The 55,040-nt window shown below is 71.7% G+C and carries 58 protein-coding genes, 1 pseudogene and 1 riboswitch (2 of these 60 cut by a window edge); of the genes and pseudogenes, 26 read left to right on the top strand and 33 right to left on the bottom strand.

Annotated elements, in window-relative coordinates:
- The 6 genes from ACIBG4_RS34135 to ACIBG4_RS34110 form a co-directional block, all read right to left on the bottom strand.
- Nucleotides 1–31 carry the beginning of a Rieske 2Fe-2S domain-containing protein gene (locus tag ACIBG4_RS34135; protein ID WP_397205657.1) on the bottom strand. Its footprint begins 848 nt before the window's first position, so only the first 31 of its 879 coding nucleotides appear in the window; its start codon is at nt 29–31; the stop codon falls past the left edge of the window.
- A 63-nt stretch (nt 32–94) separates the two neighbouring features.
- A complete protein-coding gene (locus tag ACIBG4_RS34130) occupies nt 95–706 on the bottom strand; it encodes an HD domain-containing protein (protein ID WP_310707303.1) in 612 nt (203 codons plus the stop codon).
- Between the two features lies 1 nt (nt 707).
- Nucleotides 708–2,897 carry a molybdopterin-dependent oxidoreductase gene (locus ACIBG4_RS34125; protein WP_397205655.1) on the bottom strand — a complete coding sequence of 730 codons (2,190 nt, stop codon included), beginning with the start codon at nt 2,895–2,897 and terminating at the stop codon, nt 708–710.
- Nucleotides 2,898–3,033: 136 nt separating this feature from the next.
- Nucleotides 3,034–3,687: a hypothetical protein gene (locus ACIBG4_RS34120; RefSeq protein WP_397205653.1), complete on the bottom strand. Its 654-nt coding sequence runs from the start codon at nt 3,685–3,687 to the stop codon at nt 3,034–3,036.
- The gene (locus ACIBG4_RS34115; protein ID WP_310707300.1) at nt 3,684–3,899 is read right to left on the bottom strand and encodes a hypothetical protein; all 216 of its coding nucleotides are present in this window, start codon (nt 3,897–3,899) and stop codon (nt 3,684–3,686) included. The genes ACIBG4_RS34120 and ACIBG4_RS34115 overlap by 4 nt, the downstream gene beginning before the upstream one ends.
- A 206-nt stretch (nt 3,900–4,105) precedes the next feature.
- Nucleotides 4,106–4,252, bottom strand: a complete 147-nt coding sequence (locus tag ACIBG4_RS34110) for a hypothetical protein (RefSeq protein WP_397205651.1) — start codon at nt 4,250–4,252, stop codon at nt 4,106–4,108.
- Nucleotides 4,253–4,544: 292 nt separating this feature from the next.
- Here ACIBG4_RS34110 and ACIBG4_RS34105 point away from each other — a divergent pair, with 292 nt between their 5' ends.
- Nucleotides 4,545–5,408, top strand: coding sequence for a helix-turn-helix domain-containing protein (locus tag ACIBG4_RS34105; RefSeq protein WP_397205649.1), 864 nt, complete (start codon nt 4,545–4,547; stop codon nt 5,406–5,408).
- A complete protein-coding gene (locus tag ACIBG4_RS34100) occupies nt 5,353–5,673 on the top strand; it encodes a DUF397 domain-containing protein (RefSeq protein ID WP_397205647.1) in 321 nt (106 codons plus the stop codon). Before ACIBG4_RS34105 ends, ACIBG4_RS34100 begins: the two co-directional genes overlap by 56 nt.
- Nucleotides 5,674–5,721: 48 nt before the next feature.
- Here ACIBG4_RS34100 and ACIBG4_RS34095 read toward each other — a convergent pair whose 3' ends face one another.
- Both ACIBG4_RS34095 and ACIBG4_RS34090 read right to left on the bottom strand, forming a co-directional pair.
- Nucleotides 5,722–6,453, bottom strand: a complete 732-nt coding sequence (locus ACIBG4_RS34095; RefSeq protein WP_397205645.1) for a DUF6082 family protein — start codon at nt 6,451–6,453, stop codon at nt 5,722–5,724.
- Between the two features lie 81 nt (nt 6,454–6,534).
- Nucleotides 6,535–7,941: an MFS transporter gene (locus ACIBG4_RS34090; protein ID WP_397205643.1), complete on the bottom strand. Its 1,407-nt coding sequence runs from the start codon at nt 7,939–7,941 to the stop codon at nt 6,535–6,537.
- A gap of 101 nt (nt 7,942–8,042) precedes the next feature.
- Between ACIBG4_RS34090 and ACIBG4_RS34085 the strand changes: the two genes are divergently transcribed.
- From ACIBG4_RS34085 to ACIBG4_RS34070, 4 genes are all read left to right on the top strand, one after another.
- Nucleotides 8,043–8,867, top strand: a complete 825-nt coding sequence (locus tag ACIBG4_RS34085) for a helix-turn-helix transcriptional regulator (protein ID WP_397205641.1) — start codon at nt 8,043–8,045, stop codon at nt 8,865–8,867.
- Nucleotides 8,868–8,950: 83 nt separating this feature from the next.
- A complete protein-coding gene (locus ACIBG4_RS34080; protein ID WP_310707294.1) occupies nt 8,951–10,042 on the top strand; it encodes a CapA family protein in 1,092 nt (363 codons plus the stop codon).
- A 28-nt stretch (nt 10,043–10,070) separates the two neighbouring features.
- Nucleotides 10,071–11,882 (top strand): SDR family oxidoreductase, encoded by a 1,812-nt coding sequence (locus ACIBG4_RS34075; protein ID WP_397205639.1) that lies wholly within the window; start codon nt 10,071–10,073, stop codon nt 11,880–11,882.
- A gap of 69 nt (nt 11,883–11,951) precedes the next feature.
- Complete coding sequence (locus ACIBG4_RS34070) at nt 11,952–12,596, top strand: TetR family transcriptional regulator (protein WP_310707530.1); 645 nt, start codon at nt 11,952–11,954, stop codon at nt 12,594–12,596.
- A gap of 12 nt (nt 12,597–12,608) precedes the next feature.
- Here ACIBG4_RS34070 and ACIBG4_RS34065 read toward each other — a convergent pair whose 3' ends face one another.
- On the bottom strand, nt 12,609–12,974 hold the full coding sequence (locus tag ACIBG4_RS34065) for a hypothetical protein (protein WP_397205637.1): 366 nt from the start codon (nt 12,972–12,974) through the stop codon (nt 12,609–12,611).
- Nucleotides 12,975–13,180: 206 nt separating this feature from the next.
- On the opposite strand from ACIBG4_RS34065, the gene ACIBG4_RS34060 reads away from it, so the two are divergent.
- Nucleotides 13,181–13,711: a hypothetical protein gene (locus ACIBG4_RS34060; protein WP_310707291.1), complete on the top strand. Its 531-nt coding sequence runs from the start codon at nt 13,181–13,183 to the stop codon at nt 13,709–13,711.
- A gap of 104 nt (nt 13,712–13,815) precedes the next feature.
- Here the strand turns inward: ACIBG4_RS34060 and tenA are convergent, their stop codons facing one another.
- From tenA to ACIBG4_RS34020, 8 genes and pseudogenes are all read right to left on the bottom strand, one after another.
- Nucleotides 13,816–14,526, bottom strand: coding sequence for a thiaminase II (gene tenA / locus ACIBG4_RS34055; RefSeq protein ID WP_355434094.1), 711 nt, complete (start codon nt 14,524–14,526; stop codon nt 13,816–13,818).
- Nucleotides 14,518–14,613: riboswitch (TPP riboswitch) on the bottom strand. Its footprint overlaps the gene before it by 9 nt.
- A gap of 14 nt (nt 14,614–14,627) precedes the next feature.
- Nucleotides 14,628–15,242 (bottom strand): hypothetical protein, encoded by a 615-nt coding sequence (locus tag ACIBG4_RS34050; RefSeq protein WP_397205634.1) that lies wholly within the window; start codon nt 15,240–15,242, stop codon nt 14,628–14,630.
- Nucleotides 15,243–15,463: 221 nt separating this feature from the next.
- Nucleotides 15,464–18,034 (bottom strand): ATP-dependent chaperone ClpB, encoded by a 2,571-nt coding sequence (gene clpB / locus ACIBG4_RS34045; RefSeq protein WP_310707288.1) that lies wholly within the window; start codon nt 18,032–18,034, stop codon nt 15,464–15,466.
- 33 nt (nt 18,035–18,067) lie between these two features.
- A pseudogene (locus ACIBG4_RS34040) lies at nt 18,068–18,391 on the bottom strand (heat shock protein transcriptional repressor HspR); the annotation flags it as partial.
- A 3-nt stretch (nt 18,392–18,394) separates the two neighbouring features.
- Nucleotides 18,395–19,582, bottom strand: coding sequence for a molecular chaperone DnaJ (dnaJ, locus tag ACIBG4_RS34035; RefSeq protein WP_397205632.1), 1,188 nt, complete (start codon nt 19,580–19,582; stop codon nt 18,395–18,397).
- 43 nt (nt 19,583–19,625) lie between these two features.
- Nucleotides 19,626–20,240, bottom strand: coding sequence for a nucleotide exchange factor GrpE (grpE, locus tag ACIBG4_RS34030; protein ID WP_355434083.1), 615 nt, complete (start codon nt 20,238–20,240; stop codon nt 19,626–19,628).
- Entirely contained in the window at nt 20,240–22,120 is a 1,881-nt protein-coding gene (gene dnaK / locus ACIBG4_RS34025; RefSeq protein WP_397205630.1) for a molecular chaperone DnaK, read from the bottom strand. Before dnaK ends, grpE begins: the two co-directional genes overlap by 1 nt.
- A 204-nt stretch (nt 22,121–22,324) precedes the next feature.
- On the bottom strand, nt 22,325–22,789 hold the full coding sequence (locus ACIBG4_RS34020) for a hypothetical protein (protein ID WP_397205628.1): 465 nt from the start codon (nt 22,787–22,789) through the stop codon (nt 22,325–22,327).
- A gap of 120 nt (nt 22,790–22,909) precedes the next feature.
- On the opposite strand from ACIBG4_RS34020, the gene ACIBG4_RS34015 reads away from it, so the two are divergent.
- Nucleotides 22,910–23,800, top strand: coding sequence for a proline dehydrogenase family protein (locus tag ACIBG4_RS34015; protein ID WP_397205626.1), 891 nt, complete (start codon nt 22,910–22,912; stop codon nt 23,798–23,800).
- Between the two features lie 89 nt (nt 23,801–23,889).
- A complete protein-coding gene (gene proC / locus ACIBG4_RS34010; protein ID WP_310707282.1) occupies nt 23,890–24,684 on the top strand; it encodes a pyrroline-5-carboxylate reductase in 795 nt (264 codons plus the stop codon).
- A 70-nt stretch (nt 24,685–24,754) separates the two neighbouring features.
- Here proC and ACIBG4_RS34005 read toward each other — a convergent pair whose 3' ends face one another.
- The 4 genes from ACIBG4_RS34005 to ACIBG4_RS33990 form a co-directional block, all read right to left on the bottom strand.
- The gene (locus ACIBG4_RS34005; protein ID WP_397205623.1) at nt 24,755–25,495 is read right to left on the bottom strand and encodes an ABC transporter permease subunit; all 741 of its coding nucleotides are present in this window, start codon (nt 25,493–25,495) and stop codon (nt 24,755–24,757) included.
- A complete protein-coding gene (locus ACIBG4_RS34000) occupies nt 25,492–26,382 on the bottom strand; it encodes an ABC transporter ATP-binding protein (protein ID WP_397205621.1) in 891 nt (296 codons plus the stop codon). The genes ACIBG4_RS34005 and ACIBG4_RS34000 overlap by 4 nt, the downstream gene beginning before the upstream one ends.
- Nucleotides 26,383–26,462: 80 nt before the next feature.
- Nucleotides 26,463–27,122 carry a response regulator gene (locus ACIBG4_RS33995; RefSeq protein WP_397205619.1) on the bottom strand — a complete coding sequence of 220 codons (660 nt, stop codon included), beginning with the start codon at nt 27,120–27,122 and terminating at the stop codon, nt 26,463–26,465.
- The gene (locus tag ACIBG4_RS33990) at nt 27,119–28,273 is read right to left on the bottom strand and encodes a sensor histidine kinase (protein ID WP_397205617.1); all 1,155 of its coding nucleotides are present in this window, start codon (nt 28,271–28,273) and stop codon (nt 27,119–27,121) included. The genes ACIBG4_RS33995 and ACIBG4_RS33990 overlap by 4 nt, the downstream gene beginning before the upstream one ends.
- 147 nt (nt 28,274–28,420) lie before the next feature.
- Here ACIBG4_RS33990 and ACIBG4_RS33985 point away from each other — a divergent pair, with 147 nt between their 5' ends.
- From ACIBG4_RS33985 to ACIBG4_RS33945, 9 genes are all read left to right on the top strand, one after another.
- Nucleotides 28,421–29,584 (top strand): acetoin utilization protein AcuC, encoded by a 1,164-nt coding sequence (locus ACIBG4_RS33985; protein ID WP_397205615.1) that lies wholly within the window; start codon nt 28,421–28,423, stop codon nt 29,582–29,584.
- 26 nt (nt 29,585–29,610) lie between these two features.
- Entirely contained in the window at nt 29,611–30,393 is a 783-nt protein-coding gene (locus ACIBG4_RS33980; protein WP_397205613.1) for a phosphatase, read from the top strand.
- Nucleotides 30,394–30,704: 311 nt separating this feature from the next.
- The gene (locus ACIBG4_RS33975; RefSeq protein ID WP_310707275.1) at nt 30,705–30,911 is read left to right on the top strand and encodes a helix-turn-helix domain-containing protein; all 207 of its coding nucleotides are present in this window, start codon (nt 30,705–30,707) and stop codon (nt 30,909–30,911) included.
- Between the two features lie 185 nt (nt 30,912–31,096).
- Nucleotides 31,097–31,195: a 30S ribosomal protein bS22 gene (locus tag ACIBG4_RS33970; protein WP_018654693.1), complete on the top strand. Its 99-nt coding sequence runs from the start codon at nt 31,097–31,099 to the stop codon at nt 31,193–31,195.
- 24 nt (nt 31,196–31,219) lie between these two features.
- Nucleotides 31,220–32,215, top strand: a complete 996-nt coding sequence (locus ACIBG4_RS33965) for an NAD-dependent epimerase/dehydratase family protein (RefSeq protein ID WP_397205611.1) — start codon at nt 31,220–31,222, stop codon at nt 32,213–32,215.
- Nucleotides 32,216–32,241: 26 nt separating this feature from the next.
- Nucleotides 32,242–33,120, top strand: coding sequence for a lysophospholipid acyltransferase family protein (locus ACIBG4_RS33960; protein WP_310707528.1), 879 nt, complete (start codon nt 32,242–32,244; stop codon nt 33,118–33,120).
- Between the two features lie 82 nt (nt 33,121–33,202).
- Nucleotides 33,203–33,997: an SDR family NAD(P)-dependent oxidoreductase gene (locus ACIBG4_RS33955; RefSeq protein WP_310707273.1), complete on the top strand. Its 795-nt coding sequence runs from the start codon at nt 33,203–33,205 to the stop codon at nt 33,995–33,997.
- A 94-nt stretch (nt 33,998–34,091) separates the two neighbouring features.
- On the top strand, nt 34,092–34,676 hold the full coding sequence (locus ACIBG4_RS33950; protein WP_355434045.1) for an RNA polymerase sigma factor: 585 nt from the start codon (nt 34,092–34,094) through the stop codon (nt 34,674–34,676).
- Nucleotides 34,677–34,678: 2 nt separating this feature from the next.
- Nucleotides 34,679–35,671 (top strand): LCP family protein, encoded by a 993-nt coding sequence (locus ACIBG4_RS33945; protein WP_397205608.1) that lies wholly within the window; start codon nt 34,679–34,681, stop codon nt 35,669–35,671.
- 21 nt (nt 35,672–35,692) lie between these two features.
- Here the strand turns inward: ACIBG4_RS33945 and ACIBG4_RS33940 are convergent, their stop codons facing one another.
- The 3 genes from ACIBG4_RS33940 to ACIBG4_RS33930 form a co-directional block, all read right to left on the bottom strand.
- Nucleotides 35,693–36,568: an HAD-IB family hydrolase gene (locus ACIBG4_RS33940; RefSeq protein ID WP_310707270.1), complete on the bottom strand. Its 876-nt coding sequence runs from the start codon at nt 36,566–36,568 to the stop codon at nt 35,693–35,695.
- Between the two features lie 10 nt (nt 36,569–36,578).
- Nucleotides 36,579–37,256, bottom strand: coding sequence for a DUF5667 domain-containing protein (locus ACIBG4_RS33935; RefSeq protein ID WP_397205606.1), 678 nt, complete (start codon nt 37,254–37,256; stop codon nt 36,579–36,581).
- A gap of 71 nt (nt 37,257–37,327) precedes the next feature.
- Nucleotides 37,328–37,966 carry a sigma-70 family RNA polymerase sigma factor gene (locus ACIBG4_RS33930; RefSeq protein WP_310707268.1) on the bottom strand — a complete coding sequence of 213 codons (639 nt, stop codon included), beginning with the start codon at nt 37,964–37,966 and terminating at the stop codon, nt 37,328–37,330.
- Nucleotides 37,967–38,132: 166 nt separating this feature from the next.
- Between ACIBG4_RS33930 and ACIBG4_RS33925 the strand changes: the two genes are divergently transcribed.
- Nucleotides 38,133–39,878: an antibiotic biosynthesis monooxygenase gene (locus tag ACIBG4_RS33925; protein ID WP_397205603.1), complete on the top strand. Its 1,746-nt coding sequence runs from the start codon at nt 38,133–38,135 to the stop codon at nt 39,876–39,878.
- A gap of 15 nt (nt 39,879–39,893) precedes the next feature.
- Here the strand turns inward: ACIBG4_RS33925 and ACIBG4_RS33920 are convergent, their stop codons facing one another.
- Nucleotides 39,894–40,127: a glutaredoxin family protein gene (locus tag ACIBG4_RS33920; RefSeq protein ID WP_397205601.1), complete on the bottom strand. Its 234-nt coding sequence runs from the start codon at nt 40,125–40,127 to the stop codon at nt 39,894–39,896.
- Nucleotides 40,128–40,248: 121 nt separating this feature from the next.
- Between ACIBG4_RS33920 and ACIBG4_RS33915 the strand changes: the two genes are divergently transcribed.
- The 6 genes from ACIBG4_RS33915 (at nt 40,249) to ACIBG4_RS33890 (ending at nt 46,369) form a co-directional block, all read left to right on the top strand.
- Nucleotides 40,249–40,926, top strand: a complete 678-nt coding sequence (locus ACIBG4_RS33915; protein WP_310707265.1) for a redox-sensing transcriptional repressor Rex — start codon at nt 40,249–40,251, stop codon at nt 40,924–40,926.
- A complete protein-coding gene (locus tag ACIBG4_RS33910) occupies nt 40,923–42,179 on the top strand; it encodes a glutamyl-tRNA reductase (RefSeq protein WP_357621888.1) in 1,257 nt (418 codons plus the stop codon). The genes ACIBG4_RS33915 and ACIBG4_RS33910 overlap by 4 nt, the downstream gene beginning before the upstream one ends.
- A 29-nt stretch (nt 42,180–42,208) precedes the next feature.
- On the top strand, nt 42,209–43,081 hold the full coding sequence (gene hemC / locus ACIBG4_RS33905; RefSeq protein WP_397205717.1) for a hydroxymethylbilane synthase: 873 nt from the start codon (nt 42,209–42,211) through the stop codon (nt 43,079–43,081).
- Nucleotides 43,078–44,622, top strand: coding sequence for a bifunctional uroporphyrinogen-III C-methyltransferase/uroporphyrinogen-III synthase (locus tag ACIBG4_RS33900; protein ID WP_355440998.1), 1,545 nt, complete (start codon nt 43,078–43,080; stop codon nt 44,620–44,622). The genes hemC and ACIBG4_RS33900 overlap by 4 nt, the downstream gene beginning before the upstream one ends.
- Nucleotides 44,619–45,602 (top strand): porphobilinogen synthase, encoded by a 984-nt coding sequence (gene hemB / locus ACIBG4_RS33895; protein WP_397205598.1) that lies wholly within the window; start codon nt 44,619–44,621, stop codon nt 45,600–45,602. Before ACIBG4_RS33900 ends, hemB begins: the two co-directional genes overlap by 4 nt.
- Before the next feature lie 137 nt (nt 45,603–45,739).
- On the top strand, nt 45,740–46,369 hold the full coding sequence (locus tag ACIBG4_RS33890) for a bifunctional DNA primase/polymerase (protein WP_397205596.1): 630 nt from the start codon (nt 45,740–45,742) through the stop codon (nt 46,367–46,369).
- A 12-nt stretch (nt 46,370–46,381) separates the two neighbouring features.
- On the opposite strand, the gene ACIBG4_RS33885 is transcribed toward ACIBG4_RS33890, so the two are convergent.
- From ACIBG4_RS33885 to ACIBG4_RS33855, 7 genes are read right to left on the bottom strand one after another with little or no spacing between them, the layout of a single operon-like run.
- Nucleotides 46,382–47,560, bottom strand: a complete 1,179-nt coding sequence (locus tag ACIBG4_RS33885; protein ID WP_310707259.1) for an ABC transporter permease — start codon at nt 47,558–47,560, stop codon at nt 46,382–46,384.
- Nucleotides 47,560–48,264, bottom strand: a complete 705-nt coding sequence (locus ACIBG4_RS33880) for an ABC transporter ATP-binding protein (protein ID WP_397205594.1) — start codon at nt 48,262–48,264, stop codon at nt 47,560–47,562. Before ACIBG4_RS33880 ends, ACIBG4_RS33885 begins: the two co-directional genes overlap by 1 nt.
- A complete protein-coding gene (locus tag ACIBG4_RS33875) occupies nt 48,257–50,023 on the bottom strand; it encodes a peptidoglycan-binding protein (protein ID WP_397205592.1) in 1,767 nt (588 codons plus the stop codon). The genes ACIBG4_RS33880 and ACIBG4_RS33875 overlap by 8 nt, the downstream gene beginning before the upstream one ends.
- A 7-nt stretch (nt 50,024–50,030) precedes the next feature.
- Nucleotides 50,031–50,948 carry a hypothetical protein gene (locus tag ACIBG4_RS33870; protein WP_397205590.1) on the bottom strand — a complete coding sequence of 306 codons (918 nt, stop codon included), beginning with the start codon at nt 50,946–50,948 and terminating at the stop codon, nt 50,031–50,033.
- Between the two features lie 33 nt (nt 50,949–50,981).
- The gene (locus tag ACIBG4_RS33865; RefSeq protein ID WP_397205588.1) at nt 50,982–51,866 is read right to left on the bottom strand and encodes a hypothetical protein; all 885 of its coding nucleotides are present in this window, start codon (nt 51,864–51,866) and stop codon (nt 50,982–50,984) included.
- Nucleotides 51,863–52,186, bottom strand: coding sequence for a PadR family transcriptional regulator (locus tag ACIBG4_RS33860; protein WP_397205586.1), 324 nt, complete (start codon nt 52,184–52,186; stop codon nt 51,863–51,865). Before ACIBG4_RS33860 ends, ACIBG4_RS33865 begins: the two co-directional genes overlap by 4 nt.
- 49 nt (nt 52,187–52,235) lie before the next feature.
- Nucleotides 52,236–53,147, bottom strand: a complete 912-nt coding sequence (locus ACIBG4_RS33855) for a lysostaphin resistance A-like protein (RefSeq protein ID WP_397205584.1) — start codon at nt 53,145–53,147, stop codon at nt 52,236–52,238.
- 84 nt (nt 53,148–53,231) lie between these two features.
- Here ACIBG4_RS33855 and hemL point away from each other — a divergent pair, with 84 nt between their 5' ends.
- The gene (gene hemL, locus ACIBG4_RS33850) at nt 53,232–54,521 is read left to right on the top strand and encodes a glutamate-1-semialdehyde 2,1-aminomutase (protein WP_397205582.1); all 1,290 of its coding nucleotides are present in this window, start codon (nt 53,232–53,234) and stop codon (nt 54,519–54,521) included.
- Nucleotides 54,522–54,634: 113 nt separating this feature from the next.
- Here hemL and ACIBG4_RS33845 read toward each other — a convergent pair whose 3' ends face one another.
- Nucleotides 54,635–55,040, bottom strand: the 3' portion of a protein-coding gene (locus tag ACIBG4_RS33845) for a neutral zinc metallopeptidase (RefSeq protein ID WP_397205580.1). Its footprint extends 371 nt past the window's final position; only the last 406 of its 777 coding nucleotides appear in the window; its start codon lies beyond the right edge, outside the window; its stop codon occupies nt 54,635–54,637.

Genomic DNA, 55,040 nt, shown 5'->3' with positions numbered 1-55,040 from the left:
CCAGGTCCAGCGGTCCCCCCAAAACCCGCATCTGCCTACGTCTCGGTCGTACTATCTCTTTCACGACAAGTCCCCTACCCCACGCGTGAGGGCATCACTCGGACAGGTGACCTCTCGCGACGGACAGCTCGACCAGCTCCATGGCGTACGCGCCCAGCGACGGCGAGCCGTCCTCGATCAGCCGCACCTTCTCCTTGACCTGCGAAGCGGTGACGCGGAACAGCGGCCAGGTGCCGCCCTCGGTGTTGTGGTTGGCCAGGATCGGCGCGAAGCGGTCCAGCGCCTTGGCGAATCTCGCCTCCGGCGTCTCCCGCGCCTCGAACTCCTCCCACAGCGCGCGCATCGACGCCGCCTGGTCCGCGGGCAGCAGCGCGAAGATCCGCTCGGCCGCGGCCCGCTCGGCCTCGACCTGCGCGGCCACCGCCACCGGGTCGTAGATGAACGTGTCCCCCGCGTCGATCTCCACGAGATCGTGCACGAGGAGCATGGCCACGACCCGCTGGATGTCGGTCCCCGGTGGGGCGTGCTCGGCGAAGACGAGGGCCAGCATGCCTACGTACCAGGAGTGCTCGGCGTCGTTCTCCCGCCGCGAGCCGTCCATCAACAGGTTGCGGCGGATGACCCGCTTCAACTTGTCGATCTCGACGGCGAAGGCGATCTGGGCGGTCAGGCGGTCCTCATCTGGTGCGATAGTCACGCGCGACACCTTAATGTGCGGTGATCACCCCGGTTGGCAAAATCGTGACCGGCACCCCGTTGAACACGGCATTTCCGGACGGAACATCGATCGCCGTTTCGTCCGTCAGGGCGTTCACGCTCACCCCGGCGTGCTCGGCGGCCACCGCCTGGGTGCTGTCCGCGTGACCCCAGCCGTGGGGCAGCGACACCACGCCGGGCATGATCGCCTCGGTCGGCTCCAGCGGCACCGTGACCTCGCCCTTGGCCGAGCGCACCACGGCCACGCCGTCCAGGCCGAGCCGGGCCACGTCGGCCGGGTGGATCTGCAGCGTGCAGGTGTTGCTACCGCCGACGAGCGGCGCGACGTTGTGCATCCAGCTGTTGTTGGAGCGCAGGTGCCGGCGGCCGATCAGCACGAACTCCGGCGGCTCCTCCTCCAGCCGGCCGCGCAGCCGCTCGACGTCCTCCATGAGCTGCGGCGGGGCCAGCTCCACCACCCCGGACGCCGTTCTGAGCACCTCGCCGAGGCGGGGCTCCAGCGGCCCGAGGTCCAGCCCGTGCGGGTGGTCGAGCAGCTTGCGCAGCGACAGGTCGCCCTTGCCCGCCCACGCGCCGTACGGGCCGAGCCGCAGCATCACGTCGAGCCTGCGCTCGGCGCCCGTCTCGCCGTCCAGCTCCGCCCGCAGCTCGGCCGGGTCACGGCCCGCCACCGCCGACCCCGGCGTCTCGACCGCCTTGGCCAGCATCCCGCCGATGACGAACTCGTCGAGGTCGCCCTCCAGGCCCGAGGCGATCTGGGCGAGCCGGGAGAGGATCAGCGCCTCCGACGGCCGGCCGTCCAGCGGCAGCGACGGCGGGGAGTACCGCGCGTAGTTGCGCACGGCCAGGCCGAGCAGCGAGAAGTCGAAGTGGCCCGACTGCAGCACGCGCGGCGGCGGCAGGATCACGTGCGCGTGCCTGGTGGTCTCGTTGAGGTACGGGTCGACGCTCACCATGAAGTCGAGCCCGGCGAAGGCCGCGTCGAGCCGGTCCCCGTGGGGCGCCGACAGCACCGGGTTGCCGGCCACGGTCACCATCAGCCGGATCTGTCCCTCGCCGGGCGTCTCGATCTCGTCGGCGAGCGTCGCCACCGGCAGCTCGCCGTTCGCCTCGGGCAGGCCGCGGACGCGGCTCCTCCAGCGCCCGACCGTGTACGCCCGGCGCCGCCCCGGCGACTCCGTGGCGGCCTTGGGGAACATGGCGCCGCCCGGCCGGTCGAGGTTGCCGGTCAGCACGTTGAGCACGTCCACCAGCCACTGGGCCAGCGTGCCGAACTCGGCCGTGCAGGTGCCGATCCTGGCGTACACCGCGGCGGTCGGGGCCGCGGCCAGCTCCCTGGCCAGCCGTGCGACGACGTCCGCGGGCACGCCCGTGCGGCGGGACACCACCTCGGGCGGGAAGTGCTTGGCCGCCTCCCGCACCTCGTCCAGGCCGTCGACCGGTGCGGCGACCCGCGTCAGGTCCTCGGCGAACAGCGTGTGGACCAGGCCGAACAGCAGGTAGGCGTCGGTGCCGGGCCGGACGGACACGTGCTCGTCGGCCAGCGCGGCCGTACGGGTGCGGCGCGGGTCGACCACCACGAGCCTGCCGCCCCGGGCGCGCAGCGCCTTGAGCCGGCCCGGGAAGTCCGGCGCGGTGCACAGGGAGCCGTTGGACTCCAGCGGGTTCGCGCCCAGCATCAGCAAGAAGTCGGTGCGGTCCAGGTCGGGCACCGGGATGGCCAGCGGGTGGCCGAACATCAGGCCGCTGGCCACGTGCTTCGGCATCTGGTCGGCGGTGCTGGCGCTGAAGACGTTGCGGGTGCCGAGCGCCTTGACGAGCGGCCCGCCGTACAGGGAGCCGGCCATGCTGTGGACGACCGGGTTGCCCAGATAGACGCCGAGGGCCTGCCGGCCGTACGTCTCGACGACCCGGTCGATGTTCTCCCTGATCAGGGCGAACGCCTCGTCCCAGCCGGCCTCGCGCCACAGGTCGCCCTCGCGGATCAGCGGCTTGCGCAGCCGGTCGGGGTCCTCGTCCAGGCGCCCCAAGCTGGCGCCCTTGGGACAGATGAAGCCCCGGCTGAAGGGGTCCTCCTTGTCGCCCCGGACCCCGGTGACGTGCCCTCCCTCGTCGAGGGTCAGGGCCAGGCCGCACACGGCCTCGCACAGGGGACAGGTCCGGTGGACGGTCGCCGTCATCGCCACTCCTGGGTTCGTGGAATGAACTCATCTTGGCTCGTGCCGGCCGGAGGGGGAAGCCCCGGAGCCCCCGCGCTGTCTCCGGGGCTTCGGCCAGGAAGCGCCCGGCGCGGTGGGCGCTCCCTGGGTCACCTGGTCAGGCCGCTGTCAGGACCCGCTCGCGGTGGAGGAGATCAGGCGGCTCCTCGAGGTCCGGGCGCAGCGAGATCCACGCGCGCCTGCCGTACAGGCGGTCGAACCCCGGCGACAGGACGCCCGGCAGCTCCTCGCGCCGCACCACCTCCACCACCACGAGCTGCGCCCGCCTGCGGTGCCGGTAGACGTTGGCGCTGCGCGCCCAGCAGGCCGCGGCGATCTCCTCCGCGTACGCCTCGAACTCCGCGGCGCTGATGCCGGCCCTCGTCAGGATCAGTGCCTTCTCGCCCGTGCGCGTCGGCGTGATCCACAGCACCAGCGGGATCCTGCCGGAGCGGGTGTGCATGGTCGTCTCCAGGCAGGTCCGCTGGAGGCGGTGCCGGGAGACGACGCACCAGAAGTGCGCCACAACCCAGTTGCGGCCCGTCCGGGTGACCGCCGGCGCGGAGATCGCGCCGGCCGTCAGGGCGAACGGCGTCCAGTGGCCGCCCCGCGCCGCCCCCAGCAGCATGAACGTGACCAGAACGGCCAGCGCGAGCAGCAGCAGCTCCGCGCGCCAGCGCCACAGCCGGACCAGGGGGCCGCTCCGGCCCGCGCCGGGCAGGTCCTCGTTGGCCGGGTAGATCTGGTTGCGGGGGTTGCGCGGCATGCTCACGACACCTCCTCGGCCACCTTGGCGGGAAGCTTGAGCTGGTCGAACCGGGGGTCGCGGTAGACGCGGCAGCCGAACCCGGTACGGGTCACGGCCCAGCCTCGCCGGTAGGCGAACTCGTCCGGCTCCATGCAGATCTCGCGGTCGGCCCAGGCGATGAGCTCCCGGATTCGGGACTTGATTCGCTTGAGTCCCTTGGTACCTTGTGAGTACATAGAAGACCCCTTTCGCGGCATTACTCGAGGTGGCTTCTTACGCCGGACTGCAGGCTGGTGACCACGTCGTCGCAGGGTGGCAGCCCATATGCGGCGATTCGGTGACCGGCCTCGGTCCGGCTTTTCGGTGCTCCCCTGACCTGTGCTCATGTGAGCGGCGCTCGTGGCGGACGATCGGGCGGAGCTGCTGCGGTCGCGGCTTGCGTTCAGATGAATGCGGGGTCCTTCCGGCAAACGGCCTCCCTGGCGTAGATCTGCGTATCCGGGACGGCGCCGTTGCCGGTGGTGCGGCCCGCGTGGCCGCGCGTGATCGTGTGGGGGGAGCAGTCGGCGCCGGGGCTTGTCGCGGTCATCCCGGCCTCCTCGTACGCTCGATCTCCCTCCTGGCCCTGATGGTCCTCCCGGCACTCCTTGCCTGCAAGAGCTTGCGCAAGAGAAGATTTAGATTTCTTCGCACCTTGCCGTATCAATTGCCGTGCAAGTTGCACGGAAGCACGCTGTACTGGGGATGTCACGCTGATGCCGCCGAATGTTGTGCAGTGACGAATGCAACTTGCAAGGTAAGATTGAGCGAACAGTCCACCCATCTCGGTTTCCAAACGACACATCCGGTTACACCTTCCTTCCCGACGAGGAGAGTGGACGGTGCCATCGCAACAGGGCAGCCCGACTGTCCGCAGGCTCCGGCTCGGCCAGGAGCTTCGCCTCCTCCGCGAGCGCCGAAGGCTCACTGGGTCCGCCGCCGCCCGCGACCTCGGCTGGTCCGCCAGCAAAGTGAGCCGCATCGAAGCGTCCAAGACCATGCCCAGCGCCGAGGACGTCGAGTCCATGGCCAAGCTCTACCGCGCGGACGAGGCGAAGCTTGACGAACTCTTCGGCCTGTTGCGAGACGCGGATCAGCGAGGGTGGTGGGAGGATTACGAAGACGCTCTGTCCGAGGAGTACACGAAATTCCTCGGATTGGAGGCGGAGACCGTGTGTCAACGCAACTGGGAACCCCAGGTCGTGCCAGGCCTCCTTCAGACCGAGGACTATGCGCGTGAGGTGATCTCGGCGCTCCGGAGCATCGTCCGGTTCACGCACAGTGGTATCCAGCGCCGGGTGGAGGCGCGCATGGACCGACAGCAGCGCGTCCTGCACCGGCCCGATCCGCCGGACGTGCGTTTCGTGCTGGACGAGTCGCTCCTGATGCGCAAATTCGGCGAGTCCTCGGTCATGCGGGCGCAGATGGAGCATCTCCTGGAGACTTCGATGCAACCGCACGTCAGCATTCGCGTTCTTACCATGGAGTCGCTACACGCGGTCAATACGGGAGGGTTCGTCCACCTGAAGTGTGCGGGCTTCGACGATGTCGTATACCTTGAGCATCTTTATTCAGGGCACTTCGTCGAAGACCGCGGACGCGTCGCTGGTTACGAGGCGGCGTTCGAATATCTGAGTGCAGAGGCGCTTGATGAGGATGAATCTCGCGTGCTCATCCAGCGTAAAGCCATGCAGTGGCGAGATTAGCGTAAGAAAGGGCAACGGCGCCCTTCTTTTCATAGAGGAAAAAATGCAGATCAACATAAGCGTGAACCCTTGGCGGAAGAGCAGCTTCTGCAGCTCGAACAGCTGCGTCGAGGTCGCCCCGCTCGGTGATGGAAGTGTCGCGCTGAGGGACGGCAAGGTTCAGGACGGTCCCGTCCTGGTCTTCACATCAGCAGAGTGGGAGGCCTTCGTGGCCGGGGTCCGTGAGGGCGAGTTCGACGTGGACGCGCTGGCGCCACGCGTATGATGCCGAACGGCCCTGGATGCTCCAGGGCCGTTCTCGTCCTCTTTCGGTTCATGCACGGGTCCGAGGTCGCCGGGCGCGAAGAAGCAGCGCCGCTGCCGTGCCCGTTGCGAGTGCCGCACCCACGGCGATCATGCGACGAGTCCGGCGTGACCGCGTCTGCGGGGGCGTCCGCGTCTTCTTTCTCTCTGCCGGCGTGGCCATCGCCCAGGCGCTGTCGATCAGTGCCGTGAAGCGAACCGCACGCCGGTTCTGCGCGGCCGCGCGGCGGTGTTCTCGGGTTGCCTCCCAGAAACTTCTCCCCGCCGGGGTGCCGAAGAAGTCGGTGCGAGCGACCTCCACGAGCGCTGGTTCGGGGATTTCCCTGACCTCGTAGAGCATCTCCCAGTAGGACAGGACAAGGTTGAGGTACAGGTGAAGTCGGGGATCCAGTCCGGAATTTATCGCTCCCAATGCTCTGTGCAGCACCGGGTGTTCCATCTGTAGCTGCATCAACTGCAGATGATGGGTGCGTTGCGTCGCTTTCCGCGCGTAATGCGCCTCTCTGACCTGGAGGAAGAAGGAAAGGCCGATCACCGCCAGTGCCAGCGCGGAGAGAATGGCCGAGGCCACCCCGTAAGCCTGCCCGATGTCGCTCAGTTCCCGCCATCTGTATCCGGCCGGAAGAAAGGCTTGCAGCAGAAGTGGTGACGACATCGTCGCCGCGATGACGCAGCCGACCGTAAAAGCCGTGACCAGGGCTGCGACGAGGCGCGAACGTTCGTGGCCGAAGCGGGGGGACATGATTTCACCCTGACACGCCGAAACGGCTTGTGCCCCCGATTCGGGGACACGGGCCGTTTCACGCGAGGGCCGGTCCTGAGGTCAGGTCACGGGGGCCGCGGTGCGGCGCCGTACGAGGAAGAGGGAGCTGATCCCGGCCAGGACGGCCAGCGCCGCGAGGGCGATCGCCGTGGACATGGAGGCCGAGGCGCGGCCCTGGAGCGAGACGAACAGCGTGCCGACCGTCGAGACGCCGATCACCTGGCCGAGCTGCATGACGGTCAGCAGCGCGCCGCTGGCGTCCGCCGCGTACTCGTCGGCCACCTGCTCGGTCGCCAGGTTCGTGACGGCGACCTGCACGCCGAGGCCGGCGCCGATGAGGGCGCTCATGACCGCGTACGGCAGCCCGCCCGCCGCCGCGAGCCCCAGGCCGACGTACGCGGGCGCGGCCACCACGTACCCGAACGGCACCAACCGGCGCTGCAACCGCGCGGGCAGACGCGGCCAGCCAAGCCCGACCAGCGCGAACGCGAGCGCGCACGGCACCAGCATCATGCCGGAGGCCAGCGGTGTCAGGTGCAGCTCGCCCTGGAGGTGCAGGGCCGAGGTGAACAGGAACGCGCCCCAGGTTGCCGGCCCGAACAGCAGCACGCCCAGCCCGGGCCGCATGCCCGGCGCCCGCAGCACCGCCGCGTCCACCAACGGCCGGCCGCCCCGCGCGGTCACCCAGCGCTCGACCTGGACGAACACCCCGAACATCACGACGCTGAACGCCATGGAGATCCAGCCCCACACCGGCCAGCCCAGGTCCCTGCCCAGCACCATCGGCACGATCATCAGCAGCACGGCGGCCGACAACGTGACCAGGCCCAGCGGGTCGAGCCCGGCCCGCCCCCCGCCGCCGTCGTCGGCGGGCAGCACCTTCACACCCGCGGCCAGCAGCAACGCCGCGATCGGCACCAGCACCAGGAACACGATCCGCCAGCCCGCGCCGAGCCCCAGCAGGATGCCGCCCATCGCCTGGCCGACGACGATGCCGCCGCTGATCACCGCCGACCACAGGCCGAGCGCCCGTCCCCGGGCCGCACCCTGGTAGTTGCGCTGGATGAGCGTCATCACCTGAGGCATCATCATCGCCGCGCCGGCGCCCTGGGCCAGGCGGAAGGCGACCAGCCAGCCCGTCGAGGGGGCCAGCCCCGCGCCGAGCGTGGTGACGCCGAACGCGGCCAGGCCGCCGAGGAAGGCGTTGCGGTAGCCGAACAGGTCGCCCAGCCTGGCACCGGTGATCAACAGGACGGCATAGACAATGGTGTAACCGGCCACGATCATCTGCAGGCCCGCGCCGGAGGAGTGCAGGTCGGCCCGGATGGTGGGGGTGGCCACGTTGACGATGTTGACGTTGAGGATGGCCAGGAACTGCCCCACCAGGATGACTGTGAGGAGCAGCCCGCCGGCCCGGGTCCTTTCCGGCTGTCCGGCCAGAGAGGGGGAAACGGCTGTTTGGGTCATGCTCCTAGGATGAGGGCATTTCGATACCAGTAACGAGAGCCTCTTTATACTGGTACTGGCACCACCTGGATCATCGTTGTCCGACGGACCATAGTGGAGACATGACGATGGCGGAGACCAAGCGGACCGACCTGGCGGCGTTCCTGCGCACGAGGCGCGAGCGGATCACCCCCGAGATGGTACGCCTGGCCCCGGGGCCGCGCAGGCGCACGCCCGGCCTGCGACGCGAGGAGGTCGCGCAGCTCGCCGGCGTGGGCGTCACGTGGTACACGTGGCTGGAGCAGGGCCGTCCCATCAACGCCAGCACCCAGGTGCTCGACGCGATCGCGCGCACGCTCCGGCTCGACAACGCCGAGTGGCAGCACCTCTACCGGCTGGCCGGACACACCACGGGCGTGCCCAACGACGACACCACGCGCGTCACCCCCCAGGTCCAGGCCATCCTCGACCAGCTCGGCCCGATGCCCGCCTGCCTGTCCAACAGCCGCTGCGACGTGCTCGCCTGGAACCCCGCCTACGCCGTGCTGTTCCCCGAGGTCGTCGGCGCGCCCGACGGCGAGCGCAACACGCTCTGGCAGAGCTGTGTGGGGCCGCTGGCCTGCGTGCTGGTCAACCGCGACAAGGAGCTGGCCCGCGCGGTGGCCGTCTTCCGCGGCGCCTACAGCCGTCACGCCGACGATCCGTGCTGGCAGGACTTCGTCCGCCGGCTCACCCGGGAGAGCCCGGAGTTCGCTCGCCTGTGGGCGCGCCAGGACGTGGCCGAGCCGGGGCCACGCGAGAAGATCTTCAAGCACGCCGAGGTGGGCAGGCTCCGCTTCAGCACGGTGAGCTTCAACTCCTCGGCGGCGCCCGAGACGCGGATGGTCATCTACACCCCGGTGGACGACGCCAGCCGCGAGGCCGTCACCTGGCTCATGTCCCGCTGACCGTCCGGAGTTGGGGCACGCCGCGTCGCCACCCATGGCATGCTCGTTGGCTGAATGTCAGGAACGAGCAGAAGTGGCGACAAATGAGACTCCCCCGTCGTGCCGCCGCGGCCGTGGCCGTCGCCGCCGCCCTCACCGCCTCCACCGCGTGCGCCGCGGACGAGCCCGACCCCCAGCCCAGTGCCCAGAGCAAGCAGGCCCTCGACAAGCCCGCCGTGGCGGACTCCACGCCGTCGCCGGAGCGCCGGCCGTTCACGATCTCCTTCGGCGGTGACGTGCACTTCGAGGGCGTGCTGCGCCCCCGTCTGAACAACCCGCGTACCACCCTCGGGCCGATCGCGTCCGTCCTGCGCCGCGCCGACCTGGCCATGGTCAACCTGGAGACGGCCATCACCACCGGCGGCACGCCCGCGCCGGGCAAGCAGTTCACCTTCCGGGCGCCCGCCAGCGCCTTCACCGCGCTCAAGGCCGCCGGGGTGGACGTGGTGTCCATGGCCAACAACCACGGCATGGACTACATGGAGACCGGCCTGTCCGACTCGCTCGCGGCCATCAAGAAGTCCAGGTTCCCCGTGGTGGGGATCGGCGCGAACGACACCGAGGCGTACCGGCCGTTCCGCAAGGTCGTCAACGGCAACCGCGTGTCGGTCATCGGGGCCACGCAGGTGCTCGACGCCGAGTTCGTCAACGCCTGGACGGCGACGCCCGGCAAGGGCGGCCTCGCCTCGGCCAAGAACGAGGACCGTCTGCTCCGGGCCGTACGGCAGGCCCGCAAGAACTCCGACACCGTGATCGTCCACCTGCACTGGGGCACCGAGATGCAGAAGTGTCCGAACCCGGCGCAGCTCTCCCTGGCCCCCAAGCTGGTCAAGGCCGGCGCGGACGTGGTGGTCGGCGGCCACGCGCACATCCTGCTCGGCGCCGGCTACCTGGGCAGCTCCTACATCAGCTACGGCCTGGGCAACTTCGTCTTCTACAACTCCACTCCGGGCACGACCGGACGGACCGGGGTGCTGACGCTCACGATCAACGGGCGCAAGGTGCTCAAGGACCAGTGGACCCCGGCCACCATCCAGGGCGGCATCCCGGTGCCGATGACCGGCGCCGCCAGGACGCAGGCGGTGGCCGACTGGAAGGCGCTGCGCTCCTGCACGGGCCTGTCCACCCGCCCCTGACCGGCGTTTGCGGGCGGCGTGGCCGGTCATGTCTTCTGGACGGGCCGGCGACGTGGAGGAGGCCGCCATGCGGTGGGTGGAGTCCGGTGACGTACGGCTGTGGGTGGTCGAGGAGGGCGACCCGGCCCACCCGACGATCCTGCTCGTTCACGGCTATCCCGACACCCACCGCGTCTGGGACGAGGTCGCGAAGCTGCTGCGCGACCGCTTCCACGTGGTGCGCTACGACGTGCGCGGCGCGGGCCGCTCCACCGCGCCGGCCGACGACGCGGACTACACCTTCGACCACCTCGCGGGCGACCTCTCGGCGGTGCTCGACGCGATCGGCAAGCCCGCCGTCCACCTCGTCGGCCACGACTGGGGCTCGCTCCAGGGCTGGGACGCGGTGAGCAGGCCCGGCATCCGGGAGCGGGTGGCGTCGTTCACCAGCTTCGGCGGGCCGGGGCTGGCCCAGGCCGGCCGGTTCATGCGGGAGGGCAGCCCCGCGGAGGTCGCCTCGCAGCTCGCACGGTCCTGGTACATCGGCGTGTTCCAGACCCCGGCGCTGCCGGAGACGGCGTGGCGGACGTTCATGCCGGCGGTGCTGGAGCGGAGCATGCGGGTCCGCGACGGCGTCGAGCCGCGCGCCGGGCACCCCGCGGACACGCTGTCGAGGGACGCGGCCAACGGGCTGTGGATGTACCGCCGCAACATGGGTCCCGGGCTGCGGCCCCGCCACACCGCGTCGCACGGCGATCCGGTGGTGGACGTGCCGGTGCAGCTCATCGAGGCCACCCGTGACCCGTTCGTCTCGCCGGCGCTGCTGGCCTCGCTCGGGCGTTGGGCGCCGAGGTTCTGGCATCGCAGGATCGTGGCGGGACACTGGGCGCAGCGCGGCCGGCCGGACGTGGTGGCCAGGATGATCGCCGAGTTCGCCGCGCACGTGGACGGCGCCGAGGCCCCGCCGGGCCTGCGCCGCGCCCGGCAGGAGTCCTCGCCGGGGAGGGAGAAGGCGTTCGCGGGGCGGCTGGCGGTCGTCACCGGCGCGGGCAGCGGGATCGGCCGCGCCACCGCCCGGGCCTTCGCCGCCCACGGGGCCGAGGTGGTCTGCGCCGACGTGGACGAGGCGGCGGCGGCCCGCACGGCCGCCGGCATCGCCAAGGACTTCGGCGGCACGGCCCACGCCCAGCAGGTCGATGTCGCCGACGCCGCCCGGATGGAGAGCTTCGCCCAGCAGGTCCGCGCCGAGTACGGCGTCCCGGACATCGTGGTCAACAACGCCGGCATCCTCGTCGCCGGCGCCTTCCTCGACCACTCCGTGGAGGACTGGCGGCGCATGATCGACGTCAACCTGTGGGGCGTGGTCCACGGCTGCCGGCTGTTCGCGGCGCAGATGGTCGAACGCGGCGAAGGCGGCAACATCGTCAACGTCGCCTCGCTGGCCGCGTTCGCGCCCACGATGCTGCTGCCCGCGTACTCGACGGTCAAGGCGGCGGTGAAGACGCTCAGCGACTGCCTGCGGGCCGAGCTGGCCGGGCAGGGCATCGGGGTCAGCGCGATCTGTCCCGGTTTCGTCTCCACGAACATCGCCCGTCACGCCACGTACGTCGGCACCGACCTCCGCGACATCTCGGTGACGGCGCTGGAGCGGCGCGGCTACCCGCCGGAGCGCGTCGCCGCGCACATCCTGCGGGCAGTCCACCGGAACGAGGCCGTCGTCCCGGTCAACGCCGAGGGCAAGCTCGGGTACGCCCTGTCACGCCTCTCGCCCGGCGCCGCCCGGGTGCTGGCCCGGCTCTCCGGCATGGCCCGCCGCCTCGGCCACCGGCCGAACTCGCATGAGGCTCATCTGGAGCCGTGAGAAATCCACTGATTGCCAGATAACGATCGTGTCCTTGGGGGAAAGATGGAACTCGTGCTGTCACCCCAGATGGACGAATGCGTGCGACCCCAGCCGTTACGGCGACGGCCGGCGCAGCGCCGCAGCGCGCGCCGGGTCGAGCGGATGCTCGACGCCTGCGCCGAGCTGCTCGACGAGATCGGCTACGAGTCGCTCTCCACCACCCGCATCGCCGACCGGGCCGGGGTCGCGATCGGGTCGGTCTACCAGTTCTTCCCCGACAAGCGGGCCATCACCCAGGAGCTGACCCGGCGCAACGTCGAGCAGTTCGTCTCCAGGGTCGGCCGCAGGTTCCTGGAGGAGGACTACGTCGGCTGGTGGGAGGCCGTCGACGCGATCATCGACGAGTACGTCGACATGCACCGGACCGTCCGGGGCTTCAGAAGCCTGCACTTCGGCGACGTGGTCGACCTCAACCTCCTCGACTCCGACTCCGACAACAACACGGTGATCGCCGGACGGCTGCGCGGGCTGCTGCTCCAGGAGTTCGGCCTGGCCGACAGCCATGAGCTGGACGTGGCGGTCCTGGTGGCGGTCGAGGCGGGGGACGCGGTGCTCAAGCTCGCCTTCCGCCGTGACCCGAACGGTGAGCCGGAGATCATCGCGGCGGCCAAGCAGCTCATCCGCGGCTTCCTGTCCCGCCAGCTCCGCTCCTGGACTCCGCAGACGGCCTGACTCCCCGAGTGGTCAGTCGTTCAGGCGCAGGCGCTGGATGAGCTCCGGGAGCCAGCCGAGCACCGGGTGCGGCTGCTGGGCCTTGGGGGCCGGCGGCCGCGTGTCGGGCGCCGGCGGGCGTGCCTCACCGGCCTGGGGCGCCTGCGAGGGCGTCACGCGTTGCCGGGGCGCGGGGGCGCGCCCCTCGCGGTCCTTGGCCGTCGGGGCACCGTCGCAGGGCGCCGGGAGCGCCACCGGCCACGCCTGGCGGTCCTCTCGCGCCTCCCGGGCGTCCAGCCGGGTCTCGATCGCGTGGAGTTCGCGCTCGGCCGATTCCACGGCGGCGAGCCGTCCGGAAAGATATCCGGCCGCACCCGGAACCAGGACCGAAAGCGCCACGGCACAGGAGAGTGTGAAGGTCGTCTGCTTGGAGATGCCCATCGCAGCCCCTCCTCCTCGCCGGTGCGCGCGACCGCTATATGCCCTACGGCCTGCGAAGACACGCCGGAAGCGGGCATCCTTTGACATGACCTTGCCAAAGTCGTGCCGGATCGGCGATGTGCATTGCCGGGGCAAACCGGCACCTGGCTCGGTAGTCTCGCGGTGTGGCGCATGTGACCCGTGAGCACCTTGATCGCCTGCTCGAGCAGGCTCTGCTGGCCGACGACCACAGCTCCCTTGCCAGGCGGCTGTACGACGTCGCGCTCGGCTATTCCTCGGGCGATGTCTCCAGGGCGTCCATCCTGGTCCTCGCGGCCGAGGAATGGCGCTCGGCCGGGCAGCCCGCCCGGGCCCTGGAGTGCTTCCAGCGCGCGGTGGAGGACGGCGGTGAGTCGCTCATCGACCCACGCGCCGGCATCGCCGACACGCTCTTCGAGCTCGACCGTCCCGCTGAGGCGAGGGAGGTCATCGAGGCGATCCGCGCGGAGGGCGGGATCACCACGGCGACCTCCCACACGATCGCCGAGACGCTCGTCGCGTACGGTGACCTGCCGGCCGGGCTCGAATGGGTGACCCAGGCCGTGCTGGCCAGTGACGAGGACGACCCGGAGCATGTGGCGCTGCTGCGCACGCGCTACCGCATCCGGGTCGACCTGGGCCTGCCCGAGGACGAGCTCGACGCCCTGGTGTCCTGAGCCGGGCTCTCCGGGGCCGGGCGTCCTGTCCGGCCCGGGAGAGCCCCGAGGGGCGCTCGCTGCCGTCGGCATGCCCGCGATCAGGCCGTACGGGTGATCCGGGGTCAGAGGGCGGCCGTGGCCTCCGCGCCGGTCGCCAGCCACTGGCCGGTGGGCCACGTCTCCAGCCGCCACGCGCTGTCCCAGAACATCCACTCGTACTCCGTCGCCCGGCAGAACGCCTCGGCCATGGCCCGGCGGGTGGCGGGGTCGGCGGTCCCGGCCAGCCGGTCGGCGATGGCACGCACCTGTGTCACCGAGGCGGCGAACGACGGGTCGGAGTAGGTGGAGATCCACGCCTGGTACGGGTGGCCGGACCGGCCGGCCGTGCGCTCCAGTAGGGCCGTTCCGACGTCCTGGTAGACCCAGAAGCACGGCAGCACCGCGGCGACCAGCACGGGAAGGGGCGCGCTGAGAGCCGTCGCCTGGAGGTACGACGCGTAGGCCAGGCAGGTCGGCGAGGTGCGGATGCCGGCCACGTCCTCGGGGCTCAGCCCGAACCCGTCGAGGTAGCCGGTGTGCAGGGCGCGCTCGACGGCCAGCGCCGTGTGCGCGCTCTGGGCGAAGAACATGGCGTCCGCGGGCTCGGTGGCGCGCGCCGACGCCGTCGCCAGCACCTTCGCGTACGCCGCCAGGTAGCGGGCGTCCTGCACCAGGTAGAAGGTGAACCGGTCGCGGCTCAGGGTGCCGCCGCCGAGGGCGGTGTTGAACGGGTGCCGATGGATGGCGTCGAGCAGCGTGGCGGTGCTCGCCCAGACCTCGTCGCAGAACGACAACGTCGACGTCCCTTCGCCAGTACGAACTAGATCAGGTTCGACGGGTGTGATCTCAGCCCGGCCCTCCGGGCACCCCGCGTCACGGTCCACCGTAACAGGGATCATCCCAGCGGCAGGCTCGGGAGGAGGGTGCCGACGTCGCCGAGCGAGGTGACGCCGGGCTCCGCGACGCGGGAGGCCCCGGTGCGCGGGGCCTCCGCGTGGGTGGCGGCGTCCCGGCGGCTCGGTGCGCGGTCCGGCGCCTCGTGCGCGTGCTGACGGCGGACGGCCGGCTCCGGGGCCCCCGAGACGGGCACCCCGTCGAACGTCCGGACGGGCCGGGCCGGAGCCGCCGGCAGGCCGGGCAGGTCGGGCGCGGCGGCCATCGTGGACACGTCGGACAGGCCCGAGGGGTTGCGCGCGCCCGGAGGCAGGACGGGCACGCCCGCGGCCGTGGCCGTCAGGTCGGGGGCGACCATCGGGGAGCCGGCGCCCCGGGGGCCGGTCAGGCCGAGGCGCTCCGCCGTCCGCGCCGCGACCGCGGCGGCGCTCTCCTCGCCGGCCGCCCCGCCCTCGTCCCCGGCCGGGACGGGGGTGAGGGCGTGGGTGAGGGCGAGGACGGGAGGCGGCGCCGCGATGATCCAGATGACGCCGGCGCTCAGCGTGGCCGCCGCGACGGCCCGAAAGCCGGGACAGGACCGGGATGACCTGGGATAGGACCGGGATGACACTGACACTGGACGTCCCCCTCGTCGGTACGCTGCCCGGGCGGACGCCGGGCGGATCTCGGACGAAGGCCGAAGCTAGCCAGGGAAGCGGTGCGCCGGGGCGGGCTTGGCCGAACGGTGGACCAGCCCTTACCGGCGAGCGGGCCGCGACCCGGACCCGGGCCCGCGAAAGCCCCGGGAAGCCGGCCGGATAGGCCGGCCCCGGGGCCTTGTCGTCGGTACGTCGCGCGTCAGGCGCGCTTGACGGTCAGCTCGTCGTCGCCGAGGTCGACCAGCACCTTGTCGCCGTCCACGATCTCGCCCGACAGCACCGCCTTGGCCAGCTTGTCGCCGATCGCCGACTGCACCAGCCGGCGCAGCGGACGGGCGCCGTACAGCGGGTCGTAGCCGGTGAGCGACAGCCACTCGCGGGCCGCCGGAGTGACGTCCAGGGTCAGCCTGCGGTCCGCCAGCCGCCTCGCCAGCCGGTCGACCTGGAGGTCGACGATCTGGGCCAGCTCCTCCGAGCCGAGCGCGTCGAACAGGATCACGTCGTCGAGCCGGTTCAGGAACTCCGGCTTGAAGGCGCCGCGGACCGCGCCCATCACGGCCTCGCGCTTGGCGTCGCCCTCCAGCGTCGGGTCCACCAGGAACTGGGAGCCCAGGTTGGAGGTGAGGATCAGGATCGTGTTGCGGAAGTCGACCGTGCGGCCCTGCCCGTCGGTGAGCCGACCGTCGTCCAGCACCTGGAGCAGGATGTCGAAGACCTCGGGGTGGGCCTTCTCCACCTCGTCCAGCAGCACCACGGTGTACGGCCTGCGCCGCACGGCCTCGGTGAGCTGGCCGCCCTCCTCGTAGCCGACGTAGCCGGGAGGGGCGCCGACGAGCCGGGCGACGCTGTGCTTCTCGGAGTACTCGCTCATGTCGATGCGGGTCATCGCCCGCTCGTCGTCGAACAGGAACTCCGCCAGCGCCTTGGCCAGCTCGGTCTTGCCCACGCCCGTCGGGCCGAGGAACACGAACGAGCCGGTCGGCCGGTCGGGGTCGGCGATGCCGGCCCGGCTGCGCCGGACGGCGTCGGACACGGCGCGTACGGCCTGCTGCTGGCCGACCAGGCGCCTGCCCAGCTCGTCCTCCATGCGCAGCAGCTTGGTCGTCTCGGCCTCCATCAGGCGGCCGGCCGGGATGCCCGTCCAGGACGAGATGACCTCGGCGATGTCGTCGGGGCCGACCTCCTCCTTGACCATGGCGTCGTCGGGCTGGGCGGCCTCGGACGCCTCCCGCAGCGCCTGCTCCAGCCTCGGCACCTCCGCGTACATGAGCCGGGACGCCGCCTCGAAGTCGCCGTCGCGCTGCGCCCGCTCCGCCGAGCCGCGCGCCTCGTCGAGCTGCTTCTTCAGCTCACCGACCTTGTTGAGGCCGGCCTTCTCCCGCTCCCAGCGGCCGACGAGGGCGCTCAGCTCCTCCTGGCGGTCGGCCAGCTCCTTGCGCAGCCGCTCCAGCCGGTGGAGCGAGGCGTCGTCGGTCTCCTTGGAGAGGGCCAGCTCCTCCATCTTCATGCGGTCGACGTTGCGCTGGAGCTGGTCGATCTCCACGGGCCGGGAGTCGATCTCCATGCGCAGCCGCGAGGCGGACTCGTCGACCAGGTCGATGGCCTTGTCGGGCAGGAACCGGCTGGTGATGTAGCGGTCGGACAGGGCGGCGGCGGCGACCAGCGCGCTGTCGGCGATCTGCACCTGGTGGTGGGCCTCGTAGCGGCCCTTCAGCCCGCGCAGGATCGCGATGGTGTCCTCGACCGTCGGCTCGCCGACGTACACCTGCTGGAAGCGGCGCTCCAGCGCCGGGTCCTTCTCGATGCGCTCGCGGTACTCGTCGAGCGTCGTCGCGCCGATCATGCGCAGCTCGCCGCGGGCCAGCATGGGCTTGAGCATGTTGCCCGCGTCCATCGCGCCCTCGGCGGCGCCCGCGCCGACGACCGTGTGCAGCTCGTCGATGAAGGTGACGATCTGGCCGTTGCTCTCCTTGATCTCGGACAGCACGGCCTTCAGCCGCTCCTCGAACTCGCCGCGGTACTTCGCGCCCGCCACCATCGCGCCCAGGTCGAGCGAGATGAGCCGCTTGTTGCGCAGCGACTCGGGCACGTCGCCCGCCACGATCCGCTGGGCCAGGCCCTCGACGACGGCGGTCTTGCCGACGCCGGGCTCGCCGATCAGCACCGGGTTGTTCTTGGTGCGCCGGGACAGCACCTGCACCACGCGGCGGATCTCGGAGTCACGGCCGATGACCGGGTCGAGCCGGCCCGCGCGGGCGCGCTCGGTCAGGTCGACGCCGTACTTCTCCAGCGCCTGGTAGGTGTCCTCGGGCGTCTCGCTGGTGACGCGGGCGTGGCCGCGCACCTTCTCGAACGCGTCCAGCAGCGCCTGCGGCGTGGCCCCCTGCCCCTTGAGCAGCTCCGCCACCTGGCCGCCGTCGGTGGCCAGGCCCACGAGCAGGTGCTCGGTGGAGACGTACTCGTCCTCCAGCCGCTTGGCGCGCTGCGCCGCGGTGTTGATGACGGTGAGCAGCTGGCGCGAGCTCGTCGGCGCGCTCACGGTGGAGCCCTGCGCCTTCGGCAGCGCCGCCAGCTGCTCCTCCGCCCTGGCGCGCACGGCCTTCCAGTCGGCGCCCACGGCCTCCAGCAGCGGGACCGCGGTGCCGCCCGTCTGGCCGAGCAGCGTGGTCAGCAGGTGGGCCGGGGAGATCTCCGGGTGACCCTCGGCGGCGGCGCGCCGCATGGCCCCCGAGAGAGCCTCCTGGCTCTTCTGAGTGAGCTTGTAGTCCATCTTGTTCTAGGCCCCCGGTGGCAGCTCGTAGCGGATAAGCGCCTTGACCATCTGCATCTCGGCGCGCAGGCGGTGGACCTCCTCGCGCAGCCGCAACGCCTCGTTCTCCAGCTCCAGGATCCGTTTGATGCCGGCGAGGTTGATGCCCTCCTCCTGGGAGAGCCGCTGCACCTCGCGGAGCTGGAGGATGTCGCGCGTCGAGTAGAGGCGGCCGCGCCCCGCCGTACGTCCGGGGCTGACCAGCCCCAGCCGGTCGTACTGCCGCAGCGTCTGCGGGTGCAGCCCCGAGAGTTGCGCGGCCACCGAGATCACGTAGACGGGCGTGTCGTCTGAGAGATCGAAATAGTTGGCGTCCATCGGCTACTCGCTTCTGGCTCTCTGAATGAGATCAGCTCGCGGGTCGTCACCCGCCGTCGCGGTGCCGAACTCCGTCAGGAGCTCGCGCGACTTGTCGTCGAGGCTCTGCGGGACGACCACCTCCACCGTGGCGAGCAGATCGCCCTTCGTGCCGTCCTTGCGGGCGGCGCCCCGGCCGCGGACGCGGAAGGTGCGGCCGTTCGGGGTCCCCGGCGGGATGCGCAGCGTGACCGGCATCCCCTTGAGGATGGGCACCTTGATCTCGGCGCCCAGCGCGGCCTCCGTGAACGTCACCGGCACGGTGATCGTCAGGTTGTCGCCCGAGCGGCCGAAGACCGCGTGCGGCTTGACGTGGGTGAGGATGTACAGGTCGCCCGCGGGTCCCGCGTTCTCGCCCGGCGCGCCCTTGCCCTTGAGCCGGACCCGCTGGCCGTCGGCCACCCCCGCGGGAATGCGCGCCTGGATGGTGCGCGTGCTCCTGGCCCGGCCGCTGCCGTCGCACACGGGGCACGGGTCGTCCACGAGCAGGCCGCGGCCCTTGCAGTCGCGGCACGGCTCGGAGAAGGCGAAGTTGCCCAGGTTGCGGCTGGCCGCGCCGGTGCCCTCACAGGTGGGGCAGACCCGCGGGGTGGTGCCCGCCTTGGCTCCCGTGCCGCTGCACGCGGCGCAGGCGGCCGAGCTGGTGAGCCGGAGGGACACCGTGGTGCCCTCGACCGCCTCCGTGAACGTGAGCGTGACCTCGGACTCGATGTCCTGTCCGCGGCGGGGCCTGGTGGTGCTGGTGGTGCGGGTCGCACCACCACTCCCCGTGCGGTTGAACAGCCCGCCGAACAGGTCACCGAGCCGCTCCCCGGCGCCGTGGCCGCCCTGGGGGCCGGCCGTGCCGCCGAAGAGGTCGCCGAAGTCGAACGGGAACCCGCCACCGCCGCCGGGCCGCTGGCCGCCGACACCGGAGCCGAACAGCGTCCGCGCCTCGTCGTACTCCTTGCGGCGCTTGCCGTCGGACAGGACGTCGTACGCCTCGGAGACCTCCTTGAACTTGGTCTCCTTGGCGGTGTCGCCCTGGTTGGTGTCGGGGTGGTACTGCCTGGCCAGCTTCCGGTACGCCTTCTTGATCTCATCGGCGGTGGCGGACTTGGGCACACCAAGGACGGCGTAGTAGTCCTTCTCCAGGTAGTCCTTGGTGCTCATCTACAGCCCTTCGTCCATGTTCGTGGAGTTGTCGTCGCCGGAGTCAGTCGGCGATGTCGCCGGACGCCGGGGGGGCGTCCTCGGGCTCGGCCACAGCCACCCGGGCCGGGCGCAGCACCCGCTCGCCCATCCGGTAGCCGGACTGCAGGACCTCGACCGCGGTTGGCTCGGTCACGTCCGGCGAGTAGCTGTGCATCAGCGCCTCGTGGACCATCGGGTCGAACGGCTCGCCCTTCTGGCCGAACGCGCTCAGCCCGAGCTTGGTGACCGCCGCCTCCAGGGACTCCGCCACCTTCGCGAAGCCACCCGTCAGCTCGCCGTGGTCGCGGGCCCGGCCGATGTCGTCGAGCACGGGCAGCAGCTCCATGAGCGCCCCCGCGACGGCCTGCTCGCGCACCGCGACACGGTCGCGCTCGACGCGCCTGCGGTAGTTGGTGTACTCGGCCTGGAGCCGCTGGAGGTCGGCGGTCCGCTCGGCGAGCTGGGCCTCCAGCTCGCCGTCGGTCGTCGTCCCGGCCTGGTCGGGGGCCGGCGCCTGCTCGGAACGGGCCTCGGCCCCCTCCGAACTGACGCGTGGCAGCCCCGTCTCCGGGTCGATCTTGCGGTTGTCGCGGATCACCGGCTCACCGTGCTCGTGCCCGTTGTCACGCGGCGGCATCACTGGTCCTTCTTCGGCTGGTCGTCGTCAACGATCTCGGCCTCGACCACGTCGTCGTCGGCCTTCTGCTGCTGCTGCTGGCCGTCGCCGGGCGCGGCCCCCTGCGGGGCGCCCTCGCCGCCGGCCTGCTGCTGGCTCTGGGCGTAGATCGCCGAGCCCATCTTCTGGCTGACGGTGGCGAGCTTCTCGGCGGAGGTGCGGATCGTGTCGGTGTCCGTGCCCTCCAGGGCCTTCTTCAGCTCGCCGAGCGCGTCGTTGACCTCGGTCTTGATGTCGCCCGGGACCTTGTCGTCGTTCTCGCGGAGGAACTTCTCCGTCTGGTAGGCGAGCCCGTCCGCGTTGTTGCGGACCTCGGCCTCCTCGCGGCGCTTCTTGTCCTCCTCGGCGTACGACTCGGCCTCGCGCATCATCCGCTCGATGTCGTCCTTCGGCAGCGCGGAGCCGCCGGTGATCGTCATCGACTGCTCCTTGCCCGTGCCCAGGTCCTTGGCCGAGACGTTGACGATGCCGTTGGCGTCGATGTCGAAGGTGACCTCGATCTGCGGGATGCCGCGCGGCGCCGGGGCGATGCCGGTCAGCTCGAACGTGGCGAGCTTCTTGTTGTACGAGGCGATCTCGCGCTCACCCTGGAACACCTGGATCTGCACCGACGGCTGGTTGTCCTCGGCCGTGGTGAAGACCTCGGAGCGCTTGGTCGGGATCGTGGTGTTGCGCTCGATGATCTTGGTGAAGATGCCGCCCTTGGTCTCGATGCCCAGCGACAGCGGGGTCACGTCGAGCAGCAGGACGTCCTTGACCTCGCCCTTGAGCACGCCGGCCTGCAGGGCGGCGCCGATGGCGACGACCTCGTCCGGGTTGACGCCCTTGTTGGGCTCCTTGCCGCCGGTCAGCTCCCTGACCAGCTCGGTGACCGCGGGCATGCGGGTCGAGCCGCCGACGAGCACCACGTGGGCGATGTCGGAGACCTTGATGCCGGCGTCCTTGATGACCTGGTGGAACGGGCCCTTGGTCCGCTCGAGCAGGTCGGCGGTCAGCCGCTGGAACTCGGCGCGGGTCAGCTTCTCGTCGAGGTGCAGCGGGCCCTCGGAGGAGGCCGTGATGTAGGGCAGGTTGATGCTGGTCTCGGACTGGCTGGACAGCTCGATCTTCGCCTTCTCCGCGGCCTCGCGCAGGCGCTGCAGAGCCATCTTGTCCTTGGACAGATCGACGCCGTGGGCGTTCTGGAAGCGCTTGACGAGCTCGTCGACGACGCGCTGGTCCCAGTCGTCGCCACCGAGGTGGTTGTCACCGGAGGTGGCCTTCACCTCGACGAAGCCGTGGCCGTCCTCCTGGCCGACGTCGAGCAGGGACACGTCGAAGGTGCCGCCGCCGAGGTCGAAGACCAGGATCGTCTGGTCCTGCTCCTTGTCGAGCCCGTACGCGAGGGCCGCGGCGGTGGGCTCGTTGATGATGCGCAGCACGTTGAGGCCCGCGACGGTGCCGGCCTCCTTGGTGGCCTGCCGCTGGGCGTCGTTGAAGTACGCGGGGACGGTGACCACCGCGTCGGTGATCTTCTCGCCCAGGTACGCCTCGGCGTCCTGCTTGAGCTTCTGCAGGACGAAGGCGCTGATCTGCTGCGGGGAGAACTTCTTGCCGTCGATCTCCTGGGACCAGTTGGTGCCCATCTCGCGCTTGACGGAGCGGATGGTGCGGTCCACGTTGGTGACGGCCTGGCGCTTGGCGACCTCGCCGACCAGGACTTCGCCGTTCTTCGCGAAGGCGACCACGGACGGCGTGGTCCGCGAGCCCTGCGCGTTGGCGATGACGGTGGGCTCACCGCCCTCGAGGATCGAGACGACGGAGTTGGTCGTCCCAAGGTCGATACCTACCGCACGTGCCATGAGTACGTCCTTGTGGTCAAAGTTGAGTCGGTCAGACTCAAGCTACGAATGCCGGGAGGCTTTGTCAAACGACTTGAGCCTACTGGACTCAACCTAGATGACTCGCCCGGCATTCCGACAGAACGCACATTGCTCCAAGAAAGTGCCCCGGCACGGATGTCCGTACCGGGGCGGGGCCTGTCAGGGGTCGCGGGGCCGCTGGGGTCAGTGCTTGGCGCCGTCCACGAGCTTGCGCTTGCCGAGCGGGGCCTTGAGCTTGACGGTCGTGGTCTTCTCGATGGCGATCATGATGCAGGCCACGTTCTTCGCCTTGGGGGAGGCGCCCTCGTACAGGGTGACGGTCACGGTCTTCGCGGTCTCCTTGACCTTGACCCGGTCCAGCACCGTGCAGGGCTCCACGCCGGACGACCACACGAGCCGGATCATGCGGCTCTTGTTGACGGCCCGGGCCGTCTGCCAGGGCACCTTGCGCACGTTCACCGCGTCGCCCGTGGGCTTGACCGGCTGGGGGCCCTTGGGCGGGGTCGTCGCCGCGGGGACGGAGACGGGGATGTGTGGAGCGGGAGAGGCGGCCTGCCCTCGGGAGGGCGGTCCGGCCTGCCCGGCGGGCGTCGTCGTGCCGCATCCCATCGCGAGCACGACAGATCCGGCCAGAAGAGTCGCTTTCAAGGTCCGCATACCCCTACGACGGACGGCACGCCCGCCCGGTTCAAGGAGCGTGAGCGGATCGCGCACCGGGGCGGACGGCGATCCGCCGCGGGGCGGGGGCATCGGGCTAGGGTTGGGGACGTGCTTCGTCAGGTGCTGCTCGCAGCTTCCAGGAGCGACCGCGTCGAGCGGGTCGTGTCCACCTCGCCGCTGACCAGGGACGTGGTCAGCCGCTACGTCGCCGGCGACGTGCGGGACGTCGTCTCCCGGCTCACCCGCGAGGGCCTGCTCGTCAGCGCCGACCACCTGGGCGAGGAGGTCGCCGACCCGGCCCAGGCCGAGCGCGAGGTGCGGGCCTACCTGGCCCTGCTGACCCAGCTGCCCGAGGGCGCCGACGTGTCGGTCAAGCTCACCGCGCTGGGCCTGCGCCTGTCGGAGCAGCTCGCGCTCGACAACGCCGCCACGATCTGCGAGCACGCCGCCGCCCGCGGCATCACGGTCACCCTCGACGCCGAGGAGCACGACACGATCGGCAAGCTCCACTCGGTGCACGCCACCCTGCTCAAGGAGCAGCCCACGGTCGGCGTGGTCGTCCAGTCGTACCTTCCCGGCGCCGTGGAGCGCTGCGCCAGGCTCGCCGAGTCCGAGGGCGTCCGGGTGCGGCTGTGCAAGGGCGCCTACAGCGCGCCGGGGGCCCTCACCGCGCCGGCCGACATCGACCGCGCGTACGTGCGATGCCTCAAGGTCCTCATGGCCGGCGCCGGCTACCCCATGGTCGCCACGCACGACCCCCGGCTGGTGGAGATCGCCTCGGCGCTCGCCGTGCTGCACGGCCGTGACCACTCCGGGTTCGAGTTCCAGATGCTGTACGGCGTGCGGCCCCGCGAGCAGGACCGGCTGGCCCGGCTCGGCGCCCAGATGCGCGTCTACGTGCCGTACGGCTCCGACTGGTACCCGTACCTGATGCGCCGCCTGGCCGAGCGTCCCCGCAACCTCGCCTTCTTCCTGCGCTCCCTGCTCGGCCGCCGCTGAGCGGTTCCCGCCGGGTCGCCGCCGGGACGGCGACCTGGCGTGCGGGCGGCCGGTATGGCGCCGGGTAGGCTGCTCGCGGGAGGTGCGACGTGATCGCGATTCTGGGCACCGGCAAGATGGGCGAGGCGCTGCTGTCCGGGCTGTTGCGGGCGGGACGCCAGCCGGACGACATCGTGGCCACCACGCGCAGGCCCGAGCGGGCGCGCGTGCTGCGCGAGACGTACGGCGTGCGGACGCTGTCCAACTCCGAGGCGGCCAAGGTCGCCGAGACGCTGGTCCTGGCCGTCAAGCCGCAGGACATGGCCACACTGCTGGCCGAGATCGCCCCGCACGTCCCGGCCGACCGGCTGGTGATCACCGCGGCGGCCGGCATCACCACCGCGTTCGTCGAGCAGCGGCTCGACGTCGAGGTGCCGGTGGTGCGCGTCATGTCCAACACGCCGATCCGCTTCGACGAGGCGATGAGCGTCATCTCGGCCGGCGCCCACGCGGGCGAGGAGCACCTGCGGCACACCGAGGACCTGCTCAAGCCGGTCGGCAAGGTGCTGCGCATTCCCGAGGCGCAGCAGGACGCCGCGACCGCACTGTCGGGCTCCGGGCCCGCCTACTTCTTCTACCTGGTCGAGGCCATGGTCGACGCGGGCATCCTGCTCGGCATGCCGCGGGCCGCCGCGCTCGACATGGTGACCCAGTCCATCGTGGGCGCGGCCGTGATGCTGCGCGACTCGGGCGAGCACCCGGTGATCCTGCGCGAGGCCGTGACCTCGCCCGGCGGCACCACCATCGCCGCGATCGCCGAGCTCGAACGGCACAGCGTACGGGCCGCGTTCCTGGCCGCCATCGAGGCCGCCCGCGACCGCGGCCGCGAGCTGGCCTCCGGCTGACACCGTCGCGACCCGGCCTCCACGCACCCACCGGCCGAGGCCGGGTACGCCGGGGAGGCCGTCCGGTGGGTCAGGCGTCGCGGCGGTGCATCAGGGCGGCCGCGACGGCCAGCGTGACGGCGATCCAGCCGAGATAGACGGCGAACCCGCCCCACGAGCTCAGGGAGCCGTTGCCCTCGCCGGACACGACGAGCAGGCCGGCGTTCGTGGTGAAGTGTGCGGCCACGGTCCGCCCCCACTCGCCAGGAAGCTGGTTCGCCAGCGAGGGCAGCACCAGGATCAGCGCGATGGCCGACACGATCGCGCCCGGCGTGTGCCTGACCAGCGTGCCCAGTCCCAGCCCGAACAGCCCGCAGGCGGTCAGGTAGAGACCGGACCCGAGCGCGGACCGCGCCACGTCGCCCAGCTCGATCGACGGCGGCTGGGAGATGGCCACGCCGACGCCGATCGCGCCGGCCGAGGCGACGGTGCAGACGACCAGCGAGATCGCGGCGAACATCGTGATCTTGCCGGTCAGCAGGCTCATGCGCCGGGGCACGGCCATGAACGAGGTGCGGATGCCCCCGGTGCGGTACTCGCTGGAGATCACCAGCACACCCAGGGTGGCCATGGACAGCGACGCCAGCATGAGGCCGGTCAGGCTCAGCATGATCGCCTCCTCGCCCGCGATCGGTCCCTCGGCCGTGTTCCTGGCCGAGGCGCTCAAGAGGGCGGACAGGCCCAGCATCAGTACGGCGGTGGCGGCGAGAGTCCACACCGTCGAGCGGACCGACCGGATCTTGGTCCATTCGGAGCGGATGATGTCGATCATGACGAGTACTCCAGGCTGTCCTTGGTGAGCTCCATGTACGCCGCCTCCAGCGAGGGCTGCACGTGGGTCAGCTCCTCCAGCGGCAGGCCGGCCCGGGCGGTGAGGGCGCCGATCTCCAGCGGCGACATCGCCGTCACGCGCAGGTGGTCGGCGTACAGGCTGCCGACCTTGACCAGTTCGGCCACCTCGGCCAGGCGCGGCGAGCGCACCCGCACGTACGCCTGGGAGCTGCGGCCGATGAACTCCGTCATGCTCGTGTCGGCGATCAGCCGGCCCCTGCCGATCACGACGAGGTGGTCGGCGGTCTGCGCCATCTCGCTCATGAGGTGGCTGGAGACGAACACCGTCCGCCCCTCGGCGGCCAGGTCGCGCATGAACGTGCGGATCCACAGGATGCCGTCGGGGTCGAGCCCGTTGACCGGCTCGTCGAAGATGAGGATCTCGGGGTCGCCGAGGAGCGCGGCGGCGATGCCGAGCCGCTGCGCCATCCCGAGGGAGAAGCCGCCGACGCGCCTCCTGGCGACCTCGCGCAGGCCGACGGTCTCCAGCACCTCACCGACCCTGCTCGCGGGGATCGCGTTGGCCTGCGCGATGGCCAGCAGGTGGTCGCGCGCGCTGCGCCCGCCGTGCACGGCCTTGGCGTCGAGCAGCGCGCCCACCTTGCGCAGGGGGTGCCGCAGCTCCCGGTACGGCGTGCCGTCGACGAGCACCGAGCCGCCGGTGGGGCGGTCGAGGCCGAGGATCATGCGCATGGTCGTGGACTTGCCGGCGCCGTTCGGCCCGAGGAAGCCGGTCACGTGGCCGGGTCTGACGTCGAAGGAGAGGCCGGCCACGGCGACGGTCCGGCCGTAGCTCTTGGTCAGGTTCGTCGCGGTTATCGCGGTCATGTGTCCAGCCTGGCCGGGCGGCGGCGGGCGGACCTCCTGCCGGAGGACCGTTCGCGGGCGGGGCCTCTGGGAGCGCGGTCCTACTCTCCTGGGGTGATCGCCCCTGACTCGTAGGCCACGATCACCGCCTGGGCCCGGTCCCTGACGCCGAGCTTGCCGAACAGGCTCGTCACGTGGTTCTTCACGGTCGAGGGGGAGACGCCCAGCTCGGCGGCGATCTCGCCGTTGGAGCGGCCCCGGCCGATCAGCACGAGGATCTCGCGCTCCCGCTCGGTCAGCCCGCTCAGGGTGGAGCGCCGGCCCGGGCGGCGGGGGCGCGCGGCCCGGACGAACGTGCCGATGAGGCGGGTCAGCAGTCTCGGCGCCACGGCCGACTCGCCCCGGTGGACCACGCGCACGCCCTCCACCAGCTCCTCCGGTGAGACGTCCTTGGGCAGGAACCCGTTGGCGCCGGCCCGCAACGCGGCCAGCACGTTCTCGTCGAGGTCGAACGTGCTGAGCGCGAGCACCCGCACGCCGGGCAGCTCCGCCGTGATGAGCTCGGTGGCACGCACCCCGTCGAGGCCCGGCATGTGCAGGTCCATCAGCACCACGTCGGGGCGAAGCCGCCTGCTCCGCTCGACCGCCTCCTCGCCGTCGGCCGCCTCGCCGACGACGGTCATGTCCGGCTGGGCGTCGAGCATGAGCCGGAAGCCCTTGCGCACCAGCGCGTGGTCGTCCGCCAGCAACACCGTGATCATGCCTGCTCCACGGGGATCTCCAGGGGGATGCGGGCGTGCACCCGGAAGCCGCCTTCCGGCCGGTGGCCCGCGCGCAACTCGCCGCCGCACAGCGCCACGCGCTCGGCCATGCCGCCGAGCCCGAACCCCGGCGGCCGGTCCGTCTGCGCGCCGGCGGCACCGTCGTCGAGGACCTCCACCTCGACCGCGTCCGGCTCGTACGCGAGCAGCGCCCGGGCCCGCGCGCCCGGCGCGTGCTTGCGGGTGTTGGTCAGCGCCTCCTGGACGATGCGGTAGACGGCGTGGTCCACGGCCGCCGGCAGGGGCACGGCCGTGCCGATCACGGTCAGCTCGGCGGGGAGCCCGGCGGTGCGGGCCTCCTCGACCAGCGCGGGGAGGCGGTCCGCGCCGACGCCCGTGGCGGCGTCGGAGCCGTCGCCGTCGGCCCGCAGCACGTACAGGAGCTGGCGCATCTCGGCGAGCGCCTGCCGGGCGGTGCCCTCGGCGCTCGACAGGGCGTCGCGGGTGACGTCGTGGCCCGGCGGTAGCGTCGCGCGGGCGCCGCCGACCAGGGCGTTGATGACGCTGAGGTGGTGTGCGACGACGTCGTGCAGCTCGCGGGCGATGCGCCGCCGCTCGGCGCGGACCGCGGCCTCGGCCGCCTCCGTCTGATCGCGCTCCCTGAGCTGGGCGCGGACGCGGACGAACTGCCCCGTCCCCATGGACGCGAAGAACAGGAAAGCGGTGGGCAACACGGTGCTGGGCCCGTCCACGGCGATCGCGCCGGCGACGTTGTAGACGATCGTGGCCGCGGTGGTGACGAGGACGGCCGGCCTTCCCCCGGTGTAGCGGCCGACGCTGTACAGGGCGATCACCGCGGACGCGTTGGCGCCTTCGACGATGCCGGTGGCCAGGCCCATCAGGTCGAGCGCGGCGACCAGGGCGGCGGCGGCGACCGGGTGGCGGCGCCGTACGAGGAGGGGGACCGTGGTGATCATGAAGTGCGCGGCGCCCGCGGCCGCCTCGCGATCACCCTGCAGGAGCACCGCCACCAGGCCGAGACAGGCCGCGGCGACGAGCGCGAGCACCAGAGCGGCGTCGAGGACGGGCGGCCGCCTGAGGAAGCGCCACACGGCCGCGGCGCGCCGGGCCGTCGGCCGGGGGAGAGCCATGACCTGACCTTATTGCGGCATATGCATGGGTATGCGGACCCGTGTCCGGACGTGCTGTGTTTCACCTTGATCAACGGAGGCCACCGCGTGGACGGCCCCCGTTGACGCTGCGGTAACGTCGCCCCAAGGCGAGGAAACGGGAGAGCTATGAGTCGGACAGCACGGGTCATCTGGGACGACGCTCTCACCTCATACAACTTCGGGCCGAGCCATCCGCTCGCGCCCGTCCGGGTCGAGCTGACGATGGCGCTGGCCCGCGAGCTCGGCGTGCTCGACAAGGTGGAGGTGGCCGGGTGCGAGCCCGCCGGTGACGACGAGCTGGCCATGGTCCACGACCGCGGCTACATCGAGGCGGTCAAGCGGGTGTCGGCCACCGGCGCGCCCGACCTGTCGGCGGGGCTCGGCACGGCCGACAACCCCGCCTTCGCGGGCGTCCACGAGGCGTCCGCGCTCATCGCCGGCGCCTCGCTGGCGGCCGCCCGCGCGGTCTGGGAGGGGGCGGCCGAGCACGCGGTCAACGTGTCGGGCGGCCTGCACCACGCGATGGCCGCCACGGCCAGCGGCTTCTGCGTCTACAACGACCCGGCGCTGGCCATCGCCTGGCTGCTGAGGCAGGGCGCCACCCGCGTCGCGTACGTGGACGTCGACGTCCACCACGGCGACGGCGTCCAGGCGGCCTTCTACGACGACCCCCGCGTGCTGACGATCAGCCTGCACGAGAGCCCGCGCACCCTCTTCCCCGGCACGGGCTTCGCCGAGGAGACCGGCGCCGAGGGCACGGCCGTCAACGTGGCGCTCCCCGCGGGCTGCGGCGACACCGGCTGGCTGCGGGCGTTCGACGCGGTCGTGCCGCCGCTGCTGCGCGAGTTCCGGCCGGAGATCCTCGTCACCCAGCACGGCTGCGACAGCCATGCCCTCGACCCGCTGGCCAACCTCATGCTCAGCATCGACGGGCAGCGCACGGCCTACGCCGCGCTGCACCGCCTGGCCCACGAGACGGCGGGCGGCCGGTGGATCGTCACCGGCGGCGGCGGGTACGAGCTGGTCCAGGTGGTGCCGCGGGCGTGGACGCACCTGATCGCCGAGGTCGCGGGGCACCCGCTCGACCCCGCCACGCCGACCGGCGAGGAGTGGCGGCGCCTGGCGCGGGAGCGCACGGGTGAGACCCCGCCGCTTACCATGACAGACGGTCGCAATCCGGAATTTCGCCCCCTATCCGGTGGTTATGACCCAGGAGACCCCATAGACCGTGCCATCATGGCGACCCGCAAAGCGGTCTTCCCCTTGCACGGCCTCGATCCCATGCCCTGACCCCCCTGTCCTGACGAGGAAGAGCAGTGCTGAGCCGCGACGAACTCCGCGAGCATCTGGTGCGCACCCGCATCGCCGGCGATGTCGCGACCCCCCGCGAGAACAACCTCGACCACTACAGCTCGCTGGCCAACGGTGACCCGTACTACATGCTGGGCCTGACCAGTGACCAGCCCTGGGCGTTCAGGGACGTCCTGGAGCTGATGGCCAAGTCCGCGGGCGTGGTCGCCGACCCGGGGCACCGCTGGGGACAGGACACGATCGACCCCGAGCTCACGATCGACGCGCTCGACGCCATGGCCGAGCGCATCGCGACGGCGCTGTCGCACGGGAGCCCGCGGCTGCTGTTCGCCACCGGCCACCCCACGGGCCTGCTGGCCGTCCACCTGCCGCTGGCCCGCTTCGCCGCCGAGCGCGGCGCGACGCTGCTGACGCCCGCCGAGGGCTGGACGTACTCCGGGTCGGGCTTCGGCCGGCCGCGCCGCCTGTGCTACCTCGACGACGTGGCGATGCTCGACGACAAGGGCGGCTTCGTCCACACCCACGACGCGGCCCCGATGGAGTGGATGCTCGCCGAGCTGGGCGACAACCCGCCGGACCTCGTCATCGCCGACCACGGCTGGGCCGGCGCCGCCGGGCAGGCAGGCGTGCCGACGGTGGCCTTCGCCGACAGCAACGACCCCGGCCTGTTCGTCGGCGAGGCCGAGGGCAAGATCGACGTGGTGGTCCCGCTCGATGACAACGTGCTGCCGCGCTATTACGCGCCGCTGACCGAGCGGCTCGTCACTCTGGTCTCACGAGCCCTCTGAGTTCAATTCGGCCCTCCCGATACGGTCTTTTCGCGCCTGCATTCCAAGAGGCTCGCTGTCCCTTTGCCAACTTTTGGCACACCCTGGGCGACTCTATGTGTGACAAGTTGGACGGTTCCAAGGTCCAGGCGAGGTGCTCGGCAACGGTGCTGGCCAGCGATTTCGCTGGTCTGGCTGACATGCGGCTCCGCGAACTGAGAAACTAGGGGGTTTGCCGACTCGGAGTCGCGACTTACGCTGACAGCAGTACACGTGCGTGAGCAATGGCACCAGTGGGGATAACCCGGAAACACGTGCGGAAGAGGCGTCCGATGGGTGCAGGCAGCGAAAGACCTCTCAGCGAGGTGAAGTTCCTGACCGTGGCGGAAGTGGCCACGGTCATGCGGGTGTCCAAGATGACCGTGTACCGCCTGGTGCACTCCGGCGAGCTGCCGGCCATCCGAGTAGGCCGGTCCTTCAGAGTGCCCGAGCAGGCGGTCCACGACTATCTGCGGGAGGCCTACATCGAGGCAGGCTGATGCTGGAGTAGCGGTGTGGGGCACGCCGTGATCACACCGCGAATGCCGACGCGGGAGAGGCCTGGCCGGCGCCACGCGGCCGGGCTTCTACCCCCCTTGGGGCGATCTACCGTGGATCGCCGGTAGTGTATGAGCCGGTGTGCGCTCGCACATCGTTCAGACTTGCTACCAGCACTGGGGGTCCCGTGGGCTCTGTGATCAAGAAGCGCCGCAAGCGGATGGCCAAGAAGAAGCACCGCAAGCTGCTCAAGAAGACGCGCATCCAGCGGCGTAACAAGAAGTAAGACACACGCAGCTGCGAGGCGCTGATGACCCACACCGTGCTCGTCACCGGGGTCTCGCGCCATATCGGCGCCCGGGTGGCGAGCGTCCTGGCGGCAGACCCGGACATCAGCCGTGTCATCGGAGTCGACACCGTGCCGCCCCCCTCCCTCACGCGGGACGGCGGCATCTCCCTCGGCCGGACGGAGTTCGTCCGGGTGGATCTGCGCAGCCCCGACATCGCCCAGGTGATCGCGGCCGCTGACATCGACACCGTCGTGCACATGAGCCTGGTGAGCGCTCCCTCGCGCACCACCGGCCGGGCGCTGATGAAGGAGCACAACGTCATCGGCGCCATGCAACTGCTCGGCGCGTGCCAGCGGTCCGCCACCGTGCGGCGTGTCGTGGTGCGCTCCACCACGGCCGTCTACGGGTCGTCGCCCCGGGATCCCGCGGTCTTCACCGAGGACCTGGAACCCCACGACGGCCCGGTCCACGGCTACGCCAAGGACGCCGCCGAGGTCGAGGGCTACGTGCGCGGATTCGCGCGCCGTCGCCCCGACATCACGGTGTCGCTGCTGCGTTTCGCCAACTTCATGGGTCCGGGCGTCGACTCGCCGCTGACCCGCTACTTCACCCAGCCGGTGCTGCCGACGGTGTTCGGCTTCGACCCGCGGCTGCAGTTCGTCCACGAGGACGACGCGGTCGAGGTGCTGCGCCGGATGGCGACGGAGGACCACCCCGGCACGTTCAACGTGGCCGGGGCAGGCGTGCTGCTGCTGTCGCAGTGCGCGCGCCGCGCGGGCCGGGCGGCGATGCCGCTGCTCGCGCCGGCCTTCCGCATGCTGGGTGACGCGGCCCGCCGGGCCGGGCTGGTCGACTACTCGCCCGAGCAGGTGCGCCTGATGAGTCATGGCCGCGTGGTCGACTGCTCCCGGCTGGAGGCGGAGCTCGGCTGGAAGCCCAAGTTCACGACCGGCGCGGCGTTCGACGACTACCTGCGGTCGCGAGGGCTTCGTCCGCTCGGAGGTGTCCGCAGGTGAGCGTTTCCGACCACGAGGACGCGCGGGTGATCCCGATCACCTCGGCTCCCTCCTACGACCAGTCGGACCGGGCCGAACCGCTCGCGCAGGCGCTGGCCTTCCTGCGCCGCCGCATCACCGGTGAGTACGAGGTGGACGAGTTCGGCTACGACCCCGAGCTCACCGACAAGGTGATGCTGGAGCTGATCAGGCCCCTGTACCGCCACTGGTTCCGGGTCGAGACCGTCGAGCTGAAGAACGTGCCCGCCGAGGGCGGCGCGCTCGTCGCCGCCAACCACTCCGGCACGCTGCCGCTCGACGCGCTCATGATGCAGGTGGCGCTGCACGACGAGGCGGGCCGGCCGTTGCGCCTGCTCGGCGCCGACCTGGTCTACCAGCTCCCCGTGCTCGGGCACCTGTCGCGCAAGACCGGCCACACCCTGGCCTGCCCCGAGGACGCCGACCGGCTGCTGCGCAAGGGGGAGCTCGTCGGGGTGTTCCCCGAGGGGTTCAAGGGCGTGGGCAAGCCCTACTCCGACCGCTACAAGCTGCAGCGGTTCGGCAGGGGCGGCTTCGTGGCCTCCGCCATCCGGGCGGGCGTGCCGATCGTGCCCACCGCCATCGTGGGGGCCGAGGAGATCTACCCGAAGATCGGCGACCTGCCCACGCTGGCGCGGCTGCTCGGGCTGCCCTACCTGCCGATCACGCCGTTCTTCCCGCTGCTGGGCCCGCTCGGGCTGGTGCCGCTGCCGTCGAAGTGGATGATCGAGTTCGGCGAGCCGATCCGCACCGACGAGTACGACCCGTCGGCCGCCGACGACCCCATGGTGGTCTTCGAGCTGACCGACCACGTGCGCGAGGTCATCCAGCAGATGCTCAACGAGCTGAGGCTGCGCCGCGGCCACGCCTTCCCGCCGTTCCTCTGACCGACCGCAACCGCAACCGCAACCGCTCCGGTCCGGCCGGTGTTCTCCGGAGGTAAGTGACACCGAACCCCGAGGGAACATCGTGGATCTGCAGCTTTCCGGCCGCGTGGCCGTCGTCACCGGAGCGTCCAAGGGCATCGGCCTGGCCGTCGCCCGCACCCTGCACGAGGAGGGCGCGCACGTCGTGGCCGTCTCCCGGACCCGTACCGGCGACCTGCCCGACAAGGTGGTCCACGTGGCCGCCGACCTGATGGACCCGCAGGCGCCCGCCCGGGTCGTGGCCGCCGCCGTCGAGGAGTTCGGCGGCGTGGACATCCTCGTCAACAACGCCGGCGGCCCGCCGCCGGGCGTCACGCTGCCGCGCGTCGGCTTCCTGGCGGCCGACGACGCCGCCTGGCGGGAGATGTTCGAGTTGAACCTGTACGCGGCGGTCCGGATGATCCGCGCGGCGGTGCCGGTCATGCTGGAGCGCGGCGGCGGCGCGATCGTCAACGTCTCCTCCACCATGGGCAAGCAGCCGTCGGCGATGAACGTCGACTACGGCGCCGCCAAGGCGGCGCTCGACCACGTGAGCAAGGCCCTGTCCGAGGAGTACGGCCCGCAGGGCATCCGGGTCAACACGGTGCTGCCCGGCGCCGTGCTCACCGACTGGTGGACCAAGGAGGGCGGCGCGGCCGACGTCATCGCCGGGATGGCCGGCGCCGACAAGGACAGCGTCATCTCCACGGTGGCCCCCCAGATGATGAGGATGGTCACCGGCCGCCTGGTCGACCCGCAGGAGATCGCCGACGCGGTGGCGCTGCTCGTGTCGCCTCGCTCGGGCAGCACGACGGGCGCCCAGATCGCGGTGGACGGCGGATTCCTCAAGGAGCTGTGACCCGGCTCCCGACGTCGTGAACCCGTAAGTCGTGAACCCGTAAGGCGGGTTGTGGCGAGACATCTGCGACCTACTTCCCCGCAGAAGGGCGGAGATGATCACGCAACCCGCCACCAGGGGGCCTGACGCCGACCTCGTCAGCGCCTCCTGGACACAACCGGAGGCGTTCGCCGAGCTGTTCGACCGCTACTCCGGCATGCTCTACCGGTACGTCTCCAAACGCCTCGGCCCCGAGCCCGCCGAGGACCTCGTAGGCGAGACGTTCCTGGTCGCCTTCTCCCGCAGGAAGAGCTACGACCTGGCCTACGCCGACGCCAGGCCGTGGCTCTTCGGCATTCTCACCAAGCTCATCTCCCGCCACCACCGCAGCGAGGCGGCCCGCTACCGTGCCCTGCTGCGGGCGCCCGTCGAGGACCGCGTGGACTCGCCCGCCGACCGCGTCGCGGCCGGCGTCACCGCGCAGGCGTCGCGGCCCGAGCTGGCCAGCGCGCTGGCGGCGCTGCCCGCCAAGGACCGTGACGTGCTGCTGCTCATCGCCTGGGGCGATCTCTCGTACGAGGAGACCGCTCAGGCCCTCGGCATCCCGATCGGCACCGTGCGCTCCCGCCTCAACAGGGGCAGGCGGAAGGTACGCGCCGCGCTGGGCGACACGAACCCGCTGCTGGACGAGGAGGCGTGACGATGGACGACCTGAAGCTGCTCCGCGACCTCGGCGCGGCGCTGGAGCACGAGCCGCCCGCGACGCTGGCGCGCCAGCGCAACCGCCTGACCCAGGCCCGGCCACGACGGCGCCGGACCGGCCTGCTGCTGACCGGCATGGCCGCCGTCGCCACCGCCGCCGCGGTCGCCGTGCCCACGGTGGTGCTGCGCGGCCACCAAACTGTGGCCCCGCCGGCCGGCGTCCGGCCGGCGAAGGTGACCGGCGCGCTCAACGTGCTGGTCGTCGGCACCGACGACCTGGCCGGCTCCGCGCGATTCCGGGCGGAGAAGGGGGCGCGCAGCGACACGATCATCCTGCTGCACCTGCCGGCCGACCGCAAGAAGATCACCGCTGTCAGCATCCCGCGGGACTCCATGGTCCGGCTCCCGGCGTGCGGCTCCGAGCCGGCCCGGCGAGGCATGATCAACTCCGCCTTCTACAAGGGCGGGCTGACGTGCACGGTGAAGGCCGTGGAGGAGCTGACGAACGTGCGGATCGACCACATGGCCGAAGTGAACTTCGACGCGTTCAAGGACGTCGTGGACGCCCTCGGCGGGGTCGAGGTCACGCTGCCGCGGCCGGTGGACGACAAGGCGTCCAAGCTGAAGCTGCCCGCCGGGAAGAGCCTCCTGAACGGCGAGCAGGCCCTGGGCTACGTCCGGCTGCGCCGCTACGGCGACGGCTCCGACATCCAGCGGATCAAGCGGCAGCACGTGATGCTCATGGCGATGCTGGCCAAGGCCCGCAGGACGCTGACCGATCCCGAGAAGGTCCGCGCCTTCCTGGCAGCCACCACCAAGTCGATCAAGACGGACGAGGGGATGGGCCTGGAGACCATGGTGGACATCGCACGGAGCGTGGAGAAGAGCCGGCCGATGCTCGTCTCCGTGCCTTGGAAGCCCGACCCGAAGGACCCCAACCGGGTCGTCTGGAAGCAGCCGGAGGCGAATCAGCTCTTCGAGACGTTCAGGTAGCCGTGCCCTGCAGGCGGTGTCCTACAGGTGGTGGCGGTAGTGCCGGCGCAGCGCGATGCCGGCGGCCACGCCGCCCGCCACCGCCCCCACGCCCGCGGCGATGGGCAGCGCGGTCAGCGTCGCCTTGCGGCCGGTGCGGAAGTCCTTGACCTGCCAGCCGACCTTCTTGGCGTGCTCGCGCAGCTCCGTGTCGGGGTTGATGGCCACCGCCCGGCCGACCAGCGACAGCATGGGCAGGTCGTTGGCCGAGTCGCTGTAGGCGGTGCACCGGGTGAGGTCGAGGCCCTCGCGGCGGGCCAGCGCCCGCACCGCCTCGGCCTTGGCCGGGCCGTGGAGCAGGTCGCCGACCAGCCGCCCGGTGTAGACGCCGTCGGCGGTCTCGGCGACGGTGCCGAGCGCGCCGGTCAGGCCGAGTCGCTGGGCGATCACCCTGGCCAGCTCGACGGGGGTGGCCGTCACCAGCCAGACGCGCTGGCCCGCGTCGAGGTGGCTCTGCGCCAGCGCGCGGGTGCCGCCCCAGATGCGGTCGGCCATCACCTCGTCGTAGATCTCCTCGCCGAGGCGTACGACGTCGTCGACCTTGGCCCCCGCGACGAAGGCGAGGGCGGTCTCGCGGGCCACGGCGATGTGCTCGGGGTTCTCGTTGCCGCGCAGGCGGAACACCGCCTGGCCGACGGCGAACTTGAACAGGTCGGACGTCGTGAACATGCCGCGCGTCGCGAGTCCCCGGGCGAAGTGGTAGATCGAGGCGCCGCGCATCATCGTGTTGTCGACGTCGAAGAAGGCCGCCGCCTCCAGGTCGGGATCGGCCGGGGGAGTCGTCACGGCGGCCGCCGCCGCGGCCTCTCCGGCGAGCTCCGGTTCCACCTCGTGCCGTCGTCGGATAAGCCGCCTCATGCCGTTCAGCTTACCCAGGCGGAGCCACGAGACCTTCGATGTAGTCGAGGTACCCGGTGGCCTTGTCGTGATCGTCGTCGGCCATGCGCTCCAGCATGGGCTCCACCATGTCGCGCTGGTCCTCGGCGAACGTCCTGATCTTCGGTGAGCGCGGGCGGACGCGTTCGAGCCTGCTGATGCCGGAGCGGGTGGACTCCTCCATGTCCCTGAGCGTCCTGGTGACCAGGGCGTCGTCGGCGGAGGAGCCGAGCAGCTCGGACACCTCCTCCGCCCTGGCCTTGGCCGAGTCGAGCTCGCGCTCGGCGCGCTCGACGTCGTCGCCGCTGAGCCGCACGAGCGTGCTCTCGGCGGCGCGCTTGAGCGGGTAGAGGGTGTCGCCGGGCACCGACCGGTACGTCGAGAAGGCGGACAGCATCAGGCCGGCCGCCAGGCTCAGCGTGGCCAGCTGCGACAGCCACGGCCGCGCCCGCCCGCGCCGCCGGGCGGAGCCGGAGCGGGAGCCCTGGGCGTGTCGCGGGGAGCTCGCGCCGGCGGGGCCACCCGTGGCAGGAGTGGAGGCGCGGGCGGCGAGGAGCTCGTCGCGCAGCCTGTGGCGGAACGCGTCGCTCGGCCCACCGCCGAGCTGGAGCTCCCGCAGCTCGGTGAGGTGACCCACCACGCGCTCGCGCGATCTGCGCGACCTACCCATGACAGCTCCCTGACCTCCCCCGAAAAACCTTCAGTCGTGACAAATGCCTAACGAAGTGACGCAATGGGAGGTTACGCAAGGTCATGACGGAGGGCCCGCGCCAGAGCCTTGATCGCCCGGAACTGCAGGGCTTTGATCGCTCCGCTCTTCTTCCCCATGATCAACGCCGTCTCCGCCAGTGACAGACCGTGCAGGAACCGCAGCACCACGCACTCCTGCTGCTCCGGTCCGAGATCGCGCACCGCGCGCAGCACCCGGTCGTTGACGATGGCGGTGACCACGGCGTTCTCCGGGATGTGCGCCCCGTCGAGCGGGACGTCGATCACCTCTCCCGTCGGGATCTCCAGCCGGTAGCGGCCAGACTTGAAGTGATCGGTCACCAGGTTGCGGGCGATCGTCACGAGCCAGGCGCCGAAATCGCGTCCCTGCCAGGTGTAGTCGGCGATGCGGCGTAACGCGCGCAGGAAGGTCTCGCTGGTCAGGTCCTCGGCGAGCGGGTGGGAGCCCACCCGGAAGTAGATGTAACGGTAGACCAGCTCTACGTAACGGTCATAGAGCGTGCCAAAAGCATCCGTGTCACCAGTCTTGGCGCGCAGCACCAGCAGGCGTAGGTCGTCGGGGAGCTCCTCGCGTACGGCGAGCTCGGACGTCCGGGCGGCGCCGGAGACCGCTGGTGAGAGCAGCTCGGCGAACGGCCACGAGTCAGGCATCCGGTATCCCTACGGGTAAGGGGTGCGGCGTGCTCGAACACTCTAGAAATCAACTGCAAAATCCACAATCCAGGTGCAGCAGGCATGACTTGCCGTAATCGGCGGATACCGTGTGGACCGACCCGTTCCCTCTTCGGCTACCGGCTGGGAGGCATAGTCCGGCAGCATGGGAGTCACCATGGAGATCCTTGTTGCTGTCATAGCCTTCGCCGGTGCGCTCCTCGCCGCGATCGCCACGGGCGCCCTCGTCCGCCGGTTGCGTGAGGAGGCCGAGGGCTGGCTGATCGCCTGGACCGTCGCGGCGGTCGCGCTCTGCCTCTCACTCGCCGGGATCGGCGTCGGCTACCTGACGGGCTTCGGCACCGTCACCTTCAAGCTCTACCAGCTCACCGGGTCCCTGCTGGCGCCGCTCTGGCTCGCCGTCGGCCTGGTCCAGCTGCTGGCCGAGAAGGTGCCGCCGAAGTTCGCCGCCTGGCTGTTCGGCACCGCGTTCACGATCGTGGCGGGCGTCATCCTCCTCGTCGACCCGATCATCGGCGACGAGATGACCAAGGTGCTGCCCGCGGGCGGCGCGCACTGGGGACTCATCCCCAACGGGCTGCTCCTCGGCGCGCACGCCGTCGTGGCGGCGCTCCTCATGGGCGCGCTGGTGGTGGCCGCGCTGCGCTGGCGCAACGGCGACGAGTACGACACCGACAACCTCCACGCGGTGCTGGTCGTCGTGCCGTCCGCGCTGGCCGTCCTGGGGGCGATGCGCTTCGCCGTGCCGGGGTTCTTCACGGCGGCTCTGCTCGTGGTGGCCGCCGCCGGCATCTGGTACTGCGTGCTGCGTCCGCTGGCCCCGTACGAGGACGACGACGAGGACGACTTCGACGACGCCACGGGGGGCCGCGACGACCGCGGGCGGGGCGGCGGCGGTCGCGACGACCGCGGCCGGGGCGCCGGTGAGCGCGACCTGGACTCCGGCCGGGCCGAGGGCGGGCGCGCGGGCGGCCGCCGGGCGGCCTCCCGCCACGGTGGCGAGCCGGGCCTGGACGCTCCGCCCGGCGTGCGGCCCGAGCCCCTGGGCTCGGGGACGGCCGGGGCGGCCACGGGCGCCATGGCGGCCTCCGGCGCCGAGGCGCCGCCCACCCAGCCGGCCCGGCGACCGGCGGGCCTGGGCGACCTGGTCGCCGAGTATCGCGCCGGCGACCGCGACCCCGACTACGCGGCCCGCATGGGTCCGCCGCCCGAGCAGGGCCCCTCGACCGGCTACATCATGAACGGCCGGCACGGCCCCCAGGACACGGGCTTCGGCGGCCCTCAGGACCCCGGCTTCGGGAGCCGTCCCGACGAGTTCGGGCGTCCCCGTGACGACCTCAGGGACCCGCGCGGCGACCGCAGGGACCCGCGCGCCGACTTCGGCGGTGACTTCGGCGGTGATTTCGGCGGTGATCTCGGCCTGCCGCCGTCCGGCCCCGAGACCGGCGCGCTGTACTCCGGCGCCGAGCTGTTCGGCGGCGGCTCACACGCCGCCCAGGGCCCCCAGCGCCACGCGCAGCCGCAACCCCAGCCCCAGGCGCTGCCCGGCTCGGGCAAGCCCTCCCCGAGCATCTACGGCCTCCTGACCGTCTTCACGCTCATGGACGGCTCGGGGGAGGCGTTCGACCGGCTCGCCGACCAGACCGTCGAGGCCGTGCGCCGCGGCGAGCCCGACACGCTCGTCTACGCCTGCCACGCCGTCAAGTCGGCCCCGCTGCAGCGCATCGTCTACGAGCTGTACCGCGACGAGGTCGCCTACCGCGACCACCAGCGCCAGCCGCACGTGGAGCGGTTCGTCAACGACCGCCAGGCCATGGTGCTGGCCACGAACGTCATCGAGCTCAATGTCAACGCCGCGAAGGTGGTGCCGCTCCCCACGGTCATGTTCTGACGGCTCCGAGCCGGGTCAGGAGAGGGCGGCGCGCAGCCGCTCCTCCGAGACGCGCCAGAAGTCGTGCTGCGTCCCGTCGACGAGTGTGACGGGAATCATCTCGCCGTATTTCTCCCTGAGCTCGGGCGAGGAGTCGATGTCGACCTCCTCCCACGGCACGCCCAGCTCCGCCGCCACTCGCGTGACGACCTCGCGGGCGTCGTCGCAGAGATGACATCCGGGCCTGCCGAGCAACGTGATGCGATGCATGGCCCCACCGTAGCGTCACAGACCGTCCGACTTTGTGCATCGGTTCACAAAGGGATTAACCTGAAAGGCGGTTCGTTCCACTCACGCGGCCCACGCCGCCCGTTCCCTGGAGCTCTGGCACGTGAAGAGCCCGTCCCAACCCCGTGACCGCGGCATCCCCGACGCCACGGTGGCCCGGCTTCCGTTGTACCTGCGGGCGCTGCACGGGATGGCGGAGCGGGCGATCGCGACCGTGAGCTCCGAGGACCTCGCCGTGGCCGCCGGGGTGAACTCGGCCAAGCTCCGCAAGGACCTCTCCCACCTCGGCTCGTACGGCACGCGCGGCGTGGGCTACGACGTCGAGTACCTCGTCTACCAGATCTCCCGGGAGCTCGGCCTGACGCAGGACTGGGCCGTGGCCATCGTCGGAGTCGGTAACCTCGGCCGTGCGCTCGCCAACTACGGCGGCTTCGTCTCCAGGGGTTTCCGCGTCGCGGCCCTGATCGACGCCGACCCCGAGGTGGTGGGCGACGACATCGCGGGGTTGAATGTTGAGCACATCGACGAGCTGGAAGCCGTCATCAAGAGGCGTGGAGTCTCGATCGTGGTTCTGGCGACACCGGCTGCGGCAGCTCAGGAAGTGTGCGACCGTGTCGTGGCGGTGGGGGTGACCAGCATTCTCAACTTCGCTCCCGTCGTCCTGTCAGTGCCGGATGGCGTCGATGTCCGTAAAGTCGACCTATCAATTGAATTGCAGATCCTTGCGTTCCATGAGCAACGCAAAGCTGGGGGGCCGCTGATGGCCGTGGACAGCCAGTGAGTGTTCTGGCGATCGGACTCAGCCACCGGACCGCGCCGGTGGCCATGCTGGAGCGCGTCTCGCTCACAGGCGACGCGCTCGTCAAGCTCCTGCACGACGTGCAGCAGGACACATCGGTGGCGGAGGCCATGGTGGTCTCGACCTGCAACAGGGTCGAGGTCTACACCACGGTCGACCGCTTCCACGCCGCCGTCACCTCGGTGTGCGACCTGCTGAGCGTCCACACGGGCGTCGCCCCGGAGGAGCTCACGCCGCACCTGTACGTCCACTACGAGGAGCGTGCCGTCGAGCACCTCTTCTCGGTGGTGTGCGGCCTCGACTCGATGGTGGTGGGCGAGGGCCAGATCCTCGGCCAGGTCCGCCAGGCGCTCAAGCTGGCCCAGAAGCAGGGCACAGTCGGCGCCGTACTCAACGAGCTGACCCAGCACGCGCTGCGGGTCGGCAAGCGCGCGCACACCGACACCGGCATCGACAAGGCCGGCGCCTCCCTGGTGAGCGCGGGCCTGGCGCTGGCCGGCGAGCTGCCCGGCCGGCGGGCGCTGGTGGTGGGCGCGGGCTCGATGAGCTCGCTGGCCGCCACCACGCTGGCCCGCGCCGGCGTCACCGACATCGTCGTCGCCAACCGCACGTTCGAGCGCGGCCGGCGGCTGGCCGAGTCGGTCGGCGGCAGGGCGGTGGAGTTCTCCGCGGTTCCCCGAGAGCTGCCGGAGGCCGACATCGTCATCACCTGCATCGGCGCCGGCCACCACGTGATCACGCCCGGCATGCTGACCCGTGGCGCGTTCCTGCTCGACCTGGCGCTGCCGCACGACATCGACCCCGCCGTGCGCTCCGTGCCCGGCGTCACGCTGGTCGACCTGGAGACCATCCAGGAGTCCGGCATCGGGTCCCGCGAGGGCGACGCGGTGCGGTCGGTACGTGAGCTCGTCTCCCAAGAGCTCACCGCCTACCTCGACGCGGAGCGGGCCGCCAAGGTCACCCCGACCGTGGTGGCGCTGCGCGGCAAGGCCGCGAACGTGGTCGAGGCCGAGCTGGGCCGCCTCATGATGCGCATCCCCGGGCTCGACGACAAGACCCGCGACGAGGTAGCCCTGACCGTGCAGCGCGTCGTCGACAAGCTCCTCCACGAGCCGACCGTGCGTGTCAAGCAGCTCGCCACCTCGCCAGGAGGCGATCATTATGCGGAAGCTCTCCGGGAGCTGTTCGATCTCGATCCCAAGATGCCCGAGGCCGTGAGGGAGGTGGACCTGTGACGTTGCGACTGGGAACCCGGCGCAGCCTGATGGCGACCACGCAGTCGCAGATGGTGGCCGACTCCTACACCGAGCGCACGGGCAGGCCCGTCGAGCTCGTGGGCGTCACCACGTTCGGCGACGTCAGCAAGGCGCATCTCGCGCAGCTCGGCGGCACGGGCGTGTTCGTCAGCGCGCTGCGCGACAAGCTCATGGAAGGCGAGATCGACTTCGCCGTCCACTCGCTGAAGGACCTGCCCACCAAGCAGGACCCGGCGGTGACGCTGGCCGCGATCCCCGCCCGGCACGACCACCGCGACGCGCTGGTCGGCCGGGTCCGCTTCGCCGACCTGGCGCCCGGCGCCAAGGTCGGCACCGGCTCGCCGCGCCGCGTCGCCATGCTGCGCGCCATGCGCCCCGACCTCGACTACGTCCCGATCCGCGGCAACGCCGACACCCGGATCGGCAAGGTCACCTCCGGCGAGCTCGACGCCGTCGTGCTCGCCGCGGCCGGTCTGACCAGGATCCGCAGGACCTCCGAGATCTCCCAGATCTTCGAGGTCGAGGAGCTGATGCCGGCCCCCGGCCAGGGCGCCCTCGCCGTGGAGTGCCTGTCCGACCGGGCCGACCTGATCGACTTCCTCGCCGTCCTCGACGACCCGCGCACCCGCTCCGCCGTGACGGCCGAGCGGGAGGTGCTGGCCGCCCTGGAGGCGGGCTGTTCGGCCCCCGTGGGTGCTTTCGCCCGCGATGACGGGCAGACTCTCAACCTGACCGCTTCGGTCGTCGCCATCGACGGCCGCCGGGCGGTCCGCAAGTCCACCGCCGGCTCTCCCTCGGAGGCCGTGTGTCTCGCCCGCAATCTGGCGGACGAGATGATCTCCGAGGGGGCCGACAGATTGATGGGGGAGCATTCCCATTGAGCCCCGATAGTCCAGCCTCCGGCTTCGTCGCCTTCGTCGGCGCGGGCCCCGGCGATCCCAACCTGCTCACGCTCCGCGGCGCAGAGCTGCTCGGCAAGGCCGACCTGGTCGTGCTCGACGAAGACCAGTTCGGCCCGTTGCTGCGCCACTGCCGCGAAGGCGTCGAGGTGGCCTCGGGCGACCTCGTCACGCACGCCAAGGCGGGCCGGTTCGTCGTGCGCTTGTGCGAGGGCGATCCGATGCTGTTCTCCTCGGTCGCCGAGGAGGTCGCCGCGTGCTCCGCGGCGGAGGTGGACTTCGAGATCGTCCCCGGCGTTCCGCCCGCGACCGCCGTGCTCACCTACGCGGGCATCCCGCCGGCGGCCTCGGTGCCGGAGTTCCGGATCGTGGACGCCGCCGAGGACCAGGACTGGTCCTCCCACGCGTCCTGCCCCGGCACCCTGGTGATCTACAACGGCATCGGCGAGGCCGTGCCCATCGCCAAGGCGCTGATCGCCGGCGGCAAGCCCGACTCGACGCCCGTGGCGGTCAGCAGCGCCGGCACCACCACGGAGCAGTACACCGTGGTCTCCACGCTGGGCCGGCTCCAACCCGACCTCAAGCACGCCGGCTTCACCGAGCCCGCGCTCATCGTCGTGGGCGAGGCCGTCGGGCTGCGCGACAAGCTGTCGTGGTTCGAGACCAAGCCGCTGTTCGGCTGGCGGGTGCTCGTGCCGCGTACCAAGGAGCAGTCCAGGAGCCTGTCGGAGCAGCTCGTCTCCTACGGCGCGGTGCCCGAGGAGGTGCCGACCATCTCGGTCGAGCCGCCCCGCACGCCGCAGCAGATGGACCGCGCCATCAAGGGCCTGGTCACCGGCCGCTACGAGTGGGTGGCCTTCACCAGCGCCAACGCCGTCAAGGCGGTGCGCGAGAAGTTCGAGGAGTACGGGCTCGACGCGCGGGCCTTCGCCGGGCTCAAGGTGGCCGCCGTGGGCGACGCCACCGCGCGGTCGCTGGTCGAGTTCGGGGTCAAGCCGGACCTGCTGCCCTCGGGCGAGCAGTCGTCGGAGGGCCTCGTGGCCGAGTGGCCGCCGTACGACTCCATGCTCGACCCGATCAACCGGGTGCTGCTGCCGCGCGCCGACATTTCCACCGACACGCTCGTGGCCGGGCTCACCGAGCTGGGCTGGGAGTGCGACGACGTGACCGCGTACCGGACCGTCCGGGCCGCGCCGCCGCCCGCGCCGATCCGCGAGGCGATCAAGGGCGGCGGGTTCGACGCCGTGCTGTTCACGTCGTCGTCCACGGTGCGCAACCTGGTCGGCATCGCCGGCAAGCCGCACAACGTCACGGTCATCGCGGTCATCGGGCCGCAGACCGCGAGCACCGCCGAGGAGTTCGGGCTGCGCGTCGACGTGATGGCCGACAAGCCCTCGGCGTCCGCCCTGGCGGCCGCCCTGGCCGAGTACGGAGCCAAGCAGCGTCAGGCCGCCCTGGGCGCCGGTGAGGCGCCCCGGCGGCCGTCCCAGAACCGCAGAGGAGCCAGGAGGAGAGCGAAGTGAGTGCCGAGTTCCCGACAGCCCGCCCCCGCAGGCTGCGGCGCACCCCCGCCCTGCGGCGGATGGTGGCCGGCACCAGGCTGCACCCGGCCGATCTGATCCTGCCGCTGTTCGTCAAGGAGGGCATCGAGGAGCCGGTGCCGGTGGCGTCGATGCCGGGCGTGTTCCAGCACACCCGCGACTCGCTGCGCAAGGCCGTCCACGAGGCGGCCGAGGCCGGAGTGGGCGGCGTCATGCTGTTCGGCATCCCGTCCGTCAAGGACGCGCGCGGCTCGGCCGCCGACGATCCCGACGGCATCCTCCAGGTGGCGCTGCGCGATGTCACGGCCGACCTGGGCGACGCCCTGGTGGTGATGGCCGACACGTGCCTCGACGAGTTCACCGACCACGGTCACTGCGGCGTCCTCACCGACTCCGGCGACGTCGACAACGACGCGACGCTGGAGCGCTACGCCTCCATCGCCGTCGCCCAGGCCCGCGCCGGGTCCCAGATGATCGCGCCGAGCGGCATGATGGACGGCCAGGTGGCCGCCATCCGCGCGGCGCTCGACGCCGACGGGTTCTCCGGTCTGCCGATCCTGGCCTACTCCGCGAAGTACGCCTCGTCGTTCTTCGGGCCGTTCCGTGACGCCGCCGAGTGCGCGCCGCAGTTCGGCGACCGCAGCACCCACCAGCAGGACCCGGCGGGGCCGCTGGAGGAGGCGCTGCGCGAGGTGCGTCTGGACCTGGCCGAGGGGGCCGACGCCGTCATGGTCAAGCCCGCCCTGGCCTACCTGGACGTCATCAGGCGCTTCCGCGACGAGGTGGACGTGCCCGTGGCCGCCTACCAGGTGAGCGGCGAGTACGCGATGGTCGAGGCCGCCGCGGCCAACGGCTGGATCGACCGCGACCGGATGATCATGGAATCGCTGGTGTCGATCAAGCGCGCCGGGGCCGACCTGATCCTGACCTACTGGGCGACCGAGGTGGCGCGCCGTCTCTAACGTGGGGTTTTCCGTCGTGTCCTGTGGTCAGTGCGATAAACTGTGATGACTAGTGCTGGTGTGTCCCGCGTGAGCCCTTGTCGAGAAGCCGGGCCAGGAGCCGGGATCCCTTCAGGCACGACGCGACGGGAGACACCATGGTGGGGGCACCGCTGACTCGGCGTACCAGAAAACGGTCGATGCCGGCTCGGATCGACTCGGTTCTGGACTACGCGGCCCTGGGGTGGCCGAGCGTGCCGGGGGCCTACCCCCTGCGCGAGGGCGCCCGGGCGTGTTCGTGCGACCGCGTCGGCTGTCCCGACCCCGGGGCGCATCCGCTCTCGCCCGCCTGGCACCTCCAGGCCACGACGGACACCGCCCAGCTCACCCGCTGGTGGCAGCACGAGCCCCAGGCCAACGTGATCCTGCCCACCGGACGCGTGTTCGACGTCTTCGACGTACCCCTCACGACGGGCCTCACGGCCCTGTCCCGCATCGACGACGCGCAAGCGCACTCGGGCCCGGTCGCCGCGAACGGCGACCGGGTCCTGTTCTATGTGGCCACCCGCGGCAACCCGGACGACGAGGACGAGTGGTGGTCCTGCCACCTCGACTGCGACCCGGCCACCATCGACGACACGCCGGGCCTGCGCTGGCACTGCCGCGACAGCTACGTCCTGGCCCCGCCGTCCTCGCTGCCGGACGGCCGGTCCGTATCCTGGCTGCGCCCGCCCGACGGCCGCCCGCTGCCCGACCCGCTGCGCGTGCTGGAGTGGCTGGCCGACTGACCCGGCCGGCCGCTACCTGAGCGCGTCCACCGGCTCCATCCGGGCGGCCCGCAGCGCGGGGTGGAGCCCGGCCAGCAGGCCCACCAGGGCGCCCGCCACCGGCGCCGCGACCGCCAGCCGTACGTCCAGGAGCGGCGTCCACTCCTTGGCCGCCGAGACGGCCACGACGGCGACCATGCCCGCGCTCGCCCCGATGACGCCGCCGGTCAGCCCGGTCAGCGTCGACTCCAGCAGGAACTGGGCCGCGATGTGCCGCCTGGCCGCGCCGAGCGAGCGGCGCAGGCCGATCTCGGCGACCCGCTCCATGACGGTGACGAGCGTGACGTTGGCGATGCCGACCGCGCCGACGAGCAGCGAGACCAGGCCGAGGATGAGGAAGAGCGCGTTCACGTCCTCCTGCGCCTTGTCCCTGGCCCTCGTCGGGCTGGGCGGCGCGACCACCTGCAGCATGGCGCCGTTGCCGGGGCTGAGCGCGGCCGGGGCCTGCCGGGCGATGAGCCCCGCGGCGCCCAGCTCGGTGTTGACCAGCACCCGGGAGACGTCGCCCAGCCCGAAGCGCCGGCCCGCCGTCGGCGGCACGATCACCGAGGTGCTCAGGTTCCGCTCGCGGCGCAGGTCGCCGAGGACGCCGACGACCGTGTAGGCGTGCCCGTCGATGAAGATCGCCGGAGCGCGGTCGAGCCGGGTGACGCCGAGCATCCTGGCCGCCTGGTCGCCGATCACCGCGACCCTGTCGCCGCGGGCGACGTGCCCGGCGTCGTAGAACCTGCCCCGCACCATCCGGCCGCGCACCGCCTCCGGCAGCCCGGGGGACGCGGCCAGCACGGTCAGGCTCTGTGTGGTGACCCTGGCCGGGTCCACGAGGTCGTTGGAGCGTACGGACCGGTTGGCGCCGTCCCTGTCCTCGGCCAGCGCGGCGGCGGAGACCACGCCGCGCAGCCTGGTCAGCCGGTCGATCGCGTCCCACTCCACCAGGGGCACGTGCCCGGCCGCCGGCACCTCGACCGTGATGGCCGTGGCCACCAGCTCGTCGAAGCGGCCGACGATCTGGTTGCCCGCGGTGGCGGCCACGCCGAGCGTGACGACCAGCGTGGTGATGCCCAGCACGGTGCCGAGCGTGGTGAGCGCCGAGCGCACGGGCCTGGCGAGCAGGCCGGCGACGGCCTCGCCGATCAGGTCGCGGACGTCCATCACTCCTCCACGAGGATGCCGTCGGTGATCCGGACCCGGCGCCCGGCCCGCTCGCTGACCTCCTGCTCGTGCGTGATGACCACGATCGTCAGGCCCTCCGCCCGCAGCTCGTCGAACAGGTCCAGCACTGCCTCGGTGTTGCGGCTGTCGAGGTTGCCCGTCGGCTCGTCGCACAGCAGCAGCGACGGCTCGGCCATGAGGGCCCTGGCGATGGCCGTGCGCTGGCGCTCGCCCCCGGACAGGCGGCCGGGCGGGAAGTCCACCCGGTGCCCGAGGCCGACACGCTCCAGCGCCGCCAGGGCCCGGTCTCGCCGGCCTTCGCGCGGCCGCCTGGTGTAGATCTCGGCGAGCATGACGTTCTCCAGGACGCTGCGGTGGGCGAGCAGATGGAACGCCTGGAAGACGAAGCCGAGGCGCTCGCCGCGCAGCCTGGTCCTGGCCGCCTCCCGCAGCGTCGTGGTCTCCGTGCCGTCCAGCCGGTAGCTGCCCGAGGTGGGCCGGTCGAGCAGGCCCAGCACGTTGAGCAGCGTGGACTTGCCCGACCCGGAGGCGCCGATGATCGCCAGGTGGTCGCCCCGGCCGACCCGGAGCGAGACGTCCGACAGGGCGCGGACCGGCGGCTGCGCCGGGAAGTCCCGGCACACGCCCGCCAGCTCGATGACCGGCTGCTCGGTGCCCGGCTGCTCGGTGGCCTGCTCAGGCAACGCCCACCACCACCCGGTCGCCCTCCTTGAGCGCGCCGGTGACCTCGACGTCGCCGTCGGCGGTCAGGCCCGTGCGCACCTCCACGTCCCTGGTCCGGTCGGTGGCGTACTCGACCCGTACGCGGGCCCTGCCGTCGGCCGACGTGGTCACGGCGGCCACCGGCACGACCAGCACCGGCTCGCCGGTCGCGCCGACCGTCACCCTGGCCGTGACCGCGGTGCCCGACAGGCCCTTGAGCCCCTTCGCCGAGGCCGGCGTCAGCAGCACCGGCTGCGCGCCGTCCGCCGGCGCCTCCTTGCCGGGCTGCTTCGCCTCCTCGCCGACCGCGGTGAGCGTCGCCGGGTACGTCCGGCCCGTGTCGAGCTCGACGGCCGCCTCCATGCCCGCGCGCAGCAGGCCGGACTCGGCGGCCTCGACCGAGCCCGTCACCGTGAAGGTCGAGCCCGTCACCGTGGCGACCTCCTTCTCGATCTGCTGCCCGGCCTTCACCGACGTCTTCCGCACCTGGGCGGGCAGCCTCGGCAGGAACACCACCTCACCGGGCGGGACGGACGTGCCGTACGTGCGGGCGAACTCGGCCAGCATCGCCCGGGCCGCCGCCACGTCCTTCCGGGCGTTGGACACCTTGAGCCTGGTGGGGGAGAGCTGCCTGGCCTGGCGCAGCGCCTGCCGGGCCGTGGCCAGCGTCTCCTTCGCGACGCGCACGGCCTTGCGCAGCTCCTCCGCCTTCGTCTCGCGGGTCAGCCCGGCCTCCTCCAGGATCCGGCCATGGGCCTCTCGGGCCGCCGCCAGATCGGCTTCGGCGTTGGCCACCCTCAGCTCCGGCAGCGACGTGTCGGCAGGGGGCCCGGTGGGTGCGGTGGTGGGCTGCGGCGTGGCCGCGGGAGTGCCGGTCGGGGTGCCCTCCGGGGCTCCGGTCGGGGCTCCGGTGGGCCGGCTCCTGGCCGCGGTGAGCGCCTGCCGGGCCTCCAGCAGCTTCTCCTCCGCGGCGCGCACGGCCGCGTCGGCCGCCGCCAGCCTGGCGTCGTCCTCGGGCGTCAGCCGCCGCCCCGAGGCCGCCTTCAGCGCGCTCTGCGCCGACGTCAGGTCCGCCTCGGCGTTGCGGACCTTGAGCTTCAGCGGCAGGACGTCGCGTCCCTGGTCGAGCGCCTGCTTCTCGGTCGCGAGCGTCTCCTCCGCCGTCTGCACGGCGCGGCGCAGCGTGTCGTACGCCTGCCGGTCGGCGAGCGTGGGCCGCTGGGCCTCGTACCCCTTCCTGGCGTACATCCTGGTCACCGCGGCGGCGGTCGCCCGGTCGAAGACGCCCGAGACCCGCGCGCCGTACCCGAGCCTGCGCAGCGCCCGCTGCAACTGCTCGACGTCGTCGCCCTTCGTGCCGGGCGCCATCGTGCGGTGCATGGGCACGGACCCGCGCAGCGCGAACACCGGCCGGCCGTTGACCTCCATCAGCACCGCGCCCTCGGCCAGCCGGCCCTGCCGGGGAGCCCGGGTGACCCGCTGCTGCTCGGCGGTGCCGCCGACCACTCCGGCGAGGCTGATCGGCAGCGGCGAGCCGTACTCCAGGGTGCCGCTGACCACGACGGTGCTGACGAGCTTGCGGCGCTCGACGGCGGCGGTGACGAGTGAGGGGTTCGGCGCGGCGCGGCGGGCCGCCTCGTCGGCGGGGGAGCGCAGCCGGGTGCTGACCGCCCAACCGGCGCCGGCGACGACCACGACGCCGGTGAGGACGCCGGCGAGGAGCTTGCGGGGGGACTTCACGGGCGCGTCACGTGCCGTACTGGTCGCTGATCTGCTGGATGATCGCGGCCTGCTTCGGCATGTACGCCCGGTAGAAGTCCTTGCCGCACTCCAGGTCGTCGAGGGCCGCTTTGATCTCCTTGGCGAGGTACGGCCTGGCCTGCTCGGGGGTGAGCGTCGGCGCGTACGTCATCGGCAGCTCACCGTCCTTCACCGGCGGAGCGACGTCGGGCACGTCGTCGAGCTGCTCGCGCCCCAGCTTGTCCTCCTGGGCGAGGAACGCCTTCTGGCCGCTTTCGTTCATGGCGACCGGCGAGGTGTCGCCGACGGTGTAGCCCTTGCCCTTCAGGCACGTGGCCATGGCGGCGGCCAGCTCCACCATGTCGGGGTCGCCGTTGATCGCGCTCTTGAGCGCTCGGTTCATGGCCCGGTTCTGGGCGTTGTACAGATCCATCTCGGACTTCACCTTCAGGCCGAGCACCTGGCCGACCGCCGTGGTCATGCAGGTGTCCTTGGCCTTCCGGTAAGCCTTCGTCTGCGCCTCGGAGAGCCCGGTCTGGATCTTCCAGTTGGGGTCGATCTCGGCGTCGTCGGGCTTGACCTGCGGGTTGCCCATCTCCTTGGGGTAGACGTGCATGGCGAACACCCCAAAACCGTATTTTTCGCGGTATTTCCGCAGCGCCTGGTAGTCGCCGGAGGTGCGCTTGCGTGACTCCTCGGTCTCCGGCCCCTGCGATGTCACGTGTGGGACGTACTTGAAGCCCTGCTGCTTCATGCAGTCGGCCTTGGCCGCTTCGAGCTGGTGTCGCTTGTCCATGGGAGACGCGGCGCCTGGCGTGCTCGACGGGGCGGGGCGGGCGCTCTCGGCGGCGCTCCCGCAGCCGCCGAGGACCGCCAGCGCGGCCACGCCGAGCACGGCGAGAGCCGGACGGGATCGTGTGAGCATGGCGAGGACCATACTCCGTTGAACGGAGTATGGTCAATCCAGGCAATGCCTCCGCTGCCGGTACGGGGCGAGGGCGGAGACCAGGGTCAGCACGACCAGCAGGCCCCAGTACGCGGTGTGCTGCCTGGTCAGCCCGTTCACGTGCAGGATCAGCTCGCCGGAGGCGACCGGCAGGTAGACGCCCGAGGCCAGTGCCCAGCGCAGGTCACGGGCCAGGTACGCGCCCGTCGCGGCCAGCCCGAGCGCCGCCAGCTCCACCGCCACCCGGCTCAGGCTGAGCGGGACCGTGTTGTCCTCAGGAAGCCACTGCGGCCCGGCCCAGGCGACGGCCACGACCGCGGCCCACCACCACCATGACCTGGCCCGCAGCGGTTGCCCGCGCCAGGCGAGCACCACCAGGCCGGACAGCGCGACCGCGTATCCCGCTCCCACCACGAACGGGCTGCTCGACGCGAACAGGCCCCGGTCGGCGAGCCACGACGGGGTGACCGGCAGCAGGGTGAGGTCGAGCATCGGCCGGCCGCCCGCGATCGCGACCGCCTTGACGGCGACGACAGCGGTGAGCGGGATCGCCGCGCGCACCCGTCCGCGCAGGGTCGCCAGCAGCGCCAGCGCCGACAGCAGCGTCCACGCCGGCAGCGAACCCACGTACGGCAGCAGCGCCGCCAGGTTCGCCGCGGCCACGGCCGTGACGCCCAGGTGGAGTCCGTCCGCCCACGCGCTGCCCGTCGCCTGGTGGACGATCCGGCTGCGGACGCCGCCCACGAGCAGGCCCCACGTCTCCCGGAGCTCCGGGTACGAGCGGCCGGGCCCGGCGGACTCCAGCAGGACGTCGAGCAGCTCGTCCCCGTGCGCCGCGCGGTACTTCCTGGGATAGGCGAGCAGCAGCCTGCGGTAACGCCGCTCCAACGCCGTCATGCGCCGGACGGCCGCAGGACGAGGGAGGCGGCCGCCTGCATCCGCCTGGCCTCGGCCTCCACCAGCGCCTGGCCCTCGTCGGTGATCCTGAAGTAGCGCCGGTTGCGGCCGTTGACCGTCTCCTCGCGGTCCACGGTGATGACACCGCGCTCGTTGAGCCGCTCCAGGATGCCGTAGAGGGTGCCGACCGAGGGCTGGACCCGGCCCCCCGACAGATCCTGGATCGACTTGCTGATGGCGTGTCCGTGCAGCGGGCCGCCGCGCAGCGCGGCGAGCACGAAGTACATCGGCTCGCTGACTTCCGAGGTTCCTCTGGGCATGAGGGGACGTTATTCCGTTGAACGTAGCGTCGGCAACGTCGCGAGCGGGTCAGCGGCCCAGCAGGATCGGCACGTACACCAGATTGACCAGCGTGTGGATCAGGATGATCGCCCAGATGTTGCGGTAGCGCGCCCACAGGTAGCCCTGCATGAGCCCGAACACGCCCTGGAAGGCCACGATGGTCGCCACGCCGAGCGCGGGCGCCGCGGGCGGGATGTGGCTGGTGTGCAGGGACGCGAACAGCAACGCCGACGCCATGACGGCCGGCCACCGGCCGTACAGCGCCTCCAGCCGGGTCTGCAGCCAGCCCCGGTAGAAGATCTCCTCCAGCACGCTCGCGGTGAGCAGCGTGACGAGCGAGGCCACGGCGAGGGTGACCGGGTCGGGCAGGTCCTGACTCAGGGGCACGGCGAGCGGGCTGACCTGCGCCAGCAGGAACCACGCGACGACCGCGGGGAGCGGGGCGAGCCAGGTGACCGGCGCGGGGATCGCCCTGGCCTTCGGGCCGTCCCCGCGGAACACCCGGAAGGCGACCAGCGGGACGACGAGCAGCAGCAGGACCTTGACCGGCGGATACAGCAGGTCCAGGCCGCCGCGCGCGATCGGGGCCACGCACGCGAAGAGCACGGCCGCGGCCACGAGCGCCCACGCCTCCTTGAGCAGCCGGTCCCTGCGCAGCTCGGCCAGCGGCGCCGGCGGCTCCCTTCTCGGCGGCACCAGGCGGGCCAGCGCCATCGCCGCGAGCGGCGGCAGCGCGGCGCCCCACAGGGAGAGCTGGGACGCGCCGGGGTCCGCGGAGGGGGTCACGCCGGTGTGGCCGGTCGCGATCAGCCCGGCGTACGCCGCGGCGAACGTCGCCAGGGCCAGGCCGGTGAACAGGCCGGTGGGTGTGAGGCGGGATGCGGGCGTGGTCACGGTGTCGATCGTCGCGGACGCGCTGCGCTGGTGTCCTCCTCTCACCGGCCGATCATGTCTACATATTTCGGGGTACGAGGAGACGGGCCTGCCGGGGCACCACGGCCCCCCACGGCTAACCTGGAGCGCGTGAGCCGTACACAGAAGTCCGAGGATCTGTTCAACCGCGCCCGCGCCCTCGTGCCCGGAGGCGTCAACTCGCCGGTCCGCGCGTTCGGCGCGGTCGGCGGGACCCCGCGATTCATGGCGTCCGGCGAGGGCCCCTACGTCACCGACGTCGACGGCAACCGCTACGTGGACCTCGTCTGCTCCTGGGGGCCGATGATCCTCGGCCACCGCCACCCGGCCGTCGTGGAGGCGGTGTCGGAGGCGGTCTCGCACGGCTTCGGGTACGGCACGGCCACCGAGGGCGAGGTCGAGCTGGCCGAGGAGATCGTCGGCCGGGTCGGCCCGGTCGAGCGCGTCCGCCTGGTGAGCTCCGGCACCGAGGCGACGATGAGCGCCGTGCGCCTGGCCCGCGGGTTCACCGGTCGCTCCAAGATCATCAAGTTCGCGGGCTGCTACCACGGGCACGTCGACGCGCTGCTCGCCTCGGCCGGCTCGGGCGTCGTGACGTTCGGGCTGCCGGACACGCCGGGCGTCACGGGGGCGTCGGCCGCCGACACCATCGTGCTGCCGTACAACGACATCGAGGCGGTGGAGGCGGCGTTCGCGGCGGCCGAGATCGCCTGCGTCATCACCGAGGCGTGCCCCGCCAACATGGGCGTCGTCCCGCCGCGCGACGGCTTCAACGCGCGGCTGCGCGAGCTGTGCACCGCCCACGGGGCGCTGCTCATCGTCGACGAGGTCCTCACCGGATTCCGCGTCTCACCCGCCGGCTGGTACGGCCTGGACCCGGTCGAGGCCGACCTGATGACGTTCGGGAAGGTCATGGGCGGCGGGCTGCCGGCGGCGGCCTTCGGCGGCCGGGCCGACGTCATGGCCCACCTCGCTCCCGAGGGGCCCGTCTACCAGGCGGGCACGCTGTCGGGCAACCCGCTGGCCGTCGCCGCCGGCCTGGCCACGCTGCGCCTCCTCGACGAGGCCGTCTACGCCAGGGTCGACGCCGCGGCCCTGGAGGTCGGCCGGGCGGCCTCGGAGGCGCTGGCCGCCGAGGGCGTGCCGCACCGGCTGCAGCGGGCCGGCAACCTGTTCTCGATCTTCTTCACCGACGCCGACGTGACGGACTTCGACCAGGCCCGCACCCAGGACGTCGCCGCCTACCGCGCCTTCTTCCACGCGATGCTGGACCAGGGGGTCTACCTGCCGCCGTCGGCGTACGAGGCGTGGTTCCTGTCGGCGTCGCACGACGAGGAGGCCGTGGGCCGGGTGGCCGAGGCCCTGCCCGTCGCCGCCAAGGCCGCCGCCGCGGCCCGGTAGCCCTCACCCGGTCCGGCTACCGAAAGGCCCGCAACCTGCGTCGCGACCCGCGGGTGGGGCTCTCCTCGGCGCCCGCCGACAGAGCGTCGCACGCCATCATCGGGGGCGGCCGGTCAGGAGACCTTGGAACTCGGTGCCGTCCAGGTGTTGCACGCCTGCGGCGAGGCGGCGCGGAAGCCCTTGTCGAGCCAGGCGGCCATGTTGCGGCCCTTGCCGTGGTCGGCGGCCTTGGTCCACTCGTCGCCGCTCTGCCGGGTCACGTACAGGAGGTCCTTCCAGTCGTCCTCCGTGCGGTCCAGGGACGCCCAGACGCTGCCGACGAACGCGCCGCCCAGGCACTCGGCCTGGAGCTCGTAGCGCCGGATCTGCTCGTTCAGCTCTTTCTTCCCCTTGTACGGGTAGCGGTCGAACGCCGCGTCCATACCGGTGATGTTCTGAATATGGTGGCCGTATTCATGCGCGGCCACCTGGAACAGGAACAGGTCCCAGGGATCGTCGAGGGTGTCGTCATCGAGGAGG

This window comes from Nonomuraea sp. NPDC050383, assembly GCF_044459125.1.
Taxonomy (GTDB): domain Bacteria; phylum Actinomycetota; class Actinomycetes; order Streptosporangiales; family Streptosporangiaceae; genus Nonomuraea.
Note: the sequence above shows the minus strand (reverse complement) of the source record. Positions and strands in the feature narration are given on the sequence as shown.

Coding starts and splice junctions, on each gene's coding strand:
- ACIBG4_RS33930 (WP_310707268.1), bottom strand. CDS start 37,966: ATGCCTGACTCGTGGCCGTTCGCCGAGCTGCTCTCACCAGCGGTCTCC.
- ACIBG4_RS34090 (WP_397205643.1), bottom strand. CDS start 7,941: ATGACCCAAACAGCCGTTTCCCCCTCTCTGGCCGGACAGCCGGAAAGG.
- ACIBG4_RS33885 (WP_310707259.1), bottom strand. CDS start 47,560: ATGGACGTCCGCGACCTGATCGGCGAGGCCGTCGCCGGCCTGCTCGCC.
- ACIBG4_RS34075 (WP_397205639.1), top strand. CDS start 10,071: ATGTCTTCTGGACGGGCCGGCGACGTGGAGGAGGCCGCCATGCGGTGG.
- ACIBG4_RS34085 (WP_397205641.1), top strand. CDS start 8,043: ATGACGATGGCGGAGACCAAGCGGACCGACCTGGCGGCGTTCCTGCGC.
- ACIBG4_RS33870 (WP_397205590.1), bottom strand. CDS start 50,948: ATGCTCACACGATCCCGTCCGGCTCTCGCCGTGCTCGGCGTGGCCGCG.
- ACIBG4_RS34100 (WP_397205647.1), top strand. CDS start 5,353: ATGAGGATGAATCTCGCGTGCTCATCCAGCGTAAAGCCATGCAGTGGC.
- ACIBG4_RS33865 (WP_397205588.1), bottom strand. CDS start 51,866: ATGACGGCGTTGGAGCGGCGTTACCGCAGGCTGCTGCTCGCCTATCCC.
- ACIBG4_RS34070 (WP_310707530.1), top strand. CDS start 11,952: ATGGACGAATGCGTGCGACCCCAGCCGTTACGGCGACGGCCGGCGCAG.
- ACIBG4_RS34080 (WP_310707294.1), top strand. CDS start 8,951: ATGAGACTCCCCCGTCGTGCCGCCGCGGCCGTGGCCGTCGCCGCCGCC.
- ACIBG4_RS33975 (WP_310707275.1), top strand. CDS start 30,705: ATGGGTGCAGGCAGCGAAAGACCTCTCAGCGAGGTGAAGTTCCTGACC.
- ACIBG4_RS33985 (WP_397205615.1), top strand. CDS start 28,421: ATGAGTCGGACAGCACGGGTCATCTGGGACGACGCTCTCACCTCATAC.
- ACIBG4_RS33990 (WP_397205617.1), bottom strand. CDS start 28,273: ATGGCTCTCCCCCGGCCGACGGCCCGGCGCGCCGCGGCCGTGTGGCGC.
- ACIBG4_RS34115 (WP_310707300.1), bottom strand. CDS start 3,899: ATGTACTCACAAGGTACCAAGGGACTCAAGCGAATCAAGTCCCGAATC.
- ACIBG4_RS33925 (WP_397205603.1), top strand. CDS start 38,133: ATGGGAGTCACCATGGAGATCCTTGTTGCTGTCATAGCCTTCGCCGGT.
- ACIBG4_RS33860 (WP_397205586.1), bottom strand. CDS start 52,186: ATGCCCAGAGGAACCTCGGAAGTCAGCGAGCCGATGTACTTCGTGCTC.
- hemC (WP_397205717.1), top strand. CDS start 42,209: ATGGCGACCACGCAGTCGCAGATGGTGGCCGACTCCTACACCGAGCGC.
- grpE (WP_355434083.1), bottom strand. CDS start 20,240: ATGCCGCCGCGTGACAACGGGCACGAGCACGGTGAGCCGGTGATCCGC.
- ACIBG4_RS34095 (WP_397205645.1), bottom strand. CDS start 6,453: ATGTCCCCCCGCTTCGGCCACGAACGTTCGCGCCTCGTCGCAGCCCTG.
- ACIBG4_RS34125 (WP_397205655.1), bottom strand. CDS start 2,897: ATGACGGCGACCGTCCACCGGACCTGTCCCCTGTGCGAGGCCGTGTGC.
- ACIBG4_RS34005 (WP_397205623.1), bottom strand. CDS start 25,495: ATGATCGACATCATCCGCTCCGAATGGACCAAGATCCGGTCGGTCCGC.
- ACIBG4_RS34000 (WP_397205621.1), bottom strand. CDS start 26,382: ATGACCGCGATAACCGCGACGAACCTGACCAAGAGCTACGGCCGGACC.
- ACIBG4_RS33995 (WP_397205619.1), bottom strand. CDS start 27,122: ATGATCACGGTGTTGCTGGCGGACGACCACGCGCTGGTGCGCAAGGGC.
- ACIBG4_RS33945 (WP_397205608.1), top strand. CDS start 34,679: ATGGACGACCTGAAGCTGCTCCGCGACCTCGGCGCGGCGCTGGAGCAC.
- clpB (WP_310707288.1), bottom strand. CDS start 18,034: ATGGACTACAAGCTCACTCAGAAGAGCCAGGAGGCTCTCTCGGGGGCC.
- ACIBG4_RS33940 (WP_310707270.1), bottom strand. CDS start 36,568: ATGAGGCGGCTTATCCGACGACGGCACGAGGTGGAACCGGAGCTCGCC.
- ACIBG4_RS33920 (WP_397205601.1), bottom strand. CDS start 40,127: ATGCATCGCATCACGTTGCTCGGCAGGCCCGGATGTCATCTCTGCGAC.
- dnaK (WP_397205630.1), bottom strand. CDS start 22,120: ATGGCACGTGCGGTAGGTATCGACCTTGGGACGACCAACTCCGTCGTC.
- dnaJ (WP_397205632.1), bottom strand. CDS start 19,582: ATGAGCACCAAGGACTACCTGGAGAAGGACTACTACGCCGTCCTTGGT.
- ACIBG4_RS33935 (WP_397205606.1), bottom strand. CDS start 37,256: ATGGGTAGGTCGCGCAGATCGCGCGAGCGCGTGGTGGGTCACCTCACC.
- ACIBG4_RS33890 (WP_397205596.1), top strand. CDS start 45,740: ATGGTGGGGGCACCGCTGACTCGGCGTACCAGAAAACGGTCGATGCCG.
- ACIBG4_RS33950 (WP_355434045.1), top strand. CDS start 34,092: ATGATCACGCAACCCGCCACCAGGGGGCCTGACGCCGACCTCGTCAGC.
- ACIBG4_RS33965 (WP_397205611.1), top strand. CDS start 31,220: ATGACCCACACCGTGCTCGTCACCGGGGTCTCGCGCCATATCGGCGCC.
- ACIBG4_RS34110 (WP_397205651.1), bottom strand. CDS start 4,252: ATGACCGCGACAAGCCCCGGCGCCGACTGCTCCCCCCACACGATCACG.